Here is a 55911-nt window from a genome sequence, read left to right as displayed (position 1 = left end):
GCCATTCCACGAAGCTGTTGGGCAGCCAATGCGGGCCGATATCCGACGTCCAGGCCAGCGTGCGGCCCTGGCCATGGCGGCCGGTGACCAGCAGCGGATGACCGCCGTGATCCTGCGGCAACCGTGCGAGGATTTCGACGTCATCGCGATCGCGAGCGACGACCTCGTTGGCGCCGAGCAGCAGCGGCCATTCGCCTTCGATGCCGGCAAAGATCGGGTGATCCTTGGGACCGGTGATTTCAGGCCGGAACCCTTCGGGAATCTCGAGCCGGTCGTCATAGGGGAGGCAGGTTACCGGCAGCGCCTCCTCGACGGCCGTGCGGTGCCAGCGCGCCTTGCCGTCGATGCCCTGGAAAGAGAAATAGCCGCCGATCATGACCATGCCACCACCGGCCTGCGTCCAGTCGCGCAGAAGCTTGAGCCGGTTGGGCACTGTCTTGCCGTGCAGCCAGACATCGGGGTGAAGCAGCAGCGAGTTCGCGCCGATGTCGGAGAGGATGATGGCCTTGTATTGCGACAGGCCCTCCGTGGTGAAAGGCAGCTTTTCGACGGCTTCATGGGCCGGCATGTAGTCGAGGTCGAATTCGCTGCTCTTCAAGGCATCGACCAGCGGCGTCGCGCCCAGGTGAAAGGTGACGCTGCCGAACTGATCGAACCCCTTGTAGTGGGTCGCCGAACTCATCCAGCTCTCGCCGACCAGAAGCACTCTTGTTTTCGCCATGACCAATACTCTCCTGGGTTCCCGTAAGTTGTTGGTTCAGCTTGCCAACATGGCGTTGTTCGCCAAAGCGGCAGCCTTCAAAGTCGCGAAATCCGCGATGTAGCCCTGTGCGCCTTCGACCGTGGTCGTCAGGCTCGCGCCGATCGCCGCATGGCGGGCGGCGTCGTCCAGCGACGCACCATGCAGCCAGAGGCTTAGGAATATGCCGGCGAAGCTGTCGCCGGCGCCCGTCGCATCGACGCGGTCGACAGGCAGTGCCGGCACCTCGATCTGCGGTCCGCCATTCGCCGGAAAGACGACCGCGCCAAACTCGCCGAGAGTGAGCACGACCGTTCCGCGCGGCTTGATGCGCGCCAGCATCAGCCGCACCTCTTCGATCATCGTCGCCATCCTGGAGCGAAAGTCGAAAATCTCCCGCATCATCACATCGTTGATGAAGGTCAGGTCGATGTGCCGGACCATCTGCGTGAAGGTTTCAGGCGTGCGTGCGCTCTTGGGCAGGCCGGCCGAATGCAGGCTCACCCTCCAGCCGGCCTGATGAAAGCGCGCGATGGAAGCGGTCATCGTTTCGTAGTGGAAGCCTTCGATGTGAAGACAGGCCGGGCGCGGTTCGGGCTGGATGTCCAGATTGGCGGTCAGATCGATCTCGCCGAGTTCGAACGGTTCACTGATGATCGTGCGGCTGCCATTGCGCTCGATGATCACGATGGCCTGCGAAAGGCGGTTGTTGGGCGTGTTGCGGATCGGCAATGCGTGGACGCCCAGTTTGGAAAGCGCGCCGAGCGCCCAGTCACTCTCCGGGTCTTCGCCGACCGCCGTCGCCAGTTCCACGTCGAGAGCGTAGGGCGCCCCAACACCGGCGGCGGCAACCGCGAGATTGGCCGCGGGCCCGCCCAGCGCCTTCTCGATATGGCTGGCTGTGATGCGGTCGTCGCGATGCGGCAGGACGTCGACGCGGCAGAGAAAGTCGACACTGACCCGGCCCGCGACCAGGAGCCTCGGCAGATGATCGAGATTCTTCGGCCTGTGGGGCGCGCGGCCCGGCAGCGAGCGCGCAAACGAACTCGGCCGGTACATCAGCGTGGCGATCGCCTTTTCGATGCGTTCGCGCGTGGCCTCCTTCAGGCCGGCGGTCCCATTGATGAAGTTCGACACCGTTCCGATGGAGACACCGGCGGCGCGTGCGACATCCGCTATGGTCGGGCGCTTGCGTTGCAATGGCAGGTTCCAATTGAAGCGTTTCAAACGGTATCAACGGAAAAGCCGCCCCTCAACGGAATTATGTTCTAAAAGGTCTGGAATCTGCGAGTGAATTTGGAAAACTATGGCGATATGGCCTCAATTTCGGGCCATTCGTTCCAGAATTGAACGATTTTCAAATTCTTGAGCCGAAAGACCGGGCCGGCGAATTGCCTGCTTTCATTCGGATAGCTTCGCCGAGCCGATGATCTAGATCAGCAGCAAGCCCTTCATGCTGGAATAGCCCTTGCGACCGATGATGATGTGGTCATGCACGGAAATGCCCAGCCGCTTGGCCGCGTCGATGATCTCCTTGGTCATCTCGATATCGGCACGCGATGGCGTCGGATCGCCCGACGGGTGGTTGTGCACCAGGATGATTGCCGTCGCCGACAGTTCGAGAGCGCGCTTGACCACCTCACGCGGATAGACGGGCGTATGGTCAACAGTGCCGGTCTGCTGCACCTCGTCGGCAATCAGCGTGTTCTTCTTGTCAAGGAACAGGATGCGGAACTGCTCGCGCGCCTCGAAGGCCATGGCTGACCGGCAATAGTCGAGAAGCTGCTGCCAAGAGGAGAGGATTTCGCGGCCATGGACCTCGCTGCGCGCCATGCGCTGGGCCGTCGCCGCAATGACCTTCAGGTCGAGCGCTACCACCGGGCCCACGCCCTTGACCTCCTGGAGGAGGCCGACGGGCGCGCCAAGCACCTCGGCCAGGGTACCGAAGCGGGAGAGCAGCGCCTTGGCGACCGGCTTGGTGTCGGCGCGCGGGATCAGGCGGAAGAGCAGGAGTTCCAGAAGCTCATAGTCGGGCAGGGCGTCCGAACCTGCCGAGGCGAAGCGTTCGCGCAAACGGTCGCGGTGGCCGAGATAATGCGGCTTCTCCTCGATCCTGCCGGCCTTCGCAGGAGGCCGGGCTGTCCCAGGAGAGTGCATGGTCGCGGAAAGCTGCGCAGGCTTTTCTGCAAAGAAACTGCGCTCGTCGTCGTCACCTGACATCTCGTCTGCCCCCCAGCTCCCCGACCGCGAGCGCCGGGAGAACGAAACATTAGGCTGGCAGGCCGGGGCGGTCGAGCTTTTTGGGGGAGAGCGTGAAGATCTCGCAGCCGGTGTCAGTCACGCCGATCGTGTGTTCGTATTGCGCCGACAGCGAGCGGTCGCGTGTCACCGCGGTCCAGCCGTCCGACAGGACTTTCACATGCGGCCGGCCGAGGTTGATCATCGGCTCGACGGTGAAGATCATGCCGGGCCGCATCTCGACGCCCTCATTGGCGCTGCCATAATGCAGGATATTGGGCGCGTCGTGGAACAACTGGCCGACGCCGTGGCCGCAGAAGTCGCGCACCACCGAGCAGCGCTCGCCCTCGGCATAGCTCTGGATGGCCGCGCCAATGGCGCCGGTGCGGGCGCCAGGCCTGATCGCGGCAATGCCGCGCATCAGGCATTCGTGGGTGACTTCGAGCAGGCGTTCCGCCGCGCGTTTTATGGTGCCGACGGGGTACATGCGCGAGGAATCGCCGTGCCAGCCGTCGAGGATGTAGGTGACGTCGATGTTGACGATGTCGCCATCCTTCAGCGGCTTGTTGTCGGGGATGCCATGGCAGACGACATGATTGATTGAGGTGCAGGAAGACTTGGTGTAGCCGCGGTAGTTGAGCGTCGCCGGCAGCGCGCCATGATCCATGCCGAACTCGAAAACGAAACGATCTATGGTGTCGGTGGTGACGCCGGGCGCAACCATCGGCACCAGTTCGTCGAGGCAGCGCGCCGTGAGGTCGCATGCCTTGCGCATGCCGGCAAAACCTTCCTCGCCATAGAGGCGGATCTGGCCGGTGTTTCTGAGCGGTGCCGTGGCGGCGTCGAGATAAGTGACCATTGGTGTCCGTCTTGCCGGTGTGGCTCTGCAAGGGAGCCGGCGTGAAAATCTCCCCAGATTTGGCACTTGAGGGCAAAAGGTTCAAGGAAGAACTGCCCGGACACCACCAAGCGGCAGGGATATTCGGCGCGCCCCGATGTCCTTGACGCCCTTGTTCCTTCCCTTTCAGTCGACCGTGCGGTAGGGCGAGGGAGGTTTTTGGAGATTTCATGAGCGTCGAGCACGCCAGATTGCCTGAAGCGCCGTTGAAGGCGGCCTGCTCATTGCTGATGAGCCTTGTGCTGCTGGCGATGCTGTCGCTTGGCCGGGCGGAGGTGCCCGTCTTTGCCGGAGCAGCCTCCGGTGTCGCCAGCGCCGGCGTGGAGCGGTCCGGCGAAGCGGCGGCGCTGCTGCGCATCACCGGCAAGGGGCAGGCGCTGGAAGTTCGTTCCGGCCGGCCGGCCCTGGTTAAGTTCGCCGGCGGCCATCCGGCCCTGCCGGCTCGGGACACCGTCTTTTCCTGGTTTGTTTCGGTTCCGCCGGCAGAGGTCGTCGCCGCCGACAGGGACGCCCGCACACCGTGGGCGACTGCCAATCAGCCGCGCGCGCCGCCATCGGTTCCGGCCTGAGCGGTTTCAACCGCTCCTTCACTCAAACCACTTCCTGTTCGCGCCTCGATCCGCGCGGCGGCTTCGGTCGCGCAGCGGTGCGTAGCGCGTCATTTCCGGATTGTTTCCATGCAACGTATCAAGACACTCAAGAGCCTTTCGCGCGCGGCCTGCGCCGCCATTTTCCTTTCCGTCCAGGCGCTCATCTGTATCGGAACCGTCTACTGGGCGCTGACGGAGACGCTCGGCCTTTCGGCGACAGGGGCACTTGTCCTTGGCGGGATTTTCGCTGTGCCGTCTGCTCTCGTGCTGCTTACGGCGGTGCGCATGGCCTTCGATGCGGAGACCGATCCCGCCAACCAGTAGCCGGACCGCCAAGGCGCCCGCGCTCGACAAGGCCGGGCGCCTTGGCGCTTGCTTGCGGCGGCTGCGGCAAAACGTCCATGACCGCGGAGACGCCACATTCCTGCGGTAGCGACCGGCCAGAGCAACTTTTTACGACGGATGGCGTTGCCGCTGGTGACGACAGTTCGGGAGATGGCGGATGGACAGACTGCAATTCGAGGTGCCGGTGCGTATCGCGCCCGGACCCGGCCTGCCTGTCGAGGAGATCTATAGCGTCGAACAGGCCCTTGATTTTCTCCAGGCCTGGCCGCTGCGCCGGCAAGGCCCGATTTACCAGAAGGCCTTCAACGCCTGCTTCGGCGCCACCGTGGACGTGGTCAAGACCGAGGATGCCTGCCGGGCGTTCATGGCGTTCTGCCGGGTGACCGGGCTGATGGCCCGGGACATGATGGCGCCGCGCAAGCGCGGTGGCCAGGCGAGAGGGCTGCAAGCCTGAGGTACGCTGCGCTCTTCGTTCTCCTGGCCGAACGAAGCATCGATGCCGATGCCATTAAGCTTCCGTTTCTACTTTCGCGGCTACGCCATGCTTGTTCGGCAATGGTTGATTCGTTGCGTCAGTCTCGTGGTTCGGAAGATGTCCCCAGAAAAAATCCGTGCATTCCCGATCGACCGTCAGGCATTCCTGGTTCGGGAGGTGGCTGCCAGGCTCGACAGTTTGCATGGCGACAGCGCCACCTCGTTCTGGAGGGCCAAGGCGACGGAGTTGTTCGATCTCGTCGTCAGGTCAGGCAGGGACAGGGCGGCGGCCAGCGACGAGGTGCGCAGGTTCTTCTTCGCCGTGCAAAAAGAGATATCGGCCGGCGCGGCCACTGAGCCGATGCCAATTCTTTCCGCCTGAAGTACTCCGCAAGGCGTCCCACAGCCGGTCCATGCCACCGCTAGCGGAACAGATATTTTGAAACTTCGGGGTTGCCGCGTCGCCACATGACGTTGTCAAGGAAGTAGTGGTGCACGTTGATGAAGATCAGCACTATGAAGAAGAACAGCGACGAACCCAGGACTTCCTTGTCGTAAGGGATCAAGGCAGTCAGTGCCGCCGGGATCAGCCAGAAACCGAGACCGCCGAGGACCCCGCCGGCGACGACGAACCCCAGGACTCGCGTCCTGTAGATCGGACCAAGAACGGACAGGATTCTGGAGTCCGGAACCTTTTGTGCATCGGGACCGTCCCGCTCGACATTGCTTTGATAGCGCCAGACCACGGCCAGGTACTGCAGCGAATGGAGAGCCGGCACCACGAGCAGCCAGAGCGGGTTTATTCTCACGACCAGGATCCAAAGATATAGGGATGCGATATAAGCGACGACGCCGTTATACGGCAGGCTGCCGCCATTTTTACTCCAGCGATTGATCAGCATCACGACGGTGGCGGCCGTGGAAGCGGCCGCGGCCGACAGCGCAATCGTGTTGAGCCACGCAGGCGTGGCAAACGTATAGTATTCCAAGCCGTAATATTTTGCTTGGCTGACCGCCGTGTTCGTCTGAAGCCATGCGAACAGCCATACGGCATAGCTGTTGACCAGCAAGATTTTCTTGTCCGGATTGGTGAAGAACCTGCGCTTCAACACGGCGTCCACCATCAACATGCCGTAGCCTTGCTTGACGTAGTGCCAGCCCACGAAAAAGAACATCGCGTTGGCTGCGTTTCCGAGCAGCCGGGCGTTCGCCGTTATCGAGCCGTAAGCAAAAAACCCGACCATGAGCAGGGGAACGACAATGCCGGCGAAAATGTAGCGGATCTGGAGGCCCCTGTCGTATCCCTCGCCGCGCACCTTGCTTCCAAAATTGCGATAGAAGAGTTGGTAAGAGTGGGCGAAATGCGGATAGTTTATCAAGTAGGCCAGGAAAAACATCGCCGCCGCAACAAGGCTGTCGTATTTGGTAGGCACGAAGTACAGGGCCGGCAAAATCAGGAATGCGCTGCCGCCAAGCATGAGGAAGTCGGCCAGCGGGCCAAAGAGATATCTTTGTGGCGGCGTCGCCGCAGGAGCTCGAGCATCCGCCGAAAGGTGAACTGCCATATTAGCATCCCCCTGGGAAAGCCGATTTAACCATCGAGCCTTGCCCTCGACAAGGTCGAGGCGGCGGAATGGTCAACACGTAAAATGACGTTCCGGAAGGGGGTGTTACCCTGTCCGGCGCAATAGCTCTTGACGCCGAAAGGAGCGGAGGGGACATCGAGTGAAGCTGGTACGCCCAAGGGGAATCGAACCCCTGTTACCGCCGTGAAAGGGCGGTGTCCTGACCGCTAGACGATGGGCGCGCTCAGATGAAAGCGGCTTATACTGGCGTTGTGCGCAACCGGCAACCCGTCAGGTGCCGGCTTGGACAACTTTTTTCCTGCCTGCCGAAGCGAGTGATTCACGCAGCGCCAGCGGCAATTTTTCTGGCGGCCGTCACCAGCCGCTGCGTGGATTTCCGGGCACTTTTCAGACGATTGCGGAAGCGGCCCGATGCAAATGCATGTCGCTCAAAAGTGAGCTCCGTTTCAGCGCGACGCGCTTTGGCGCGTCCAGCCGAACCGGCCCTGGTCAGCCTTCGCCACCGCTGCGCCGGCGGCAGCGCCAGTTCCAGTCGCGCTCGGGGCCGACGTCGACATGGACCGATTCGGTGTGGCAGTAGGTGCCGACGCCGCCGCGGCCGGGCATCGTCCTGACGTAGCTCGCCAGCTCCCATTTCGAGACGCCCGGCACCTGGATGTCGGCGGCGGCGCAATACATGTGCAGCGAATTCTTGGCGCCGTTGGCACGGCGGTTGCGGGCGGGGTCGCGATAGCCGGAGGTGACGACCATCTTGCGGCCGTAGTGGCCTTCGATCGTTTTGAGCACGCGCACCAGCGAGGGCTTGAGGCACGCCACGTCGACACTCTCGTTCTGCTTCAAGAGCCCGTTGGGCGCCAGGCGCGCCATGCCGGCGGCGGAAGCTACCTGGTAGAGGCCGCCCGAACCTTCATCCTCGTTGAGGTCGACGTCGCTTTCGTCGTCGAGGCCGGATTTGCGCTTGATCTCGAACAGCGCCGTCTGGCGGACGCCCGGCAGGGCATCGCTGCCGGTGATGTGACCTGAGTCGTCGCCGAGCGAAGCCAGCTGCACCGGTTTCGCCGTGGAATCGGCCGAGGCCAGTGTAATGATCGGCTTTGCCGCCGCCGGGGCGGGCTTGGCCTGCACAGCCGGCTGTTCGCCTGCGCGCGTGTTGACCAGTGGAGCGGGCTTCGCCGAAGCCGGCGTGGCGCCAAACATCGAGGCCAGGAAACCCCTTTTCTTCGGCGCCTCCGCTTGCTGCGCCTCGCCAGCGGTCACATAGACCGGATTGTTCATCGCCGGTGTGGCGGCCTGCTTCGGCGCCGTCACGGCCGCGTCGGCGGCGGCGATCTTCTGCGCCGCCGCATCGGTCTGCTGCGCCGTCTGCGGCTGCTGCTCCAGCGATTGCGGCGTGTTTCCGGCAATCGTTTCAGCTTCAGCCGGCGCGGTGAGCGGGAAGGCCGCCTGCGGCTTGGTAATCGGCACGTAGGCGACCGTCTCGGGCAGCGCTGTGTCGCCTTCCGCCATCACGGTGGTCTGCGTGGTCGCCGTCTGCGACGACGAATCGCCGGCCACGATCGGCTTGTTTGTCGAGGCTGCATTGATGTCCGACGCGGAGGCATTGTAGCCGGGCATGCCAACCGACATTGTGGGGTCGCCGGCCGAGGTGCAGGAGGCCAGGAGCACGGAGCAGAGCGCCGCCGCAATGGTGCGGCGTTCTCCCTTCGCGAGGCTCCACCCTGCTGATTTCAAAGTCAAATTCCCCCTCGATATCCGATCGGTATATCCTTGGCGCGGCGTCCGAACGGCTGCGTCGAGGTGCCCCTTGTCTCCGATCCGGAAACGAGACCTGTGTCAAATCAGCAAGCCTGGAAGTATTTTTGCGGCAATTGCCGAATTTAGGCGGCAAGATGGTTGACGACACCATTTCGCCCGCTTTTACGGGTCCGTCAACTCACCAGACATTACAGTCGGTTACACACGCACCTTGACATAGGTGCCGGGGGCATCACCAAAAGTTTTCATATGCTTGCCTGCTTTGCGGGCGGGCACGCGATTGTTGTCCTTGGCCTCTATCCAGCTCTGCCAGTGCGGCCACCAGGAGCCAGGATGGTCGGTGGCCCTTGCGATCCACTCGCCGAAGTCGCCCTCCGGCTTGCCGCCGGTCCAGTACTGGTACTTGCCCGATGCGGGCGGGTTGACGACGCCGGCGATATGACCGGAGCCCGCCATCACGTATTCGACCTCGCCACCGAAATATTTCGAGCCGAGGAAGACGGACAGCGCGGGAGCGATGTGGTCTTCCCTGGAGGCGAGGTTGTAGATGGGGATCTTGATATCGGCGAGCGAAACGGTGCGTCCGGCAAGTTCCATCCTGCCGCGCGAGAGGTTGTTCTCGAGATAGCAGTTGCGCAAATAGAAGGAGTGGTTGGCCGCCGCCATGCGTGTCGAATCGGCATTCCAGTAAAGCAGGTCGAAGGGCAGGGGATCCTTGCCGCGCATGTAGTTGTTGACGACATAAGGCCAGATCAGGTCGCCCGAGCGCAGCATGTTGAAGGCGGTCGCCATCTTGGTGCCGTCGAGATAGCCCTTTTCGTTCATCGCCTTTTCCACCGCCGCGACCTGTTCCTCGTCGACGAACACCTTGAGGTCGCCGGCATAGGTGAAATCGACCTGGGTGGTGAAGAAGGTCGCCGATTTGATGCGATCGTCACCCTCCTGCGCCAGCAGGGCAAGTGCCGCCGCCAGCAACGTGCCGCCGACGCAGTAGCCGATAGCGTTGACCTCTTTCTCGCCTGTGGCCTTCTCGATAGTGTCGAGGCCGTATTGCAGCCCCTCTCTTGTATAAGCCTCCCAGTTCTTCATGCCGTGGCGTTCATCAGGGTTGATCCAGGAGATGACGAACACGGTGTGGCCCTGTTCGATCGCCCAGCGGATGAAGGATTTCTGCGGGTTGAGGTCGAGTATGTAGAACTTGTTGATCCAGGGCGGGCAGATCAGCAGCGGCCGTTTCAGCACCGTCTCGGTGGCGGGATCGTATTGAATGATCTCGGCGACGTCGCTGCGGCCGACCACCTTGCCGGGGGTGGTGGCGATGTTGCGGCCGATCTCGAAGGGCGAGTAGTCGGCCTGACGCAGCTTCAGGTCGCCTTTGCCGGCGGCGATGTCCTCGGCCAGCATCTTCATGCCTCGCACAAGGTTCTCACCGTTCGAGGCGATGGTTTCGCGAAACAGTTCCGGATTGGTCAGGATGAAATTCGACGGCGAGATGGCGTTGGACACCTGCTTGACGTAGAAGCTCGCCTTGTGGCGGGTGTGGTCATCCAGGCCTTCGGCGTGCTCGACAAGATCAGCCGCCCAGCGCGAGGTGACGAGATAGGCCTGTTTCAAGAAATCGAAGAAGGCGTTGCGGCCCCATTCCGGATCCTGGAAACGCTTGTCGCCGCGCTCCGGCTTGACCGCGTCCTCGGTTCGCTCGGCATCGGCGCTGACGCGCTGGATGGCGTTCGCCCAAACCGTCATATAGCCGGCGAACAGCCGCGTCTGCGCTTCGAGCGCGCGTTGTGGGTCGGCAAGCCAGTATTCGCTGAGCTTGGAGAAGGTCTTCACCATGTCGACGACCGGTTCGGCGACATGGTCGCGCACTTCGCCCTTCTCGCGCGGCTCGGCCCAGGCGGAAGCCGCCTTGCCGGCCTGCTCGATCATGCGCGCCATGTTCAGGGCGAAGCGTTCCGGGTCCTTCACCAGATATTGCTCGACCGTCGAAGGTCCGCCATCTTCCGCTTTGCCCGAATCGGGTGTTTTGGACATGGTGCGCGGGGTTCCTCCCGAAGCGTTTTCTTGACATATTACCATGGGACATCCGACTGGGTCCAACCTCGCTCTACCCCGGCTGCCAAGGAAACAATATGACGATTAACATTGGCGAGACTGTTTTTTTCGGCGCCGGTCGTTTTTGCCGCATCGGTGCGGCAATTGCCCTGCTGTGCCTTGGGGCCTGCTCGAGCACCAATACCAGCGGCCCGGTGCCCATCGCCACATCAGCGGGACCGAAGGATACCGGCACCTTTCCGAACCTGAACATCCCGCCGAAAGTAGCGGCCAAACAGTTCACCGATGCCGAGAGGAATGCCAGGCTCGCGGAATTGAAGGGGGACGAAAGCGCGCAGGCAGCCAATGGCGGCGCCCCCAACGTCACCAATCAGGCGGCGCTGACGGACCTGGCCAGCAAGCATGGCGCGCAGACGCTGAAGCAGATCGAAGGCAAATGCGACCCCACCCTCGACCCTACCTGCAAATAAGTATATAGCGCGCGCCCAAGGCACTTGCCGACACGGTGCGCCTTGCCAAACGCCAAGTGATGTCTGGAACTGCCATGGAAGAGTTTCACAAGGTCCGCCGGCTTCCGCCCTATGTCTTCGAGCAGGTCAACCGGCTCAAGGCCAGCGCCCGCTCGCGCGGCGCCGACATCATCGACCTCGGCATGGGCAATCCGGACCTGCCGACGCCCAAGGCAATCGTCGACAAGTTGTGCGAAGTGGTGCGCGATCCGCGCACCCATCGCTATTCCTCCTCGCGCGGCATTCCGGGCCTGCGCCGCGCCCAGGCCGCTTACTATCAGCGCCGCTTCGGCGTGAAGCTTGATCCCGATACGCAAGTGGTGGCAACGCTGGGTTCGAAAGAGGGCTTCGCCAACATGGCGCAGGCGATCACCGCCCCTGGCGACGTGATCCTGTGCCCGAATCCAACCTACCCGATCCATGCTTTCGGGTTCATCATGTCGGGCGGCGTCATCCGGTCGCTGCAGGTGGAACCCGATGACGGTTTCATCCCGGCGGTCGAGCGCGGCATCCGGCATTCGATTCCGAAGCCGCTGGCGCTGATCCTCAACTACCCGTCGAACCCGACGGCGCTGGTCGCCTCGCTCGATTTTTACAAGGACGTGGTGGCGTTCGCGAAGAAGAACGACATCATCATCCTGTCGGACCTTGCCTATTCGGAGATCTATTTCGACGGCAATCCGCCGCCTTCGGTGCTGCAGGTGCCGGGCGCGATCGACGTTTGCGTCGAGTTCACCTCCATGTCGAAGACCTTCTCCATGCCCGGCTGGCGCATGGGCTTTGCGGTCGGCAACGAGCGGCTTATCTCGGCGCTGACCCGGGTGAAATCCTATCTCGATTACGGTGCGTTCACCCCGATCCAGGTGGCGGCCGCACACGCCCTCAACGGCGATGGCGCCGACATCGCCGAAGTGCGCGACATCTACCACAAGCGGCGCGACGTGATGGTGGATGCCTTCGGCCGCGCGGGCTGGACCATTCCGGCTCCGGCTGCGTCCATGTTCGCCTGGGCGCCGATTCCCGAGCCGTTCCGCCATCTCGGCTCGCTCGAATTCTCCAAGCTGCTCATCGAACATGCCGACGTTGCGGTGGCGCCAGGCGTCGGCTTCGGCGAACACGGCGATGATTTCGTGCGTGTCGCGCTGGTCGAGAACGAGCACCGGATCCGGCAGGCGGCGCGCAACATCAAGCGCTTCCTGGCGACCAGTGCCAAGCAACCCAACAATGTCGTGCCGCTTTCCGCCCATCGGTAAGCTTTCCGCACACAATTTCGTTTGATCTTTCGGGGGACATCGCCGGCCATGGCTGAAGCTCTGCGTGTTGGAATTGCCGGCCTCGGCACGGTCGGCGCCTCGGTGGCGCGCGTGCTGCGCGACAAGGCGGCGGAGCTGACACGGCAGTGTGGGCGCGACATCGTCGTGTCGGCGGTTTCGGCGCGTGATCCCAAGCGCGACCGCGGCGTCGATCTCAATGCCGCGAAATGGTTCGACGATCCGGTCAAGATGGCGCAGGCCGCCGAGATCGACGTTTTCGTCGAGCTGATCGGCGGCGACGAGGGGCCGGCGTTCGCGGCGGTCAGGGCGGCGCTCGAAGCCGGCCGCCATGTCGTTACCGCGAACAAGGCGCTGCTGGCCAAACATGGCGTCGCGCTCGCCGAGATCGCCGAGAAGAAGGGCGTGCTGCTCAACTACGAGGCCGCGGTGGCGGGCGGCATTCCCGTTATCAAGACGATGCGCGAGGCGATGGCCGGCAACTCGGTCACCCGTGTCTTCGGTATTCTCAACGGTACCTGCAACTATATCCTGACCCGGATGGAGGCCGAAGGCATCTCGTTCGACGCCTGCCTCAAGGACGCGCAGCGGCTGGGCTATGCCGAGGCCGACCCGACCTTCGACATCGAAGGCCATGACACCGCGCACAAGCTGTCGATCCTGACCAGCCTGGCCTTCGGCACCAAGATCGCCGCCAACGACATCTACATGGAAGGCATCTCGAACATCACCCAGGCCGATATCCGTGCGGCCGGCGATCTCGGCTACCGGATCAAGCTGCTTGGCGTTGCCCAGCGCACCGAGAGCGGCATCGAGCAGCGCGTGCATCCGACCATGGTGCCGACGGCCTCGGTGATCGCGCAGGTCCACGGCGTCATCAATGCGGTGGCGATCGAGACCGACATCCTCGGCGAACTGCTGCTCTCCGGCCCCGGCGCCGGCGGCAATGCCACCGCCTCGGCCGTCATCGGCGACATCGCCGATATCGCAAAGAGCCGTCCCGGCTTCCAGCACGGCCCGGTCTTCGGCAGGCCGGCGAGGGAATTGAAGCCTTACAAGAAGGCGCAGATGCGCAGCCATGCCGGCGGCTATTTCATCCGGCTGACCGTGCATGACCGCATTGGCGTGTTCGCGGCCATCGCCAAGCGCATGGCTGACAACGATATCTCGCTGGAATCGATCGTCCAGCACGCGATCAGCGGCGAAGCGGCGGCGCAAAAGACGGTGATCCTCGTCACCCACGAGACCACCGAAGCCGCGGTGCGCAAGGCCGTGGACGGTATCACCAAGGATGGCCACCTGACCGACAAGCCGCAGGTCATCCGGATCGAGCGGGCAGGATAGATATTTCCTTCCGTCGTGTACCACTGGATTGCTGCGACGATACTGTTGCGGCCGATGCCGCTGCCTGGCTCGCCGGAACCAATCCCGGCCAGCGCCGTTCTCCCGAGGTGCAAACCGAGGGAATGCCAATGGCCGAAACATCGAAATCCGACACCCCCCAGATCGACGACATCCAAAAGACGCTCGAAAAGCAGATCGCCGATCTGCGCAAGGAGATCACCAGGATCAACAAGAGCCTTTCGGAGCGAGGTGCGGAACTGGTTGACGAGGCCTCGGCTCAGGCATCCGATGTCTACGACAGCGCGGCGAGCCGTGCGTCGCGAACGGCTCAGCAGTTGCGCAGCCAGGCGCAGGCGGTCTCGGAGGTCGCGCGGGAAAATCCGGGCACGACGACGGCTGTGGTCGGCGTCATCGGGCTGCTGGGTTTTCTGGCCGGCCTCGCCGTTGGCCAATCGATGAATGACACCCAGCGCCGCTGGTATTGATCCGGTAACGACCGAACCGGGTTTGCCGGCTTACCTGTCCATCGAGCAATTTCCAGGGGAGCACCATGGCTTCTTCCGTCCTGATCGGTATTCTGATCACGTTCCTCGTGATCATTTTGGTGCTTTATCTCATTCAGCGATTGCCGCTGGATGCCAGGATGCGGCAGATCGCGCAGATCATAGTCATCATCATCGGCATCGTTTCGCTATTGAAATATCTGGCCGTGTTTTAGATCCCGATCCTTGCAGCGGAAGCGGCCCAGTTCCGCTGGAAATATGCTATCCAAAGTTTAATCGATTGATATTGCAGGCTTTTCGAGAAAACCTTCGAGAGGTCTTGCCGTTGTCATGCTCGTTTGACACAAGAGGCGCGCCTCCGGCGGGAGGTGGCATGCGAACGAGGATCGACCTGATGAACGTGGCCCACAACATTATCGCCGGACTTGACCGGATACTCACCATGGAACTGGTGCGCGTCACCGAACGCGCCGCCGTCGCGGCCGCCAGGCTGCGCGGACGCGGTGACGAAAAGGCCGCCGACCAGGTCGCGGTGGACGCCATGCGCCAGGAGCTCAATCGCCTCGCCATCAAGGGCACGGTGGTGATCGGCGAAGGCGAGCGGGACGAGGCGCCGATGCTCTATATCGGAGAGGAGGTCGGCACCGGCAAAGGCCCGGCGGTCGACATTGCGCTCGACCCGCTGGAAGGCACCACGATCTGCGCGAAGAACCTGCCCAACGCGCTGGCCGTGATCGCCATCGCCGAGAAGGGCAGCCTGCTGTTCGCGCCCGACGTCTACATGGACAAGATCGCCATCGGCCCGGGCTATGCCGAGGGCGTCATCGACATCGATGCCTCGCCGGCCGAAAACATAGCCAGCCTGGCAAAGGCCAAGGGCGTCGCGGTGTCCGACGTTACCGCTTGCATCCTCGACCGTCCGCGCCATGGCAAGCTGATCGACGCCGTGCGCGCCACCGGGGCGGCAATCCGGCTGATCGGCGATGGCGACGTCGCCGGTGTCATCCACACCACCGATCCCGAGGAAACCGGCATCGACATCTATCTCGGCATTGGCGGCGCGCCGGAGGGCGTGCTGGCCGCGGCGGCGCTGCGCTGCATGGGTGGCCAGATGCAGGGCCGCTTGATCCTCGATACGCCCGAAAAGGTCGCCCGCGCCGGCAAGATGGGTATTGCCGACCCGAAGCGGGTCTACCGGGCCGAGGACATGGCGCGCGGCGATGTGTTGTTCGCGGCCACCGGCGTCACCGACGGCAACATGCTGGCAGGGGTCAAGTTCGGCCGCAACTACATCACAACGCACACGATCGTGCTGCGCTCGTCGTCGCGCACCGTGCGCGAGATCAAGGCCCGGCATCAGGACCTGGAAAAGTTTTGATGCATTCCTGACTGGCCGTCGCATATTGTGGGCAATGATCATCCGCAAACGTCGCCTCGCATGACGGGCGAGAGACGCCTTTTTCTCGATGTCCGACAGTCGGCCACCGGTGTTTCCTGGGAACATCGGCTGACCGAGCGGCAGGACATGGTCGCGCTTGCCATCGCACAGGGGCACGGCGTGCCCGATATCGTCGCGCGCGTGCTTGCCGGACGTGGCGTGACGGCGGAACAGGCGGAGCGCTTTCTCGACCCGACGATCCGCGACCTGCTGCCGGACCCGGCTTCGCTGACCGACATGGACAAGGCGGCCATTCGAATAGCCGCCGCGGTGATGGCCCGGGAGAAGGTGGCGATCTTCGGCGACTACGATGTCGATGGCGCCGCCTCGTCGGCCTTGCTCAAACGCTTCCTCGCGCATTTCTCGATATCGTCGGAAATCTACATTCCCGATCGTATCTTCGAGGGTTACGGTCCCAATCCCGAAGCCATGCGCGAGCTCATCTCGCGCGGCGCGACGCTGATCGTCACCGTCGATTGCGGCACCAACAGCGCGGCTTCCATCGACGCGGCCAATGCCGCCGGTGCCGATGTCGTGGTGCTCGACCATCATCAGGTCGGCGGCGCCTTGCCGGCGGCACACGCGGTGGTCAACCCCAACCGCGACGACGACCTTTCCGGGCAGGGCCATCTCTGCGCCGCCGGAGTGGTTTTTCTCGCGCTGGTGCAGACGGCCAAGGTCCTGCGCGGCCGGCTGGCCGACGCCACGCCGCCGGACCTGCTCTCGCTGCTCGATCTCGTGGCGCTGGCCACGGTCTGCGATGTGGTGCCGCTCACCGGCGTCAACCGTGCCTTCGTCGTCAAGGGCTTGCAAGTGGCGCGCCAGCAGAAGAACGAGGGAATGTCTGCGCTGGCGCGGGTCTCGCGCGTCGGCGAGCCGCTCAGCACCTTCCATCTGGCCTACCTGATCGGACCGCGCATAAACGCCGGCGGGCGCATCGGCGACGCCGCCCTCGGCAGCCGGCTGCTTGCGACCGACGATCCGGTCGAGGCCCGCACCATCGCCGAGACGCTCGATCGGCTCAACCAGGAGCGGCAGCTGATGGAACACGAGATGCTGGCCGCGGCGCGTGCCGAGGCCGATGCCGAGCTTGCCGGCGGCAGCGGGCCGGCCATCGTCGTTACCGCTAGCACCAACTGGCATCCCGGCATCGTCGGCCTGCTTGCCTCCAGGCTCAAGGACCATGCCCGACGGCCGGCCTTCGCCATCGCCTTCAACGCCACCGGCACCGGCACCGGTTCAGGTCGCTCGGTGTCGGGCTTCGATCTCGGCCGGCTGGTGCGCGAAGCCGCAGATGCCGGGCTGATCGTCAAGGGCGGCGGCCATGGCATGGCAGCCGGCATTACCGTCGAGCGCACGCGGCTCGGCGAGCTCAGGGCATTTTTCGAGGAGCGCGCAGCAGCCGACGTGTTCCGATTGCAAGACGAGGAAAGCCTGGCGATCGACGGCGCGCTTGCCGCCGAGGGTGCGACGCTGGCCTTGCTGGATGCGCTGGAAAAGGCCGGCCCGTTCGGTGCAGGGCATGTCGCGCCTGTTTTCGCGCTGCCTCGCCATCGGCTGGCCGACGCCCGGCTGGTCGGCACCAACCACATCCGCGCCGACCTCCAGTCGGGCAGTGGCGGTCGCATCCAGGCGATCGCCTTTCGTGCCGTCGACACCGTGCTCGGCGACTTCCTGTTCAAGAACCGCGGTAAGACGATCCACGTCGCCGGCTCATTGTCGGGCAATTACTGGAACGGCAATCGCAGCGTGCAGTTCCGCATCGTCGACGCGGCACGCGCCTGATGCGTCTTTGATCAGGCGAGAACCGTCTGAAGCCGGGTCAGTTCGCCGATCTGTGCCATCGTTGCCCTATAGCCGATCTGGATCGCCTCATCGGCGCGGTGGAATTCGGTCAGACCGATGTGGCTGAGCTTGGGCTGCAGCGACATGTCCGGCGGATCGCCGGCAAGCCTGGCGCGCGAGATTCGGTCTTGGATGATGTTGAAGGCCTCGACCATGACGCCGGTGATGCCAAGCCGCGTCTGATGCGCCCGGTGCTCCGGGTCGAATTGGCCACTGCGCGGTGCATCGTTCTCGACGACCAGTTCGCCGGCGCTATGCTTGATGACGGCGGCACGGCCGAACAGGTCGTAATGAAGGTTGACCGCGACAACCAGCGGCTGCTCATAGGCACGGCAGACCGACACCGGCACCGGATTGACCAAAGCTCCGTCGACCAGCACGCGACCATTGCAAGTCACCGGCTCGAACACGCCGGGCAAGGCATAGGAAGCGCGCATGGCTGTTATCAGCGAACCGTTCGACAGCCAAATCTCATGGCCGGTGCGGATTTCGGAAGCGACCGCGACGAACGGCTTGGACAAATCCTCAAAGCGAATGCCGGCCACATGCTCACGCAGGCGAGCATCCAGCTTCATGCCGCCGAACAGACCGCTGCCGCGCAGGTTTAGATCGAGCAGGCCGAAGATGCGCCGCCTGGTTAGGCTGCGGGCGAACTCTTCCAACTCGTCCAGTTTTCCGGCGAGGTAACAGCCGCCGACCAGCGCGCCGATCGAGGTGCCGGCAATCATCGAAACCTCGATGCCGGCTTCATCGAGCGCGCGCAGCACGCCGATATGCGCCCAGCCTCTTGCGCAACCGCCGCCCAGTGCAAGCGAGATGCCAGTTTTCTTTGGTGATGTTGTTTCGGACGCGCCGCCGGACGAAGCGGGACCATTCGCCTCTCGTACGTCCGCTCTGTTACGCAATGACGCCCACTCGAGCATCATGATCTCCCTTGTCCCACAGCTAATATATAGGCGGGCCGTATCGAAATGGTGAATCTATGTGGTTGGCTGCGGGCAAAAGGTTCAAGCTGGTCATTCACGGGAGCTTCCGATACGTTTTTTCCGCATCGAACAAGGGCTCGCTGCCATCGTCGGCAAGCATCGCCTTGCCGTCGATCAGCCCCACCGTCCGATAGAAGCAGGAACGCCGGCCTGTGTGACAAGTTGCGTCGTGGCCTAGCACTTTGACGCGCAACCATATGGCGTCCTGGTCACAATCCGTGAGCACCTCGATGACATGCTGGAGATTGCCTGACGTTTCGCCCTTCTTCCACAGCGCATTGCGCGAACGCGACCAGTAGTGGGCGATACCTGTTTCAAGCGTCAACGCCAGAGCCTGCGCATTCATGTGCGCGACCATCAAAAGCACGCCGTCTGCCGCATCGGTGACGACGACGGTGACCAGGCCGGCGGCATCGAAGCGCGGTGAAAACACCGCGCCTTCTTCCAGCGCTTTCTTGTCTGAGGGAGCCTTCGGAAATTCCAGTGCCGACATCGCCGGGCTATCTTCCTGTTTGACCATAATTATCCGAAAACCGGTAGCCACTTTCGGAATCATGGTTCGGCGATGCCGGGCGAGGCGGCTTACACCCCACCGCCACGCACCATGGTGACGAAACGAACCTGTTCTTCGGGAGTATCCTTGAACACGCCGGTGAAGGTCGAGGTCAGCGTGGTGGAGCCCTGCTTGCGGATGCCGCGCATGGCCATGCACATGTGCTCGGCCTCGATCATCACGGCAACGCCGCGCGGATTGAGCACATCCTGAATGACGCCGGCGATCTGCGCGGTCATGGCTTCCTGGGTCTGCAGGCGATGGGCGAAGATATCGACCACGCGCGCGATCTTGGACAGGCCGACGACCTTGCCGTCCGGCAGATAGCCGACATGGGCTTTGCCGATGATCGGCACCATGTGATGTTCGCAATGCGAATGGAACTGGATGTCCTTGACGATGACAAGGTCGTCGTAACCAGCCACTTCCTCGAAGGTGCGGCCAAGCTCTTCGGCCGGGCACATGTCATAGCCGCCGAACATTTCCCGATAGGCCTTGGCCACCCGCTTGGGCGTGTCGACCAGCCCTTCGCGATCGGGGTTGTCGCCGGTCCAGCGCAAAAGCGTGCGTACCGCAGCCTCGACCTCGGCCTCGCTCGGCCGGTCGGTGACGGGCTTTTCCATGTAGGCCGACTGGGGCATGAACTTCTTGATAACGGCATCCATAAAGGCGTCTCCCGTAGTCCCTCTCTCAGGAGGAACGAGTTGAACGGACCACGACCTTTCGGCGTCGGAAACTCGCCCGGTTTCCAGCCCCGTAAGCGGCGTGAGCAAACTGCGGCAAAGACGTGGGCTTTTCGTCGCCTTGTCGATACCGGACTGCCACCATTATATATGGTCATGACGAGCGAAAGAAAGACGCGTCAGCGGCAAACGCTGTTCGCTTGGCGGCGACGGACTGGAAAATAATGATCAACGACGTCTACAATGCGAAAATTCTCGGTTTTGCCGGAAATATCACACGGATTGGCCGGCTCGATCATCCCGATGCCAGCGCGAGGGCACATTCCAAATTGTGCGGCTCTACCGTTACCGTCGATCTCAACATGGCGGACGGCGTGGTTACCGATTTCGCACATGACGTGAAGGCCTGCGCGCTCGGCCAGGCCTCGTCCTCCATCATGGCGCAGCATGTGGTTGGCGCTACGGCCGACGAATTGCGCGCGGTGCGCGAGACCATGCTGAAAATGCTGAAAGAGAACGGAGCGCCGCCGGAAGGCCGCTTCGCCGATCTCAAATATCTGGAACCGGTGCGCGACTACAAGGCGCGCCATGCCTCGACCATGTTGACCTTCGACGCGGTGGTCGACGCGATCGGTCAGATCGAGAAGAAGCGCGCCGAAGAAGCCGCCTGATAGCCCATTTGGCGGCCTATTGGAGCCGTCTGCTTTCGGCGAATTCGCTTCTCACCCAGTCGGCGAACGCGGCGGCTGGCTCGGGGAGATCGCGCAGGCTTCTGGCCACCAGCCAATAGGCGCCGGACGCGACGTCGATGTCGAATGGCTTGACCAGCGTGCCGGAGGCGAGCTCTTCACCGATCTGCAGAAGATCGCCCAGCGCCACCCCGTGTCCGAGCAGAGCGGCCTGCTTCGAAAGCGACGCATCCGCCAGCATAGGACCGCGCGCGAGCACCGCGTCGGCAGGCACACCGGCCGCCTCGAACCAGCGCGCCCAACCCTGTCGGTTTTCCTCATGCAACAGCGTATAGCGGCCAAGGTCGGCCGGCTTGTCGAGGGGAGGCCCCGCGGCAAGCAGCGCCGGCGACAGAACCGGTGAATCGACCGTCGAGGCAAGCTGCTCGGCCTCGCTGCGCGGCCACGAGGCAGCATGCGCACTGAAGCGTAACGCAAGTTCAGGCTGGTCGCCGCGAAACTCAATCAGCCTTGGATCGACTTCGAGCGCAACGTCGATGTCGGGCCGCAATTGGCGAAAACGGTTGAGCCGCGGCACCAGCCATACCGATGCCAGAGACGGCTCGACGCTGACGCGAACCACTGTCTGCGCGGGAGCCGCCACCAACTCGGAAAGCAGGGCGTCGATGGCGTCGAAACTCCTGACCAGCTGACTGAGCAGCCGGCGGCCCGCATCGGTCAGTTCGACGCGGCGATGGTGACGTTCGAACAGGGGCCGGCGCAGAAAGATCTCGAGCTCGCGGATCTGCCGGCTGATCGCTGCCTGCGAGACGAAAAGCTCCTCGGCCGCCCTGCTGAAACTCAGGTGCCGCCCGGCTGCTTCAAAGCTCCTCAAGGCCGTCAGCGGCAGTCGCCCACGCTTCATTCGCATAACCCAGGATTATCCGAAGTGGAAATTATACTCGTTTGAAGGCGAAGGCCAGCGGCGGTCTACTCGTCGTCAAGGAGATACGGCCATGGTCCAGTTGCTAGAGATTTTTGGCGATGTGATGCGGATTGCAACCTATCAGTGGCGTGACGAAAGGACCCGTCGGAAGCACCACGAAGAGCAGTCTAGCCCCCGCCGATGGGCACTGCCGGCTGATCGGCAGCCACTTCGCCGCTTCCGCCCGTGAAAGCTCAGCAAGCAGGGGCGGGATTGCGTTCTCCCGATGAAGCCCACATCTATCGTGTGGAAAGACGGAGATCGCAGTGGGCGACCAGCATGGGCATACACATACAGCCGGGCCGCCGCGGCAAGGCCGCAACTGGTCCGGCCCGTGGCGCAAGACCCCCGGCCGGGTGTTGGGCACGTCGCTGGTGCGCCTCTATCAACTGACGCTGTCCAGCTTCATCGGCAATTCCTGCCGTCACCTGCCGACCTGCTCGGAATACGCGCATGAGGCGATCGCCCGCCATGGCCTTTGGGCCGGCGGCTGGATGGGATTTTTCAGGGTTCTGCGCTGCGGACCATTCGGCACCCATGGCGTCGACCTTGTTCCGGAGGTTCTGGCGGATCGGTATGTCTGGTTTACGCCGTGGCGATATTGGCGGATCGGCGGCAACCACGACGAGGCGCGAAGCTGACTGCCGGTCAGTTCTTCAAGGCAACCGTTTACGATCTGGTAGGGTTAACGGCAGCCTGCACAATAACTGCGAATTTGAGACAAAATCGAGACAAGAGACCTCGCTAAGCCGCTCGCCGAACCCCCCTCTGGAGCGAGCATCCAATGCGCAATGTCGACCGTCTTCCCTTCATCCTTGCCGGAGTCCTGTTCCTGCTTGCCTGGCTTCTGGGATTTCCGATGCGCGCGCAGTCGGCGCCGCTCGGGGATGTGCAATGCACGCTGATCGCCGATGCGCAGAGCGGCAAGACGCTTTACCAAAACGGCGTCTGCGATCAGCGGTTCAGCCCGGCCTCGACGTTCAAGGTGCCGCTGTCGCTGATCGGTTACGATGCCGGCATACTAAGCGACGAGCACACGCCGAGCTGGGACTACAAACCTGAATTCAAGGCGGTCAAGCGGGACCACAAGACCGTCGATCCGATGATCTGGGAGCGGGACTCGGTGCTGTGGTATTCACGCGAGATCACCCGCCGGCTTGGACCGGAGAGCTTTGCCGGCTACGTCTCGAAGTTCGGCTATGGCAATGCGGACGTTTCCGGCGATCCCGGCAAGAATGACGGCCTGACTCATTCCTGGGTGAACTCCTCGCTCAAGATCACGCCGGTCGAGCAGGTCGATTTCCTGCGTAAGCTCCTCGCCGGCAAGATACCGGTCTCGGCCAAGGCTCACGACATGACGAAAGCCATCCTACCCAGCTTCAAGGCCGGCGACTGGACCGTCCAGGGCAAGACGGGCAGCACCAGGGGAGGCGAGGGCGGCAAGGACAGGCGTTCACTCGGCTGGTTCGTCGGCTGGGCGCAGAAAAACGGCCGCCAGATCGTGTTTGCCCGGCTCGTCGTCGATACGAAGCGGAGCGATATGCCGAAGGGGCTCGCGACGCGCGCGGCCTTCCTGAAGGACCTGCCGCTGCTGATTAAATAGCCGAGGCTTTACGGCGGCGGCATCTGCCCATAAAAGACTGCCGCCGCCGGACGCCTCCGGCTATCTGGCAGGCCGCAGCCTCGAACGGCTGACGACCTGCATTTCACCACCCGCGCTCGTTTGCGGGACTGGATAGGAGAATACCTGATGCTGAATGCCGTTTCCCTGACATTTCCCGATGGCTCCGTGCGCGACTACGATGCGGCGATGACCGGTGCAGGCCTTGCCGAATCGATCTCCAAGTCGCTGGCCAAGAAGGCCGTGGCCTATGCCATCGACGGTACCGTGCGCGATCTCTCCGATCCGCTCGGCAAGTCCGGCAAGATCGAGATCATCACCCGCGACGATCCGCGCGCGCTGGAACTCATCCGCCATGACGCGGCACATGTGCTGGCGGAGGCCGTGCAGGAGATATGGCCGGGAACGCAGGTGACCATCGGGCCGGTGATCGAGAACGGATTCTACTACGACTTCGCCCGCAACGAGCCGTTCACTCCGGACGACTTCCCGGTGATCGAGAAGAAGATGCGCGAGATCATTGCGCGCAACAAGCCGTTCACGAAGGAAGTCTGGTCGCGCGACAAGGCCAAAAAGGTCTTTGCCGACAAGGGCGAGCGCTACAAGCTGGAACTGATCGACGCCATTCCTGACGATCAGGATCTCAAGATCTACGCGCAAGGCAACTGGTTCGACCTTTGCCGCGGTCCGCATATGGCCTCGACCGGGCAGATCGGCAATGCCTTCAAGCTGATGAAGGTGGCGGGCGCCTATTGGCGCGGAGATTCGAACAACCCGATGCTGACGCGCATCTACGGCACGGCGTGGGCTGATCAGGCGCAGCTCGACGCCTACCAGACAATGCTGGAGGAAGCCGAAAAGCGCGACCACAGGAAGCTCGGCCGCGAGATGGATTTGTTCCATTTCCAGGAAGAGGGGCCCGGTGTCGTCTTCTGGCATGCCAAGGGCTGGAAGATGTTCCAGAACCTGGTCAACTACATGCGCCGCCGCCTCGACGAGCAGGGCTACCAGGAGGTCAACGCACCGCAGGTGCTCGACAAGAGCCTGTGGGAGACATCGGGCCATTGGGGCTGGTACCGCGACGCCATGTTCAAGGTCACGGTTGCCGGCGACGACACCGATGACGACCGCGTGTTCGCGCTGAAGCCGATGAACTGTCCTGGCCATGTGCAGATATTCAAGCACGGGTTGAAATCCTATCGCGACCTGCCGGTAAAGCTTGCGGAATTCGGCAATGTGCATCGCTATGAGCCGTCGGGCGCGCTACACGGGCTGATGCGCGTGCGCGGTTTCACGCAGGATGACGCGCATATTTTCTGCACCGAGGAGCAACTGGCGTCGGAGTGCCTGCGTATCAACGATCTGATTCTGTCGACCTATGCCGATTTCGGCTTCGACGAAATCAGCGTGAAGCTGTCGACCCGGCCGGACAAGCGCGTCGGCACCGACGAAGCCTGGGATCACGCCGAAGCGATCATGAGCGGCGTGCTGGAGACGATCAGGACGCGATCGGGCAACCGCATCAAGACCTCGATCAATCCTGGCGAGGGCGCCTTCTACGGGCCGAAGTTCGAATATGTGCTGAAGGATGCCATCGGCCGCGAATGGCAATGCGGCACCACGCAGGTCGACTTCAACCTGCCGGAGCGTTTCGGTGCCTTCTACATCGGCTCGGATTCCGAGAAGAAACAGCCTGTCATGGTGCACCGTGCCATCTGCGGCTCGATGGAGCGCTTCCTCGGCATCCTGATCGAGAACTATTCCGGCCATTTCCCGCTGTGGTTCGCGCCGCTGCAGGTGGTGGTGGCGACGATCACTTCGGACGCCGACGGCTATGCGAACGAAGTGGTGGCGAAGCTGAAAGCCGCGGGCTTGTCCGCCGAGGCGGATCTGCGCAACGAGAAGATCAACTATAAGGTCCGTGAGCACAGCCTAGCCAAGGTTCCGGTCATCCTCGTCTGCGGCAAGCGCGAGGCGGAAGAGCAGACGGTCAACATGCGCCGCCTCGGATCGCGCGATCAGGAGTCGCTGGGTCTCGCCCAAGCGGTCGCGCAGCTGACCGAAGAAGCGATCACGCCCGATCGCCGACGCAAACCTGCGGCCTGATCCGGTAGTATTTCAAGCGGAATGGCGGTGGAGCAGTCCACCGCCATTTCCATATCGCACCGTCTTCACATCCCTCCGTTTTCACATCCCTGTCACGGCAGTCTTGTAACAAGCCCTCATGCTCAAGCTGAAATTGCGTGAAAAACCGTTTCCCGAGCTTTCCTATGCTAATCCCCGACAGCCAGCGCTGACGCGGTGGGTCATCCATTCCATCGAAGGCCTGTCCGGACGCGACCGTTTTGCAGCGCTTTATGATTTTTGGCGCCGCCAGGTGGTCCCGTCCGGCGAGCGCGTGTTCAGCCGCATGCTCGAATTGATCGATGTGCGGGTGCGAACCCCCGACCAATGGCCCCCGCAGACCCTGCCTGACACGCCGCTGGTGATCGTCGCCAATCATCCCTTTGGCATCGGCGACGGGATTGCCGTGCTGTCGCTGGCCGAGCAGCTCGGGCGGCCGTTCCGGGTCATGATCCACAAGGATCTGCTCAAGATCAGCGAGATGGAGCCCTATTCGCTGCCGATCGACTTTTCCGAAACCAAGGACGCGTTGAAGAACAACATGGCGGTGCGTCACGAGGCGGTGCGGCTCTTGAAGGAAGGCGTCACCATCGTGGTGTTTCCGGCCGGCGGTGTCGCCACCGCGCCGAAAGGTTTTGGCCGGGCACGCGACCTGCCATGGAAGATGTTTCCGGCGCGTCTCGTGCAGGATGCCAAGGCTTCCGTAGTGCCGATGCATTTCTCCGGCCAGAACGGCAGGCTGTTCCATCTGGTCAGCGGTCCCATGAACATGGCCGAGCGCGACGGACGCGTGGCGAAGTTCGTCGGCAAGGCATCGCTGGCGCTGCGCATTTCGCTGCTTATCCGCGAATTCGCCCGGCTTTCCGGCAAGTCGATCGACGTGCGTGTCGGCGATGTGCTGAACTGGAATGAACTGGAGCCCGTGCGCGACCGCAAGGCGCTGCTCGAGCGCCTCTATAGAGGCGTCTTCGATCTGGCGCCGCCGGTTCCTCGCCGCCGGATTCCATTCCTGCCGGCACGAGCCAAGCTGGCGGCGTAGGTCCATTTCGTGGAGATCCGAAGGGAAAGCGGCTCGAGGCTTTCCGGAATTGACTAATCCGCGCCTTCTTCCGGATCCATCGCGGCGGCTTCCGTCGCGAGAACCTCGATTTCCTGGTTCTGTCCGGCCACGACAGTGAAATCCTTCTGGTAGATGCGGTCGCGGTTCTTGGCGATGATGGTGTAGTCGCCTTCGGCCAGCACCATCGAGGCGAAGGCGCCGACGGTTTCCTTGATCGGATCGCCGGATTCGTTGAGCAGCGACCACGACGTGTCGGCGATCGCTTCGCCGCCCGCTTCACGCACCAGCTTCAAGGTAATCTCGGCGGCGTGATGCTCGACGGTGGCTTCGGTCAGCTTGCCGGCCTCGACGCGGATGTCGGAGCGGATGACGGCATTGACCGCGCCATAGGTCGAGACCACGTGGTAGATGCCGGCATTGAGACGCACGACGCTGTTGGGCTCGACGTCGGGAATAATCAGCGCGCGATCGCCATTGGGTTCGGCATTGCCCTCATAGATCGAGAAGCGCAGCTTCTTTGGCGGGATGCGCGCCCCTCCCGAAAGGACGGCATCGAGCTTCAGGCCGCCGGCATCGAGCACGAGGCTCTCGCGCTTGGCGTCCTTGCCGACGGTGATGCGCTTGGTGGCACCGGCCCGGCCGTAGGAAGCGTGAACCAGATAGCTGCCGGGTTCGAGCTGGAAGACCGCCGTGCCGCCATGGGCGGAAGCCACCATCGGCAATTTGCCGTTGACGGCCTCCGGCTTGAAGACGCGCCAGACGATACCGCGAGTGATATCGCCTCCCTTGTCGGTCAATTGCGCGGACAAGGTGATGGCGCCGCCGCCACCAAGCGCCAGCGATGTCTCGCCTTTCGGCGTCGCGTAGCTCGAAATTCCGGGAAGCTTCAGGTCGCTGACGCCATCCACATTCTGCGCCACGGCAAAGGAAACCGGCGCCATGAGCAGCAGGGTGCAGACCCAGATCAGGAAAAGACGCAAAGTCCCCTCAAACATGCCTTGCGTTGAAGCCCATGGCGGTGGCAATTTCAAGGCTTAAGAGTCCGACCGATACGACTCTCCAGCCTGGCGCGCCCGCGTCGATGCCCGAGCCGCCCCGCATTCCCATGGCGCGCTTCAGCTCAAAATCGAACTTAGGAGACTTGCGCCCATGGCGTCCCCGATCATCGACTTCCTGCTGACCCGCAATTCAGCGCCGATACCGGAGTTGAAGGAGCCCGCGCCCGGCGACGCCGAGATCGCCACGATGATCGCCGCCGCCACGCGCGTGCCCGATCATGGCCGGCTCGAGCCCTGGCGCTTCATTCTTTATCGCGGCGATGCCCGCATCGAGATCGGCAGGAAGCTGGCGGCCCTTGCCGAACAGCGGGAGGGACCTTTACCGGATGGCCGCCGCAACCAAGAGCTGGCGCGCTTCTCGCGCGCGCCGCTGGTGATCGGCGTCGTGTCGGTGCCGAAGGAAAATCCAAAAATCCCGCAATGGGAGATGTTCCTGTCCGGCGGCATGGCGGCGATGAACCTGATGATTGCCGCCAACGCACTGGGCTATGGCACCAACATGATCAGCAACTGGTATTCGGACGTGCCGGAGGGCAGGGCGATCTTGGGGCTGGCGCCGCAAGAGCGCGTAATCGGCTTCGTCCATATCGGCTCCTATGGCGGCCCGGCGCCGGAGCGGCCGCGCCCCGATCCGGCAAAGCTTTATGCGGACTATGCCGGGCCCTGGGCGGGCTAAGTGTTCTACGAGCCGTCAAAGGGGCACGGACTGCCGCACGATCCGTCGAAGGCGATCGTGGCGCCGCGCCCGATCGGCTGGATCTCGACCCTGAACGGGGCCGGCGAGATCAACCTCGCGCCCTATTCCTTCTTCAATGCCGTTTCGACAAGGCCCTTCATCGTCTGGTTTTCCTCCGAGGGCGAGAAGGACAGCGCCTCCTTCGCCCAGGAGACCAGCGAGTTCGTCGCCAATCTGGTCGGCCGCGATCTCGCCGAGAAGATGAACCGGACGTCGGTCGACGCGCCGCGCGGCGTCAACGAGTTCGTTTATGCCGATCTCGCCATGGCGCCGTCGCGTCTTGTCGCGCCGCCGCGCGTGGCGGCCGCACCCGCCGCACTCGAATGCAAGGTGACCGAAGTGTTCCGGCCAAAGGCCCTGGACGGAACGCCGACCAGCGCCGTCGTCGTGGCCGGCGAAGTGATCGGCGTGCATATTGACGATGCCTACCTGAAAGACGGCCTGTTCGATATCAGCAAGGCCGGCAATGTCGCTCGCCTCGGCTACATGGATTATGCCAGCGTCAACGAAGTGTTTTCGATGCGCCGGCCGCGTTGGGGCAAGGATTAGCCCGCAAGGGGGCCCAGTCACTGTGCTTTCCTGACGGCGAGCCGTCATCACGACGCGCCCTGAGCTTGGTGACGCGGCATGACGAAACCTTCTGCACACCAGGACCGTTTCGTCCAGGCGCGGGATGGGCGATAGTCTGCTGAGGGTCGGCGGTAGTCTGTTGCTGGTAAATGCCGACGGCAAATATCATGGAAGGTTGATCATGGTCTCGAGATTGATCCTCCAGACGTTCGTGTGGTTCGGCGCAATGGGCGCGCTGCTTTTCCTGACAGCGGGTACGCTGACCTGGCCGGGAGCCTGGGTATATCTGGCGGTGATGACCGGGCTGAGCCTGACCCTTGGCGTGACGCTGGCCCGGCGCGATCCCGGGCTGATGAACGAACGGCTGAGCTCTCCCATCCAGAAGGACCAGACCGCGGCCGACAAGGTTCTGTTGAGCATACTCCTGCTCGGCATATTTGCCTGGCTGGCCTTCATGGGTTTCGACTACCGCTTCGGCTGGTCCGTCGTTCCGGTCTGGGTACAGGCGATCGGTGCGCTGGTTCTGCTGGTCGGACTATGGATCAGCTATCTGACGATGCTGGAGAATAGCTTCGCGGCGCCCGTCGTGAAGATCCAGGCGGAGCGCGGACAGCAAGTGATCACAACGGGTCCCTATAGCTATGTGCGCCATCCCATGTATGCCGGCGCCATCCTCTTCTTTGCCGGCACGGCTCTCCTGCTCGGCTCCTGGTGGGGGCTGGCACTGGTCGTCGTGTTCATCGTTCTCTTGGCCATCCGCACATTCATCGAGGAAAAAACGCTTCGCACCGGCCTGCGCGGCTATGACGACTATGCGGCCCATGTCCGCTACCGCCTGATCCCGTTGGTCTGGTAGCGGTCAGGCGGAGATTCCGGCTGCCTGGGCGCGTGCCAGAAGCCGCTCGGCCAGCCGCAGATGCGGCCGGTCATACATCTTGCCGTCGATGCCGACGACGCCGGGATTTCCCGCCGCCTGGAATGCCGCGACAATTGCCGCCGACTGTTGCACCGCTTCCACCGAGGGCGTGAAGGCGGCGTTTATGACCGGCACCTGATCAGGGTGGATCGCCATCTTGCCGGTGAAGCCGTCACGTTCGGCCTCCCTGCATTCGGCCTCGAAGGCCGCCATATCGCGGAAATTCGGGAAGACGGTGTCGATCGCCGCGACTTCCGCCGCGCCGGCGGCGAGAATGGTCATGGCGCGAGCGAAGCGGAATATTTCGGTGTAACGGCCATGTTGGTCGCGGGTGGTGCGCGCGCCGATCGCCGCCGACAGGTCTTCCGCGCCCCAGGTCAGCCCGGCAAGTCGCGCGCTTGCCCCGGCGTAGCTCGCCGCCGCCAGCACGGCCGCCGGTGTTTCGGTAATGATCGGCAGGATTTTTGTCGCGCCGTCGGCCAGGCCGTTCTCCGCTTCGCGCAGCCTGAGCTTTGCCGAGAGGTGCTGGACATCCTGGCCGCCAGCCGATTTGGGCAGCATGACGCCGTCGGGTTTTGCCGGGATAAGCGCCGCAAGATCGTCGTCCGTCAATCCCGTCGAAAGGTCGTTGACCCTGACGTAGATTGCCGACCTTGTTTTCGCCCTGTGGCTGGCGATGAAGCGCGCCGCGGTCATTCGCGCCGATGCCTTGTTTTGGGGCGCCACCGAATCCTCGAGGTCGACAATGACCACGTCTGCGCCGGCGCCAAAGCCCTTCTCCAGCTTCCTCTCGGAATCGCCGGGAACGAACAGCAGCGAACGCATCAGGCTACCTTCTTCAGCATCATGGCCTGTCTCGTGCATTTGGCGACGAGGTCGCCGTTCTGGTTATAGGCCCGATGTTCGAACTCGACGATGCCGCGATCGGGCTTCGACCTGGATTCGCGCACCGAGACGACAGTGGTCTCGACGCGGATGGTGTCGCCATGGAAGACCGGATGCGGAAACACCGTTTCCTTCATGCCGAGATTGGCGACCGTCGTACCGACGGTGATGTCGTTAACCGAAATGCCGATCATCAGGCCGAGCGTGAACAGCGAGTTGACCAGCGGCTTGCCCCATTCGCTCCTGGCGGCGAAATCGAAGTCGATATGCAGCGGCTGCGGGTTCAGCGTCATCACCGAGAACATCATGTTGTCGCTCTCGGTGACGGTCTTGCGCAGCGTGTGCTGGAAGACATGGCCGACGACGAACTCCTCGAGATAAAGCCCAGCCATTTCATTCTCCTCCGCTGCTGGACGGTTGATAGGCGCTGCATCCAGCGCTCGCAAGCCAGTTAACGAACATGGTGAACGCTTCATAAACCAATTCGGCCTAACGTCCGGCACGGGGTCGGAAACCTTCCGGCAAGGGGCGTAAGCAGGCGGTATGGTTGTTGTCTCGCATTTCCTGAAATGGATCTACACGGCCAGGGTATCGGAGCGCGCCGCGGCGGCAAGCGCGCTCGCCCGCGCCTATGTCGACGCGGAATTGCCGTTCGAGGATCGCTGCGCCGCCGAGGCGGCGCTGACCTTGCTGCTCGACGACGCATCGTCGAAGGTACGGCTGGCGATGGCCGAGGCGCTGTCCATGAGCCATCACGCACCGCCCCAGATCATCAGCGCGCTTGCTTCCGACCAGCCGGAAGTCGCCGGCGTCGTGCTGACGCGATCGCCACTGCTTACCGACGCAGACCTGATCGATCGCGTGGCTTCAGGTCCGAAGGCGACGCAAAAACTGATCGCCGATCGGCCATTGGTCTCGATGGCGCTGTCGGCGGCTATCGCAGAGATCGGCGAGGCGGAGGCCTGCGCCGTGCTTTTGGCCAACAGCGGGGCCGATGTCGCTTCGTTGAGTTTTCGCCGCATGGCCGAGCGCCACGGCCATCTGCCGCTGGTGCGCGAGGCGCTTATATCGGATTCACGCCTGCCCGCCGACTGCCGGCACATGCTGCTCGTCAAGCTCGGTGAGATGCTCAAGACCTCGCCGCTGGTCATGGCCTTGATGGGAGCCGCCCGGGCCGACCGCGTCATGCGCGACGCCTGCGTCAAGGCCTGCGTGACGCTGATCGAGAGCACGCGCCAGGAAGAGCATGCAGCACTGATCGAGCATCTCAGGCTGCGCGGCGATCTCACCGCGAGCTTCCTCATCCGCACCATCGCGCATGGCAAGGTCGACTTCTTCGGCTCGACGCTGGTCGCGCTCAGCCAGCAGTCCGCCCAAAGAGTGAGGGCGCTGCTGGCCGGCGGACACGACGTGGCCTTGCAGGCGCTGTTCCGCAGTGCCGGCCTGGCTGCCGCCACGCACGCGGTCATCTTGCGCGCGCTGAAAATCTGGCGAGAGGTCGCCAACGGCAAGCGCGTCGCCGGCGTGCAGGAAGTCAGCTGGCTGATGCTGAAGGAATTGGGCGGACAGTCCGCGGAAGGCGATCTCGCCGCGCTCATCAAGTCGATCCATCTCGCTGCGTTGCGTGAAAATGCGCGCGGCCATGCACTGGCGATCGCAGCCGCTTAGCCCCTTTGGGCGGGCTTGATGCCATTGCGTTGTCGGCGCAAAAGAATGGTATTATGTTTCGCGCATGAGCCACTCGTCCTCAAAGCATCTTCCGGTGCCGATCGAGATCAGGCCGCTGATCGATGAAATCAGGATCCGCATGAATCCCGATTCTATTTGGCTGTTTGGAAGCCGAGCACGCGGCGACAATCGACCTGACAGCGACTGGGATATCCTCGTGGCTTTGCCAGATGATGCCAGACCAGAACTTCTCGACCCACTCATTGGCTGGACCATTCAGCACGAAATCGGAATTCCGGCGACAATCCTTTCCACGACATCGGGCGCTTTGGCTGCAAGTTGGGATTCGCGAAATACGATCGCGTATGACATCGCTCGGGACGGACGTCGATTAGATGTCTGATCAGTGGACTATCGCCAGCGCGCTTCGGTTGGCGAACGGCTGTATGAGTGATGCGCGTATTCTGGTCGCAACAGGGTCTCGCAACGCCGCTTATCTCAGCCAACAGGCCGTTGAGCAGATCATCAGGGCGCTGGCGACGTCGGAGGCCATTCACATCGAACGTCATGATGCACACCAACTCGACAAGATTCTAAGACGCTTTCCGGACGACCACGCCGAGAAAACGGCGTTGGGATCACTCGTTTGGCTGGAGGCTTATGCCACCACTTTCAGATATACATTGCCTTCGGGCCAGATACCTCGTGCGCCTGACAGGGAAAAACTTCAGAAAGCCATCGACGATATCGCAGCCCTTATCTCGCGGGCCGCGGGGCACTTCAAAGTCGATCTTGCCGATGATGCAAAGCCCGCCCAAGCAGTGACGCCCATGCGCAGGTCCAAACCGCGTTGAGGTTCGCCTAAGCTCTGCCCCTGGAAAAAAAATCCGGAAAATCCTCCATCGCCGCCGCGACAATCCGTAGTGACGCCGCAATCTGGAGCATTTCACCAGTGGCGTTTCGCTGAGCGATGCCGGCGGCATACTGCCGGGCGACGGCAATGGTGGCTGTCTGCGGGTCGCCCGGGGCGCGGAAGAGCAGTTCGCGTGCCAGTCCACGCAGGAAGTTGGCGATCGAAAGCGTCGTCTCGGCCGGAACCGCGTGCGCCTGCTGCGCGGCACGCAGCCGCAGGATCTCCAGACCGACGGTGACGGCGGCGACACTGCCGCCCAGAACCGCTTCACCCTTCCTGCCGCTGGTCTGCACCAGCGGCATCAATTGGTTGATGCGGTCATAGGCGAGGCTCTCGAAGGCCGAACGCCTCGGCACGCGCTCGTGCAGGCAAAGCCGCGCCAGATCCTCGCGCATGGCCCGCACGATGCGGTGCGCCGCGAGCCATGGGTCGGCGGGCAGCACGATGATGAAGACGCCGATTGCCAAAAGGATGCCGACCAGGATCGAGGCCGAGCCGGCGAAGAACGGGCCCGGGTCGTAGGTCATCGCCTGGTGCGGGCTGAGGAAAGCAAGAAAATTGATGGCGAAGGCCGTCGCCACGCCGACATAGCGGGGATTGGCCATGGCGAGCGCCGCCGGCACCAGGATCGGTACGACGAACAGCATGAACCAGCCGAAACCAGGAAAAACGGGAAGCGCGATCTGGCCGACGAGAAAGGCAAAGGGCAGAGCCAACAGCGTTCCCTGGAAGAACCCCCAGGCTACCCGCACCGGATCGGGGCGGGCGGCAAACAAGCTCGACACGACGGCAACCAGAATGACCGTGCCGGCGGCTTCCGACCATCTCGTCGTCAGCCAGAAAGCGGCGACCAGCAGCGTTGCAAGTGCCGCGCGGACCGCGTTGCGGCTCGCCCCGTGATAGTCGCGATGTACAACCAGCGCCGGGGGGCTGCGTTCGCGTGAAGGCCGCGTGACGGGCGCACGCAAGGCATCGAGACCGCGCAGCGTCTGCTTCAGCGCTTCGGCGAAATCGGCGGCGATCGTGAGCCGGGTGACGGTGCCGACCCTGTCGCCGTCCTGGTCGGCCAAGGCGTCGGGCATTTGCTTCGCTTTGGCGCCGATCGCGTCGAGCCGTGCCAGCCAGGGCGCCGTATCGTCGAGCGCGCCCGGCGTCGCCGCCATTTCAGTGACGAGGGCTTGCAGCTCCGAGCGCACCGGAATGAGCGCCGCGTTCTTCGGTGCGGCGTGTGAATGCAGCGCGCGGGCCGCGGACAGGGCTGAAAGCAGTTGTCCAATGGTGCGCCGGACCGGATGGGCGCGCGGCGCGAAGCTCGGGGCCTCCAGCCTGGCATAGGCGCGCATCTCGGCGAGCGTCTGGGTGTCGGCGACCAGCTTCCGATGCAGGCCGGAAAGCATTGCCGTGTCGCCGCCGGAAAAGGCGCCGCCGGCATAGGTGGCAAGGTCGAGAATGCAGCGCTTCAGCCGCGAGATGATGGCCTCGCTGGCCAATTTGGGCAGGATCAGCCGACTGGTCAGGCCGGCGCAGACAATGCCGAGTACGATCTCGGCACAGCGCGCGACCGCGAGGTCGACGACGAGATGCGGCTGGCCAAACGCCGGCAAGCCGATGATCATGGCGGTGTAGCCGGCCAGCGCCGCCCCGTAGGCTTCCGGGTTACGCAGCAGCGACGAGACGAAGGTGCAGAGGCCGATCCATAGGGCAAGCACCGTCACCAGCACCCAGGGATTCGTGCCGAAGACAGTGGTGATGGCAATTGCGGCAACACCGCCCGCCAGCGTGCCGAGCAACCGATAAAAGCCTTTCGCCAACACCATGCCGGCGACCGGCTGGGCAACGATGAACACCGTCATCATCGCCCATTGCGGGTGATCGAGCTTGAGGGCGTAGGCGGCCATAAGCGCGATCAGGCCGGCCGAGACCGTGCGCAAGGCGAAGATCCAGTCCGACCGGGTCGGCTGTGTCAGCCCGGCAAGACCCGCTTCGAAATAGCCATTCAGCCGTTGCCAGCTCACACGCGCGTCTCCGCAAGCCTTGATCGACCGGCCTGCGCTCAGATATCCAGCACTTCCGTTTCCGCGAATTCGGCGCGTTCCTGGATGAACCGGAAACGAGCCTCCGGCTTGGTGCCCATCAGCGCATCGACCGCGTCCTTGGTGGCGGCCTCGGCATCGATCACATCGACGCGGAGCAGCGTACGCTTCCTCGGATCCATGGTTGTCTCCTTGAGCTGCGCGGCCATCATTTCGCCCAGGCCCTTGAAGCGACCGATCTCGACCTTGCCGCGCCCGGTGAACTCGGTGCGCAGCAATTCGTCCTTGTGCGCGTCGTCACGCGCATAGGCGACCTTGCCGCCCTGCCGGATCGAGTAGAGCGGCGGCACCGCCAGATAGAGATGTCCGCCGCGAACCAGGTTCGGCATCTCCTGGTAGAAGAAGGTGATCAGCAGCGAGGCGATGTGAGCGCCGTCGACGTCGGCGTCGGTCATGATGATGACGCGGTCGTAGCGAAGATCCTCGTCGCGGTATTTCGACCGCGTGCCGCAACCAAGCGCCTGGATCAGATCGGAAATCTGCTGGTTGGCGGCCAGCTTGTCGTTGCCGGCGCTGGCGACGTTGAGAATCTTGCCGCGCAGCGGCAGCACCGCCTGGCTGGCGCGGTCACGAGCCTGCTTGGCCGAGCCGCCGGCCGAATCGCCTTCGACGATGAAGAGTTCGGCGCCGGCGGCCGCATTCTGCGTGCAATCGGCAAGTTTGCCCGGCAGGCGCAGCTTGCGCACCGCGCTCTTGCGCGACACTTCCTTTTCCTGGCGGCGTCGTACCCGCTCGTCGGCGCGCGCGATCACCCAATCGAGCAGCTTCGATGCTTCCTGCGGATTGTCGGCCAGCCAATGGTCGAAAGGGTCGCGAATCGCCGTCTCGACTATGCGGATCGCCTCGATCGTCGCCAGCCTGTCCTTGGTCTGGCCGACGAATTCAGGCTCGCGGATGAACACCGACAGCATGCCCGCCGCCGAGATCATGACATCCTCCGACGTGACGATCGAGGCGCGCTTGTTGCCGACGAGGTCGGCATAGGCGCGCAGGCCGCGCGTCAAGACGTTGCGGAAGCCGGCCTCGTGGGTGCCACCTTCGCCGGTCGGGATGGTGTTGCAGTAGGAGTTGATGAAGCCGTCGCCGCCGAACCAGGTCACTGCCCATTCCAGCGAGCCATGGCCGCCTTGCCTGTCGCTCTTGCCGGCGAAGATTTCGCGCGTCACCTGGAATTCGTCGCCAAGCGACGCTTTCAGATAGTCCTTGAGGCCGCCGGGAAAATGGAATTCGGCCTTGGCCGGAGTGGTGTCCTTTTCCTTGATCAGGGAGGGATCGCAGGTCCAGCGGATTTCGACGCCGCCGAACAGATAGGCCTTCGAGCGCGTCATGCGGTAGAGCCGCGCCGGTTCGAACGCGGCGCCCTTGCCGAAGATCTGCTCGTCGGGGTGGAAACGGGTCCTGGTGCCGCGCCGGTTGTGAACTTCGCCAAGATGCTCGAGGCCGCTGACCGGAATGCCGCGCGAGAAGCACTGCCGGTAAAGTTGCCGTCCGCGCGCGACTTCGACTTCGAGATGATCCGACAGCGCATTGACCACGGAGACGCCGACGCCGTGCAGGCCGCCCGAGGTTTCATAGACCTTGCTATCGAACTTACCGCCCGAATGCAGCGTCGTCATGATCACTTCGAGCGCCGGCTTCTTGAACTTCGGATGCGGATCGACGGGAATGCCGCGGCCATTGTCGGTGACGGTGAGAAAGCCGTCAGCCGAAAGCTCGACATCGATGAATGTGGCATGGCCGGCAACCGCCTCGTCCATCGAGTTGTCGATGACCTCGGCGAACAGATGGTGCATGGCCTTGTCGTCGGTGCCGCCAATATACATGCCCGGACGGCGCCGCACCGGCTCCAGGCCTTCGAGTACCTCGATATCGGCGGCGCTGTAGCCCTCTGAGCCGTCACGAGACGCCGCCGCCGGACGCTTGGCTGCCGCCTGCACCAGCGGATCGGCCGGACGCGCCGGTGTGCGAACCGGTTGCGGCTGCTTCTCCAGATTGCCGAAAAGATCGTTGTTGTCGTCCATGCCTGCCATAGAGCCCAAGCTGCGAATCACCCGCCGATACTGCCACGCTTTTCAGCGCCAAGCGACGGAGGTTCCTGTTACGTTCGGGGATTAACCCCCTCTTATCCTAAAACCATTCGATAACCAAGCCGGCGGAAATCAGGCGGATAGCCGGCGAGAAGATTCCTGATTCTTTAACAATGCCGCCTAGCGTGAGCCAACATAACAAGAAACTACGGGCATCAGGGGTTTGGGCGTGAGGGGCAAGGCCATAACGATGATCGGCATCGCCGCCGTTTTCGGCGCGATCTCGATCTTTGCCGCGGATTTCTGGGTCAAGCGCCAGGCCAGGGCCGACGCCGAGGAGAAAACCGCGTCGATCGCGGCGCCCGCCGCGCCGACGGTCGAATTCAAGACCATCGTGGTGGCGAATGCACCGTTGCGGTACGGCATGGATCTCGACCGCGCGAAACTCAGCGAAATTCCGTGGCCGCAGGATTCGCTGCCGCAGGGCGCCTTCGCCACCATCGATGGACTGCTCGGGGACGGCAACCGCGTGGTGCTGTCGCCGATCGAGGTCAACGAACCGGTGCTGCTTACAAAGCTGTCCGGCCCGAATGGCCGCGCCACGCTCTCCAACATGCTGACACCCGGCATGCGGGCCGTCACCATCCGCACCGACGAGATCGCGGGCGTCGGCGGCTTCGTCACGCCGGGCGATCGGGTCGATGTCGTGCTGACGCGAGATGCCGGTGAAATCCAGGAAGTGGCCAAGAATGCGCAAGGCGCCGCCGGCTCGACCATCACCTCCGAGATCGTCGTTGCCGACGCGAAGGTGCTGAGCGTCGGGCAGGGCGCCGACGAGCGTCAAACAACCCCGCAGGTGGCCAATTCCATAACCATCGAGGTGACCACCGAAGGCGCGCAGAAAGTGGCGCTGGCCCGCACTGTCGGCACGCTGTCGCTGTCGCTTCGCTCCGCCAGCGAGGGCGGCGACGGCAAGGACGGTGTCACCACCATCTCCTCCTTTGGCGGATCGGTGGCGGGCAAGGCGCAGGCCGCAGCCGGCTCGCTGTTCGACGCCATGGCAAAGGAGCCTGAGAAGCCGAAATTCAAGACGGTCATCGTGACGCGTGGAACGACGGCCGAGGAATATCAGGTTCCTGCGCGGGACCAGAAATAGGAATATCAGGTTCCTGAGTGGGACCAGAGCAGGACCGGTGGGGACCGGACGGGACGGGAACAATGTTGAGGCAACTTCAATATCGAATGACAGGCCGGTTGCACGTCGCGCGGGCCGTGGCGATGGCGGTGACGATGGCGTCGGCCTGCATCTTCGCCGGCCCGGCCAGGGCGGATAACGACATCGTCTATGTCTCGGCGACCAAGAACGCCTCGATCAAGGTCGCCAAGGGCAAGCCAAAGACGATCATGACGAGCGCGGCTTTCTACCAGATCGTCATCGGCGATCCGGAGATCGCCAACGTCAACCCGCTGACCGACAGATCCTTCTATGTGCTGGGCAACAATCTCGGCACCACTGGCATTGCCCTGTTCGACGAGAACAAGCAGCTCGTCGGCACCGTCGACATCGAAGTGACGCTCGATACCGACCAGTTGGCCGACACGATCCGCGCCAGCGTGCCGGACGCCAAGATCAAGGTCGGCTCCGCCAATGGCCGCGTCGTGCTGTCGGGCGAGGCGGATGACGCGGTCGCCGCCGAAAAGGCAAACAAGATCGCTACCCGCTTCTCCGGCAATGAGGAGGTGATCAATTCGGTCAACATCTCGTCCTCACAGCAGGTCCAGCTCAATGTTCGCTTCGTCGAGATCAACCGCCAGGCGGGGCAGGATCTCGGCGCCAAATACAGTGCCAATTTCGCTTATGGCATGGGCGGACGCGACGTTACGATTGCTCCCGGCACCATTGAGCCGGCGGGGACCGGCGAGATCATCGGCAAGCTGCTGTCGAACGGCGTTTCCATCGACATCGCCATCAAGGCACTGGAAGAGCGCGGCCTGGCTCGTCGGCTGGCCGAGCCGAACCTGATCGCCCGGTCCGGCGAGACGGCGAGCTTCCTGGCCGGCGGCGAGTTTCCGATCCCGGTTTCCGAAGACAACGGCAAGATTTCCGTCAGCTACAAGAAGTACGGCGTCAGCCTGGATTTCACGCCCACCGTTCTGAAGGACGGGCTGGTCAGCCTCGATATCGCGCCGGAAGTCTCCTCGATCGACGCGTCGGCTTCCTACAATATCGGCAGCATCTCGGTGCCCGGCTTCATCGTGCGCCGCGCCAGGACGTCGGTCGACCTGAAGAACGGCCAGAGCTTCATGATCGCGGGGCTGCTGCAGTCGCAGAACGACATCACCACCTCGCGCATACCGGGCCTCGGCAAGATGCCTGTGCTCGGGGCCCTGTTCTCGTCGAAATCCTACCAGCGGCGCGAGACGGACCTGGTGATCATCGTCACGCCTTACCTGGTCAAGCCGGTGGATCCATCGAAGAAAATGGCCGAGCCGACCGATGGCACGCAGCCTGCCAGCAATGTCGACTATTTTCTCAACAACACCGAGGAGGTGAGGGCGTCGGATACCAATCGCGCGCTGGCGCTGGCTGACGGCAGCGCCGCGCGTGCCGCTCCCGCCACCAAAGTCGGGCATTTCCTCGACCTGCCGAAGGACTGAAGCCATGCGTCTGGCCTTGAGCTCGAGCGTCGCCTTGCTGCTTGCCGGCTTCACCGCCGGATGCACGAGTGACGACTATGTGCGCAGCGAAGGCGTGACCAGCGGCGCCGGGGAGGCCCAGGCCGCCAACACCGTCATGCAGATGGTCGATCCCTGGAAATACGGCGTCCAGAACACCAGGCTTCTCGTGCCTGCCCAGCGCGGCAGCACGGAACCCGCCACCGCCGAGCAGGCGGCCAGCGCCAAGGCATCGCAAGCCAGCGCCGACAATTGATCCGAGATCACAGGCTGACAAGTAATGGCAAACGGCATCAAGACCAGGAAAATCCTGCTCATATCGACGGACAGAACCTTCGCGCAGGACACGCGGACGGCGTTTGCCGCCTCGGAGATCATCCAGCTCTCGACGGTGGAAAAGAACATCACCGAACTTCGCGGCGAGGTCCAGGAGGCCGATCTCGGCGCGATCATCGTCGATATGGACGCAGCGAAGCTTGAGGAGATCGATGCGCTGCAACGCGTCATGCGTCGGCTGGAAGGCAAGGCGCCGGTCGTGGTCGTCACCCAGGAATTCAACGCCGCCGCCGCGCGCATCCTCGTGCAGCTCAAGGTCGCGGATTTCCTGGTCAAGCCGATCACCACGGCCGATCTCGTACGTTCGGTGGTGCGTGCGCTGCAAGGGCCGGGGCGTGAGGAAAACACCGAGTCGCAGATCTATACCTTCATGCCCGCGGCAGGCGGCGTCGGCACCACGACGCTGGCTTTGCAGACCGCGTTCCAGCTGCATCATTCAGTGACGCGCGGCGCCTCGACCTGCGTGGTGGACCTCAATTTCCAGCAGGGCGCCTGCGCCGAATATCTCGACCTGGAGCCGCGTTTCGACATCACCGAAATCGAGAACCAGCCGGAGCGTCTCGACAGGCAATTGCTCGACGTGATGCTGTCCAAGCATGCCAGCGGGCTTTGTGTTCTGGCCGCACCGACGCAGCCGGCGGAGATGCGCTCGTTCAAGACCGACGTCGTGGTGCGGATGCTGGACCTCGTCTCGGCCTATTTCGACAATGTCGTCATCGACATGCCGCGCACCTGGTTTCCGTGGACGGAGACGGTGCTGCTCGGCTCCAACAAGCTCTACATCGTCGCCGAAATGACGGTACCGTGCCTGCGCCACACGCAACGCCTGATCCAGGCGGTCTACGAGACCGCCGGCAAGGAAGTGAAGCCGAACGTCATCGTCAACCGTTTCGAGCAGAAGATGTTTGACAGCGGCATCAAGCAGGCGGACGTCCAGGAAATCCTCGGCGAGCATTTCGTCGGCGGCATCGCCAACAATTACCGGCTGGTGCGCGAGGCCGTCGATCGCGGCGTGCCGCTGCACGAGATCGATGCCAATGCCAACGTCGTCAACGACCTGAAGAGGATCATCCTTCCGGAGGAAGTGGCGGCGGCGCCGGGCAAATCGAAATCGCTGTTCGGCTTCGGCAAGAGCCTTTTGAAGAGGAAGGCCGGATGAGCAGCCGCTTTTCCACCTTGCAGAACCGCGATGCGCGTCCGCAGCGCTCCGCCGAGCCGACGGCGGTTGCGCACCACGCGGTCGTCATCCCGACGAGCCGGAAGGTCTTGCCGGCGAAAATCGAAGCCGTGCCGGGCAAGAGCGCCAACAAGGTGCTCGATGCGCGCGTGCGTATCCACCGGTTGCTGCTCGAGGAGATCAATCTTGTCGCGCTGGAGCGGCTGCCCAGGGACGAGATGCGCCGGCAGGTGCATGATTTCGTGTCGGAAAAGACGCGCGAAGAGCGGATGGCGATCAACACCGTCGAACTCGATGCCCTGGTCGACGACATCGTCGACGAGATGGTCGGGCTCGGCCCGCTCGAGCCGCTGCTCAAGGACCCCGACATCAATGATATCCTGATCAACGGCCATCAGAACTGCTTCGTCGAAAAAAAGGGCAAGCTGCAGCAGGTCCACATTCCGTTCAAGGATGAGGCGCATCTGCTTAGAATCATAAACAAAATCGTTGCCGCGGTCGGCCGCCGCGTCGACGAATCGCAGCCGATGGTCGACGCCCGCATGCTGGACGGCTCGCGTTTCAACGCCGCCATCCGTCCGGTGGCGGTCGACGGGCCGCTGGTGTCGATCCGCAAATTTTCCAAGAACAAGCTCGGCCTGCACCGGCTGGTCGAATTCGGCGCCATCACCCAGAACATGGCCGAAGTGCTTGCTGCGGCAGTACATGCCCGCAAGACAACGATCATTTCTGGCGGCACCGGCACCGGCAAGACGACCATGCTCAACGCGCTGTCGGCCTTCATTCCCGAGGACGAGCGGCTGATCACCATTGAGGACGCGGCGGAGCTTCAGTTGCAGCAGCCGCATGTCGCGCGCATGGAAACCCGGCCGGCCAACATCGAAGGCCATGGCGAGCTCAAGCAGCGCGATCTCGTCAAGAACGCGCTGCGCATGCGGCCCGATCGCGTCATCCTCGGCGAATGCCGCGGCGAGGAGGCCTTCGATATGCTTCAGGCCATGAACACCGGCCACGAAGGATCGATGGCCACCATTCACGCCAACACGCCGCGCGATGCCATTTCGCGGCTCGAGCAGATGCTGGGCATGACCGGCATGCCGATGACGGTGCAATCGATCCGCAGCCAGATCGCCAGCGCCATCGACATCATCGTCCAGTTGACCCGGCTCTCCGACGGCAAGCGCAAGGTGACGAGCGTCGCCGAGGTGACGGGCATGGAAGGCGACGTCATCCAGATGCAGGAGATCTTCCGCTTCGTGCGCACCGGCATGGACGCCGACGGCACGATCCTCGGCCATTTCGAAGCGACCGGGATCCGGCCGCGCTTCCTGGAGGACCTGCGCGCCATGGGCATCGAGTTTCCCGGGCGCTATTTCGAACCCGGCCGGCCGCAGGAGTAACCAGGTGTTGGATGGGTTCAGCGCGATCTATGTCGTCTATGCCGGGGCTGCATTGACCGGCATCATGATCGCCGAGGCCGTTTACCTGCTCTATGCCGGCCGCAGCGACAGGCGCACCGCCATCAACCGGCGCATGAAGCTGCAGGAAAACAGGATCAGCCAGGAACAGGTGCTGATCCAATTGCGCAAGGAGCGCGGTCTCGATGCGGGCACGTCGCTGTTCTCGCCTGACCGTTTTCGCGCCCTGCGCGCCCAGTCGGGCATGATCATGCCGCTGTCGAAGTTCCTGATGATCACTTCGGGGATGGCGCTGGCTGCGGCCCTTGCCGCCATCTGGTATGGCTTGCCGCTGCTGATGGGCGCCATTCTGTTTGTCGTGGTGGTGCCGGTGCTGCCGGTGATGGCGATGCGCTCCATGCGCAAGCGCAGGCTGAAGCGGTTCGGCATGCAGTTGCCGGAAGCGCTGGAACTGATTACGCGCGGCCTCAAGGCCGGCCATCCGGTACCGGTGGCCATCGCCATGGTGTCGCGCGAAATGCCCGACCCGATCGGCACCGAGTTCGGCGTGATTGCCGATGAGGTGACCTTTGGTTCGGATCTGGTTTCGGCGCTGAATTCGCTGTTCGACAGGGTCGGCCATGAGGATCTGCCGCTGTTCGTCACCGCCGTGTCGATCCAGACGAGTTCTGGCGGCAATCTGCGCGAAATCCTCGACGGACTGTCGACGACGATCCGCGAACGCGGCAAGCTGCGCCGCAAGGTGCGCGCCATTTCAACCGAAGGCCGTCTGTCGGCCTATATCCTGACGGCCGTGCCGGCGCTGCTGTTCACGACCATCATGGCATTCATGCCTGGATATTACAGCGACGTCTGGGGCGTGCCGAAGACATGGTACATGGTTGGTGGCTCGGTCACCTGGCTGATGCTGGGCAATCTGATCATGTTCAAAATGTCGAACTTCAAATTCTGACATGCAGAAGGTCGTTGAATTCCTCGCCTCGCTCGCGCCGACCTCGCTGATGCCGGTGGCTGTCCTGCTGCTGGCCGTGGGCGCTGCCGCTTTTGCCTGGCCGATGGTGGTGGCAAAGGGCGATCGCAACGAAGTCAGGCGGAGGCTCAAGGTCGACGACGGTCCGGTGGCCGCCAGGCCGGAACCGGTCCAGAAGAAGAATACCGGCGTCGTTCGCGAGAAGGCGGTGAAGAAGGCGCAGGAATTCTACGCCAAGAGCGATCCTGAAAATGTCGCCCGCCTGCGTTTGAAACTCATCCAGGCGGGCTACATGGAGGCGCGCGCCGTCGGCATGTTCTTCCTCATCCGTTTCACGGCGATGGTGGGCATCGCGCTCGCCGTCTTCGTGCTCAACCGCTGGATGGCCAGCCCCGACGCCACGATGACCAGCCGCTGGGCCTTCGTCGTGCTGTCGGGCGTGGCCGGCTATTTCCTGCCAGGGCTGGTGCTGACCCAGAAGATACGGGAAAAGATGCGCGAATACCGCAACGGCTTCCCCGATTTCATGGACCTGATGATCGTCTGTTCGGATGCCGGCATGAGCATGGAAGCGGGCGTCGAGCGCGTCTCGAAGGAACTCGCAAAGACCTACCCGTCGCTCAGCCAGAACCTGCAGCTCGTGTCGCTGGAGCTGCGGGCCGGGCGCAGCCTCGACGATGCACTGAAGGCGCTCGCCGATCGCCTGAGCCTGGACGAGGTGCGCTCCTTCGCCACGCTGCTGCAACAGTCCAAGGAGCTTGGCACCAGCCTGTCGGGGGCGCTGCGCGTCTTTTCCGACGAGATGCGCCACAAGCGCATGTCGCTGGCCGAGGAAAAGGCGCATGCCTTGCCGGCCAAGATGTCGGTGCCGGTCGTGGTTTGCATCCTGCCGGTGGTGCTGATGATCGCGGTCATTCCGATCATCGTCAAAATGACCGGCCACTAGGATTTGCTGATATTCAGTGAAGCCGGCGATCTGCAAAGTCCGCAAATGAATGAGAAGTCCATGCGAATGCTGTTGCGCGCTTTTGTCCTCGGCCTTGCCGCGGCCAGTCTGTCGCCCGTCTGGGCTGCAGCCGATTGCGGCGATGCCGCTGCCCTGGTGCAGCAGGCTTATCCCAAGGCCCGCAAGAGCGCTGACGGTGCCTCGTTCACGCTCGAACCCCACACCAGCATCGCCCTGACGTCCGCATTTGGCGACCCGCCGGGGCTGGTCTGCAAGATCTGGCCCGCCCATGAGGCCCTGCTGTTGGTCGCGGTGCCGCTGATGGACAGTTCGCAACCCAGCGACTACGCGCATGCCGGCGATATCGAGCTTCTGGTCATCGACAGGAAAAGCCGGCAGGTGCGCCAGCGTCTGCTGCAGCCCGGGCTGATGAATGATGATGCCATCGCCATCCGCAAGTTCGAACTCGATACCGGCCGGTATGCGCTGGCGCCCGATGTCTCCGCCTTCGGCCTGCGCATCGAAATGGCGAACAATTCGCTGCCTAACCCTTTCAGTGAAACCGACCTGCGGCTCTATGCCGAGGACGGCGATGCCCTGCGGATGGTGCTCGATGGCCTGGTCGTGGCCGGCAATGGCGGCGAGGGCGATACCAATTGCGCCGGATCCTTCCATATCAGTCAGGTGAGCCTGGCGATGAGCCCGGCCAAACATCATGGCTACCACGACATCGCGGTGGTCGAACGGATGGATACCGACAATCCGTTGCCCGACAGCAATGGCGAGTGCCAGTCCCACCCCGGCAAGTCCGTGAGCCAAACCTACCGGCTGCGCTATGACGGCAGCCGGTATACGGTTCCGGCGGGACTCAAGGCCCTGGAACCGTGAGAACGCCGCTGGCCGTGATCGAGGCGTTGCGGCCTGGTGGTTAATAGCTGGTGTACCCAGGGCCTAATTTTGGCGGCGTTTCGGCACCTAAGTTTAATTGCTCTGGAATAGTGTGTTTCCTGAAGAACGACCCGGCAAAAAACCGGGCGATGGGGCAGGGGCATGCGTCACAGCAATTTAACGGCAATGGCCGCGATGGCGGCCGTCTTGATGATGTCTGGTTGTACGACGAGTGGCGTCGACACCACCAAAACCACCGCCATTCAACCGGCCGCGAAGGACGTCGGCACATCCGATCTGGCGGAAGGCAAGGCGCAGTTTCGCGACGCGAATTACGGCCTTGCCGAACAGCGTTTCCGCAAGGCCGTCGAGTTGAAGGCCGACAATGCGGAAGCCTGGATGGGGCTCGCCGCTTCCTATGACGAACTCGGCCGTTTCGACTTCGCCGATCGTGCCTACGACCAGTTGCTCAAGATCGCCGGGCGCAAGCCGCAGATCGTCAACAATATGGGCTATTCGCAATTGCTGCGCGGCAACAGGAAAAAGGCAAGGGCGCTGCTGCTCGAAGCCAAGGCCGGCATGGCCGACCCCACGGTCGTCGATGCCAATCTTGCCCTCCTGAACAAGGGCTGACGGCTGTCTGGTGGCCATGATGTCGCGAGGACGATTTTGGGACACTCGGCGTCGACGCTTTGTAAACCCTATCCGAAGGTCTCAGCCGAAAGATCAGTTGAAAATCATGTCTGATGGCTGTCGCTGACCTAGAATGCAGCGGTAAGGCCGACGCTCAGGGAACCCCCGCCCAATATGCTGGATTTCAGTTCGCTCCTGCTCGCAGCCGCGCTGTCGGGCATCTGCCTCAGCATCACCATGTTCGCGATCTGGTTCGCCGCGCCCCGGGCCAGCTTCGTGCTGACGGTGGGGTGCGGCATTCTCGTGCTCGTTGTGCATGTCATCCTGTTCTGGCGATACACGAAGGAGCCTGATCCGCTGCTTTGCCAGGTCGCGCTTGCATTGCTCAGCCTCGGTTTCCTGGTCATCTGCCTCTCGGCCATGCAGTATCTCGGCGTGCCGGATTACCGGCGTGCCATTTTGCCGACATTGGCCGCCATGACGATCTGCGCGGCGGTGACTTCCCTCGGTCTCGACGGGGTAGGCTTCATCGTTACCTATGTAACGGTGACAGTGCTGCTCTCGGCGATCGGAACCATGTTCTGGCTCAACGGCAGTCATGATCGCAAAATCCTGCTGGTGGTTTCGTTCCTAGGCGGCACCTGTGCGGTGTCGTTTGCACTTTGCGCGGTCGTCCTGGTGGCCAAGGGGCAATGGACGCTCGGGGCAGCCCCCGATAACTGGGCCGAACGCCTGAATTCGGTCGTGGCCGTGGCCTGCATGACCGGTCTCGGCGCATTGACGCTTTCCCTGCATCACCTGCAGGCGCAGATCGAGCTGAAGGCCGAGACGATGACCGATCCGTTGACCGGGCTGATGAACCGCCGGGGATTGATGTCGCTCCATGGCGAACGGGCCTTCGGTCCGTTCATGGCTGTCGTCATGTTCGACCTCGATCATTTCAAGAAGACGAACGACATCTATGGTCACCCGGTGGGGGATCAGGTTCTGTGCCGCTTCGCCGCAGTCATCAGAAAATATGCCAGAACGGGCGTCGACGCCTTTCGTCTCGGCGGCGAGGAATTCGCGATCGTCATGTCCCGGGTGACCGAAGAGAGGGCTTACGAGCTCGCAAGCAAGATCGGCGTCGCCTTCGGCACCGAGATCGTTGCGACCTCCCACGGTCCCTTGCGCAGCACTGTCAGCGGAGGCATCGGCTTTGGCGGCGCCAACGGCAACAGCCTCGGCGAGGTGCTGGCCGAGGCGGACGCAGCGCTCTATGCCGCCAAGCGCGCGGGCCGCAATTGCGTCGTCAGCCACAAAAGGATGGGCAAGGCCGAGCCGATCAAGCCGGCCTTGCGCTCAGCATAGTTTGCGAGACTATTCGGCCGCGCCCAAATAGTCCGACAGCGGCGGGCATGAACAGACCAGGTTGCGGTCGCCGGCGACATTGTCGATGCGCGATACCGGCGGCCAGTATTTCGCCGCCATGTCGGCGTCTCCGGCGGGGTAGGCCGCTTCCAGGCGCGAATAGGGATGGCTCCACTGGCCGGCCAGCGCCTCCGCGGCGGTGTGCGGCGCATTGACCAGCGGATTGTCGGCCAGGGGCCACTCGCCCCTCGCAACCTTGGCCGCTTCGCCCGCGATGGCGATCATCGCCTCGCAGAAGCGGTCGAGCTCGCGCTTGGGCTCGGATTCGGTCGGTTCCACCATCAGCGTGCCGGCGACCGGGAACGACATGGTCGGCGCATGGAAACCGTAGTCGATCAACCGTTTGGCGATGTCCTCGACACTGATGCCGGCGCTCTCCTTGAGCACGCGGGTGTCGAGGATGCACTCATGGGCAACGCGGTCGCTCCTGCCCTTGTAAAGGAGCGGGAAGTGTGGGGCGAGCCGCGTCGCGACGTAGTTGGCCGAAACGATCGCCGTCTCGGTCGCCTGCTTCAGGCCGGAAGCGCCCATCATGCGGATGTACATCCAGGTGATGGGCAGGATGGAGGCACTCCCGAAAGGTGCGGCGGCCACGGCATGCGCGGAGCCTTCGGTAACATGGCCCGGCAGATAGGGCTTCAGATGCGCCCTGACGCCGATCGGGCCGACACCCGGGCCGCCGCCGCCATGGGGGATGCAGAAGGTCTTGTGCAGGTTCATGTGGCAGACGTCGGCGCCGATGTCGCCCGGGCGGGCGAGGCCGACCAGGGCGTTGAGGTTGGCGCCGTCGAAATAGACCTGGCCGCCATGCTCATGGATGAGGGCGCAGAGATGTCGCGCGCCCTCTTCATAGACGCCATGCGTCGAGGGATAGGTGAACATCAGCGCCGCGAGATTCCTGGAATGCTCGTTGGCCTTGGCCCTCATGTCGTCCATGTCGATATTGCCGTCCTCCAGGCAGCGAACGACGACCACGCTCATGCCGGCCATCGCCGCGCTCGCCGGATTGGTGCCGTGCGCGGAGGACGGGATCAGGCAGACCGTGCGATGGCCCTCGCCGCGCGAGCGGTGATAGGCGCGGATGGCCAGCAATCCGGCATATTCGCCCTGGCTGCCAGCGTTGGGCTGCAGGCTTACCGCATCGAAGCCGGTAAACTCCGAAAGCCAGCCTTCCAGATCGTCGATCATGGCGCGGTAGCCTGCCGAGTGCGCGGCCGGCGCGAAGGGATGCATGTTGGCGATTTCAGGCCAACTCACAGGCATCATCTCGGCCGCGGCATTGAGCTTCATGGTGCAGGACCCCAGCGGGATCATCGCGCGGTCGAGGGCCAGGTCCTTGTCGGCCAGCCGGCGCAGGAAGCGCATCATCTCGGTTTCCGACTTGTTCTCGTGGAAGACGGGTTGGGTAAGAAACTCCTTGCCGCGTGGCTTGCCGGGCATGGCGGCGGCGGCCTCCGCGCTCGGCTTGGCCCCAAACAAGGCGGCAATGGCTTCCAGGTCGGCTTCGTCAGAGGTCTCGTCGAAGGCGATGCCGACACGGTCGGCGTCGACGACGCGCAGAAGCCGGCCGCCCTTTTCGGCGGCGGCGGCGATCTGCGCGGTCTTCCCCTTCGTCTCCACCGTCACCGTGTCGAAGCGGCTCGTGCCGATCACCGGCAAGCCTGCCGCCTTGAGCCCGGCTGCCAGGCGGCTGGCCAGCGCGTGGATGCGCCCGGCGATTGCCTGAAGGCCGGCGGGGCCGTGCCAGATGGCGTAGGCTGTCGCCATGTTGGCAAGCAGCGCCTGGGCGGTGCAGATGTTGGACGTTGCCTTGTCGCGGCGGATGTGCTGCTCGCGCGTCTGTAGGGCAAGCCTGTAGCCTGGACGGCCCTTACTGTCGGTCGACTGGCCGACCAGGCGGCCGGGCATCAATCGGGTCAATTTGTCGGCAACCGCGCAGTAGGCGGCGTGCGGGCCTCCAAAGCCCATCGGCACGCCAAAGCGCTGCATTGGACCGACGGCAATGTCGGCGCCAAGCCTTGCCGGCGTGTCGGTCAGTGTCAGGCCGAGCGGGTCGGCGATGAAGACGACCAGAGCGCCGGCCGCGCGCGCCTTGTCGATGGCCGCCTTGTGATCACCATAGACGCCGAAAGTGTCCGGCCAGGAGACGAGCAGGGCGGCTGTGTTGTCGTCGATCGTCTCGCCGTCGATCTCGATGCCGAGCGGCTCGGCGCGGGTGCGCGCCACATCCAGCGTCTGCGGGTGCGGCGTGCCGGCGAGAGCCACCTTGGTGCGCTTGTCGCGGTGATGGCGCAATGCGATGCCGATCGCTTCGGCGACCGCTGTCGCTTCGTCGAGCAACGAAGCCGATGCCACAGGCAGGCCGGTCAGTTCCGCAACCAAAGTCTGGAAATTGAACAGCATTTCCAGGCGGCCCTGGCTGATCTCCGCCTGGTAGGGCGTATAGGCCGTGTACCAGGCCGGGTTCTCGAACAGGTTGCGCTGGATGACCGGCGGCACGTGCACGCCGTGATATCCGGCGCCGATGAAGCTCTTCAGAACCGTATTCCGGGCCATGGTCGCCGACAATTCGGCCAGCGCTTCGGCTTCGCTGGCCGGCGCGGGCAGGGACAGCGGCTGGTCGAGGCGGATCGATCTCGGCACGGCCTGGCTGATTAACGTCTCCACTGAGGGCACGCCGATGACGGCCAGCATGGCTCTCACATCGGCAATGCCGGGTCCGATATGGCGGGCCGAGAAGGGGTAGGGTGCTGCGGTCATGTCAATGCGTCCTGATTTCAGCCGATATGGGCTTTGTAGGCGGCCTCATCCATGAGGCTGGCGAGCTGGCTTTCGTCGGCAAGCTTCATTTTCCACAGCCATCCGGCGCCGGTCGCCGCCGAATTGACCAGCGACGGGTCGGACGACAGCGTCGCGTTGGCCTCGGTGATCTCGCCGTCGACCGGCGCGTACACGTCGGAGGCCGCCTTGACGGATTCGACCACGACGGCGGTGTCGCCCTTGGCGAGCTTCTTGCCTGTTTCCGGCAGTTCGACGAAGACGAGGTCGCCCAGCTGCTCCTGCGCGTAGTCGGTGATGCCGACGGTGGCGATGCCGCCCTCGACGCTGAGCCACTCGTGATCGGCGGTGAAATAGGTCTTTGCCATCTGAAAATTATCCTTTGCGGTAGCGATGCGGGAGGAAGGGCAGGGAAGAAACGTCGACAGGTATCTTCGTTCCGCGCACGTCGGCGAAAACCCGAGTTCCGGGTTTTGCCAGCGGTGTCGGGACATAACCCATGGCGACGGGATGGCCGGCAGACGGACCGAAGCCGCCCGAGGTGACGTGGCCGGCGGGATTGCCGTCGGCATCGAAGAGCGTGGCGCCGGCGCGCACCGGCTGGCGGGAATCCGGCCTCAGGCCGACGCGCTTCTGGGCAGAGCCGCGCTCGACGGCGGCGCGCAGCGTGTCGGCACCGATGAAAGTGCCGTTGGCGCGGATGTCCTTCGGGATGGCCCACATCAGCGCCGCGCTTGCGGGATCGGTTTGCGTGGTGATGTCCTGGCCGTGTAGGCACAGGCCGGCTTCCAGCCGCAGACTGTCACGGGCGGCAAGGCCGATCCATAGCACGCGCTCGTCTTCGAGCAGTTTCGCGACGAGACCGCGCGCGTCTGCCTCCGGCAGGCCGATCTCGAAGCCGTCCTCGCCGGTATAGCCGGACCGGCTCATGAACCAGTTCTCTCGCGGTTCAATGCCATGCATGAACAGCAGCGACCCGGTCTCGATACCGGCGCGGGAAAGCGCCGCCCAGGCCTCGGGACCCTGGATGGCGAGGAAGACCCGATCGAGCGGTTCGACCTTGACGTCGAAGTCGGTCGCAAGCTCGCGCAAATGCTTCTCGTCGGCGATCGCGTTGCCGGCATTGGCGACGACCATGAAGTTGGTATCGCCCAGCCGGGTGACGATCAGATCGTCCAGGATGCCCGCGGCCTCGTTCAGGAAAAACGTCAGCTTCGACTGTGAAATTTCGAGCGCGCCCGCATCGAGCGGACAGGCACGGTTGAGCAGGGGAATCGCGCCCGGCCCGCTGACCCTGAACAGTTTCATGTGGGAGATGTCGAACAGGCCCGCATGTTCGCGGGTGTGAAGATGCTCCTTCATGACGCCGGCCGGGTAGGTCAGCGGCATCGACCAGCCGGCAAAGGCGCCAAAGCGCGCACCGGCAGCTGCGTGGACGTCTTCGAGAGGAAGGTGTTTGGTGTCGCCCGTCATGTGTTCTCCAGAGTCGCACGCAATCGGTCGCGAATGGCGACCAGTCCGTGCCCCTCTGTCTGAAGCCTGAGAGACTCGCGCCCCGTAACTCTGTCGGCAGCGCTTACACCTTCGGCGCGGGGGCAGGCCCCGACTTTCCAGAGTGTCTTTCCCGTCTACGGTTCTTTTGCCTGAGAGATTTCGGGCGATTTCCCCTTCGGCGGCAGCTCTCGCTGCTCTCTCCCGCAAACAGGTAGGGCTCGCAAAAGCCCTCGACTCGTCATCCATAGCCCGTCAACGACGGATTGTCACCTGCATGCGACGTGCAAAATAAAATGGCGGCATCGTGCCGATTGCGATCAGATCCCGCCATACCAGTCGTAGCCATTGTCTTCCCAATAACCGCCCCGTCCGCCTCCTAAGGCGGCGAAGCCGTCGACCAGCTCGATCTTGTAGAGATATTTCGGCATCTTGTAGCCGAGCTGGCGCTCGACCCGGACACGCAGCGGCGCGCCGTTCTCGACCGGCAGCGGCTTGCCGTTGACGCCGTAGGCCAGGATCGTCTGCGGGTGGCGGGCGTCGATGAGGTCGATGCTGCCGTAATATTTGATGTCGCCCGACAGGCTGCGGTCGATCGTGTCCAGGCAATGGAACATGACGTAGCGCGCCTCGGGTTTGACCACCGCCTGGTCGAGGACCAGCGACAGCGGCGTGCCGGTCCATTTGGCGATGCAGCTCCAGCCTTCGACACAATCATGGCGGGTGATCTGCGTTCGGCTCGGCATGTTCATGAGCTGCTCGCGGGTCAGCGACAGCGGCTTTTCGACCAGGCCCGAGACCTCCAGCCGCCAGTCGGCGAAGTTGTTGGCGAGCAGGGTCTTGTAGGTATCGTCGTCGGGTGACGTCACCCCGTTGGGGCGCATCGGCTGACGGATATCGGCTTCAGTAAATTCCGGCGCCAGCGAATCACGGCCCGCGAGCAGACGTTGCGCGCGGTGTGTGAGATCGTTGGCATTTTCGAGGAAGCTGCGCAGCCCGCCGCCCACGCCGAGCTGGCTGTCGAAGGCATCGCAGCCTGAAAGCGTGATACCGGAAAGGCCAAGGCTGGCCGCGGTCAGGAATTTCCTGCGGTTGATCTCGAATTTTGCCATGTCAGGCGCTCCTTTCGGAGGATTTTGCGTCATGATGCGCCGGCGGGTCGGTCCGATACCATCCGGTGACGATCGAGCGCAGTTCGTTGAGCGGGCCGGCGGCGACGATCATCAGAATATGGATGATGAAGAAGCCCACGAGCAGCACCATGACGGTGAAATGGATGGTGCGCGCCGTCTGCCGGCCGCCGAGCAGGTCGTTGAGGAACGGCAGCACCGAATTCATGCTTGGCGACATTGCGAGCCCGGTGAGGATCATCAGCGGCAACAGCACGAACAGCACGCCGCCATAGGCCATTTTCTGCAGCGTGTTGTATTCGCGCGTGTGGTGGAACTTCAGCCTGGCGTGATTGACGATATCTTGCGGCAGGCGCCTGAGATCGTCCAGGCGAGGGGCGAGGTCACGTCTGATGTGGCCGTTGACCAGGCTGGCGACCAGCCACGCAAGCAGCGTCGTCGTCAGCACCCAGGCGAAGAAGAAATGCACGACGCGTGCCGTGCCGAGGTCGTAGTATGATGGGATCGTCGCCCAGGACGGGAAGGCGCGGGGCGTCTCTTGTCCTGCCGGCCCAGACCAGCCGAGCACGCCGGTGGTGTCGAAGCGGTATCCGAGGATTTCGGTATAGCCGCGCGGCCCGGCATTCGTGTTCTCGGCGCCGATAGCGAAGACGGTGTTGTTGTAGTCGAAGCCGGACTGCTTGCCGAGATAGAGCTGCGGACGGGCGTTGAAGATCTGGAGGCCGGAAAGCAGCATGAAGAACAGCGAGATGGCCCACAGCCAGTGCGTCAGCCGCGTCCAGGCCGATTGCCGGTAGATCAATGTCGTGGCCTTCGTAGCGTCACTGTCCGCGCTGGCGGCGGGTTGGTTCATGGCAACCGATTCCATCTGGTCTCGCTTCCTGGCCGTTCCATCCGGCGCGGCCGCTGTCTGCATCATTCTCCTCCTGATACGTCGCCAGCCAAGCCGATGTTTCATCGATCACGAAAATATCAGATCGAAGCTCAAGGGCCGCCCAGGCTGACGGCGAGATTGACGGCGGCGGCGACGATGACCGTGTTGAAGAAGAACGACAGGATCGAATGAACAAGCACGACGCGGCGCATGTGGGTTGTCGAGATGTTGGTGTCGGCGGTCTGCGCCGTCATGCCGATGACCGTCGAGAAGTACAGAAAATCCCAGCCTTCCGGCCGTTTGTCGCCGGGGAACAGCAAGCCGCCGACCGGGATTTTCTTCTTGGTTCCGGCATCGACCAGGTCGCCGTCCATCCAGTACACATGCGCATAGTGCAATGCCGCCATGGCGTGGATGGTGAACCAGCCGAGGGGTATCGATAGCAGCGCGAAGCCGAGCTCCATCGCGTTCGAACTGCCTTTCTGGTTGATCAACTGGAACAGTGCTGTGATGGCAACGCCAACGACGACCAGCGTTACGGCGAAGATGACCAGCACGGGCTGATCGGCGGCCCGCGCATTCTTGCTGAGATAGATGCCGGTGAATTTGGGCATCTGGGCGACCACCAGCGTGACATAGGCGGCAAAAAAGGCGTTGGCGCCGATCGAATAGGCGAGCGGCGCATGAAGCAGCAGCGCCATCAGAAGCGCAAAGACGCCGACACAAGCCGACACCGCGAACAGCATGTGCCGGTGCATGGGCGTGCTGGAGGGGATTTCGGCGGCCATGATGGTTCCGAATGGCGCTGGGCTTCTATTGCGGTGTGGCGGATTTTAGAGCGCGCCGCAAGATGCGGTCGAGTTCGCCGAGAAACCGTGAGCGGTCTTGCGGTGCGAAGCTGGCATTGTAGCCCTTGCTTTCGCCGGTCTCGCGCAGATGCTGCTTCAAGTCGCGCATCGCCACCGCCATGCCGATCGTTTCCGGCGTGAAGGGACGTCCGGTCGGCCCCAATACATGGGCCCCGAGCGCCACCGTGCGTGCGGCCAGTGGAATGTCTGCGGTCACCACGATGTCGTTGGGTTTTGCGTTTTCGACGATCCAGTCGTCGGCGGCGTCGGCACCCTTGGACACGACGACATTGCGGATCATGGGGTCGCGGGAGGGGCGCAGGCCGCCATTGGAAACATAGGTGACGACGACGCCGTGGCGCTCGGCAACTTTTTCGACTTCGGCTTTGACCGGGCAAGCGTCTGCGTCGACGAGGATGGCGGGTGCGGGCATTGTCTCTCCAAATGAGCATGGGGCCGGCAACCCGTCCGGCCCCATGCCTCAAATCTCATGGTCGTCAGGCCGGAAGCGCTCCCGACCTCTTGGCGGTCCAGGTGGCGATATAGTCCATCAGGCCGGGGTTGAGGCAGTCATAAGGTTCGAGGCCGATCGATTTCAGTTGGCCGCGAATGCTGTCCATGCGGCTCGGGTCGACACCGGATTCGATGATCGAGGAGACAAAGGCGGTAAAGCCCGGCGGCGACCAGCCATCCTCCTCGAAGCGCTCGGGATGGATGAAGGACAGGCCCTTGAACGGATGGTCGCGCTCGACGGGTCCATGCATGTGGACGCCGCAGCCGGTGCAGGCATGGCGCTGGATCAACGCGCTCGGGTCCACCACCTTCAGCTTGTCGCCGTTCTCGGTGACGGTGACGTCGCCGGTGCCGGCTACGGCCACCACCGAGAACACCGCCCCTTCGGGCTTCCAGCATTTGGTGCAGCCGCAGGCGTGGTTGTGGGCGATCTGGCCCTTGACCTTCACCTTGACCGGATTGCTGGTACAGGCGCAGACCAGCGTGCCGCCGATAAAGCTCGCACTCTCCCTGGGCAGACCATTGTCGATTTTCGGATGCAGTTTTTCCGCCATGCTTTTCTCCTCCCATTTTTGACCACAGAGGTCGCGGGCCCGTTGCCCGCGGCGTGGGGCCGCCCTCAGTAAACCACGACACTCCTGATCGACTTGCCCTCATGCATGAGGTCGAAACCCTTGTTGATGTCCT

Annotated in this window: 56 protein-coding genes, 1 tRNA gene and 1 riboswitch (1 of these 58 only partly in view); of the genes, 32 read left to right on the top strand and 25 right to left on the bottom strand. The window is 63.1% G+C overall.

Going from position 1 to position 55911, the window contains the following annotated elements:
- From FJ426_RS15295 to map, 4 genes are all read right to left on the bottom strand, one after another.
- A protein-coding gene (locus FJ426_RS15295) for a glutamine amidotransferase (RefSeq protein ID WP_140495807.1) crosses the window boundary here: on the bottom strand, positions 1–721 show its 5' portion. Its footprint begins 56 nt before the window's first position; 721 of the gene's 777 nt are visible here — the first part of the coding sequence; its start codon is at positions 719–721; its stop codon lies off the left edge, out of view.
- Between the two features lie 36 nt (positions 722–757).
- Entirely contained in the window at positions 758–1939 is a 1182-nt protein-coding gene (locus FJ426_RS15290) for a PfkB family carbohydrate kinase (protein WP_140521013.1), read from the bottom strand.
- 231 nt (positions 1940–2170) lie between these two features.
- Complete coding sequence (radC, locus tag FJ426_RS15285; RefSeq protein WP_246675555.1) at positions 2171–2896, bottom strand: DNA repair protein RadC; 726 nt, start codon at positions 2894–2896, stop codon at positions 2171–2173.
- 112 nt (positions 2897–3008) lie between these two features.
- Complete coding sequence (map, locus tag FJ426_RS15280) at positions 3009–3836, bottom strand: type I methionyl aminopeptidase (RefSeq protein WP_140517079.1); 828 nt, start codon at positions 3834–3836, stop codon at positions 3009–3011.
- 209 nt (positions 3837–4045) lie between these two features.
- Here map and FJ426_RS15275 point away from each other — a divergent pair, with 209 nt between their 5' ends.
- The 4 genes from FJ426_RS15275 to FJ426_RS15260 all read left to right on the top strand — a co-directional run bounded on the left by FJ426_RS15275 (position 4046) and on the right by FJ426_RS15260 (position 5666).
- Complete coding sequence (locus FJ426_RS15275) at positions 4046–4444, top strand: hypothetical protein (RefSeq protein WP_140521011.1); 399 nt, start codon at positions 4046–4048, stop codon at positions 4442–4444.
- 108 nt (positions 4445–4552) lie between these two features.
- A complete protein-coding gene (locus FJ426_RS15270) occupies positions 4553–4789 on the top strand; it encodes a hypothetical protein (protein WP_140547213.1) in 237 nt (78 codons plus the stop codon).
- A gap of 178 nt (positions 4790–4967) precedes the next feature.
- Positions 4968–5264: a DUF982 domain-containing protein gene (locus FJ426_RS15265; protein WP_140517077.1), complete on the top strand. Its 297-nt coding sequence runs from the start codon at positions 4968–4970 to the stop codon at positions 5262–5264.
- Positions 5265–5402: 138 nt separating this feature from the next.
- On the top strand, positions 5403–5666 hold the full coding sequence (locus FJ426_RS15260) for a DUF6074 family protein (RefSeq protein ID WP_140495883.1): 264 nt from the start codon (positions 5403–5405) through the stop codon (positions 5664–5666).
- Positions 5667–5706: 40 nt separating this feature from the next.
- On the opposite strand, the gene FJ426_RS15255 is transcribed toward FJ426_RS15260, so the two are convergent.
- The 4 genes from FJ426_RS15255 to phaC all read right to left on the bottom strand — a co-directional run bounded on the left by FJ426_RS15255 (position 5707) and on the right by phaC (position 10659).
- Entirely contained in the window at positions 5707–6849 is a 1143-nt protein-coding gene (locus tag FJ426_RS15255; RefSeq protein WP_140555339.1) for a hypothetical protein, read from the bottom strand.
- A 167-nt stretch (positions 6850–7016) separates the two neighbouring features.
- Positions 7017–7091: transfer RNA gene (locus FJ426_RS15250), tRNA-Glu, on the bottom strand.
- Between the two features lie 268 nt (positions 7092–7359).
- Positions 7360–8607, bottom strand: a complete 1248-nt coding sequence (locus FJ426_RS15245; RefSeq protein ID WP_140495817.1) for a YcbK family protein — start codon at positions 8605–8607, stop codon at positions 7360–7362.
- Between the two features lie 216 nt (positions 8608–8823).
- On the bottom strand, positions 8824–10659 hold the full coding sequence (gene phaC / locus FJ426_RS15240; protein ID WP_140495818.1) for a class I poly(R)-hydroxyalkanoic acid synthase: 1836 nt from the start codon (positions 10657–10659) through the stop codon (positions 8824–8826).
- A gap of 98 nt (positions 10660–10757) precedes the next feature.
- On the opposite strand from phaC, the gene FJ426_RS15235 reads away from it, so the two are divergent.
- The 7 genes from FJ426_RS15235 to recJ all read left to right on the top strand — a co-directional run bounded on the left by FJ426_RS15235 (position 10758) and on the right by recJ (position 17530).
- Positions 10758–11150 (top strand): hypothetical protein, encoded by a 393-nt coding sequence (locus FJ426_RS15235; RefSeq protein WP_140495819.1) that lies wholly within the window; start codon positions 10758–10760, stop codon positions 11148–11150.
- A 74-nt stretch (positions 11151–11224) separates the two neighbouring features.
- Entirely contained in the window at positions 11225–12442 is a 1218-nt protein-coding gene (locus tag FJ426_RS15230; protein WP_140495820.1) for an LL-diaminopimelate aminotransferase, read from the top strand.
- A gap of 48 nt (positions 12443–12490) precedes the next feature.
- Positions 12491–13804 (top strand): homoserine dehydrogenase, encoded by a 1314-nt coding sequence (locus tag FJ426_RS15225; RefSeq protein ID WP_140561487.1) that lies wholly within the window; start codon positions 12491–12493, stop codon positions 13802–13804.
- Positions 13805–13932: 128 nt separating this feature from the next.
- Positions 13933–14289, top strand: coding sequence for a hypothetical protein (locus FJ426_RS15220; RefSeq protein WP_140517065.1), 357 nt, complete (start codon positions 13933–13935; stop codon positions 14287–14289).
- Positions 14290–14354: 65 nt separating this feature from the next.
- Positions 14355–14522, top strand: a complete 168-nt coding sequence (locus FJ426_RS15215) for a Thivi_2564 family membrane protein (protein ID WP_140495823.1) — start codon at positions 14355–14357, stop codon at positions 14520–14522.
- Between the two features lie 179 nt (positions 14523–14701).
- The gene (gene glpX / locus FJ426_RS15210) at positions 14702–15685 is read left to right on the top strand and encodes a class II fructose-bisphosphatase (RefSeq protein ID WP_140561534.1); all 984 of its coding nucleotides are present in this window, start codon (positions 14702–14704) and stop codon (positions 15683–15685) included.
- Positions 15686–15745: 60 nt separating this feature from the next.
- Positions 15746–17530 carry a single-stranded-DNA-specific exonuclease RecJ gene (gene recJ / locus FJ426_RS15205; protein WP_140495824.1) on the top strand — a complete coding sequence of 595 codons (1785 nt, stop codon included), beginning with the start codon at positions 15746–15748 and terminating at the stop codon, positions 17528–17530.
- 11 nt (positions 17531–17541) lie between these two features.
- Here the strand turns inward: recJ and FJ426_RS15200 are convergent, their stop codons facing one another.
- The 3 genes from FJ426_RS15200 to folE all read right to left on the bottom strand — a co-directional run bounded on the left by FJ426_RS15200 (position 17542) and on the right by folE (position 19794).
- Positions 17542–18513 carry a patatin family protein gene (locus tag FJ426_RS15200; protein ID WP_140517059.1) on the bottom strand — a complete coding sequence of 324 codons (972 nt, stop codon included), beginning with the start codon at positions 18511–18513 and terminating at the stop codon, positions 17542–17544.
- A gap of 97 nt (positions 18514–18610) precedes the next feature.
- Complete coding sequence (gene hisI / locus FJ426_RS15195) at positions 18611–19069, bottom strand: phosphoribosyl-AMP cyclohydrolase (RefSeq protein ID WP_140517282.1); 459 nt, start codon at positions 19067–19069, stop codon at positions 18611–18613.
- 89 nt (positions 19070–19158) lie between these two features.
- A complete protein-coding gene (gene folE / locus FJ426_RS15190; protein ID WP_140517057.1) occupies positions 19159–19794 on the bottom strand; it encodes a GTP cyclohydrolase I FolE in 636 nt (211 codons plus the stop codon).
- 242 nt (positions 19795–20036) lie between these two features.
- Here folE and FJ426_RS15185 point away from each other — a divergent pair, with 242 nt between their 5' ends.
- A complete protein-coding gene (locus FJ426_RS15185; protein ID WP_140495827.1) occupies positions 20037–20483 on the top strand; it encodes an iron-sulfur cluster assembly scaffold protein in 447 nt (148 codons plus the stop codon).
- 16 nt (positions 20484–20499) lie between these two features.
- Here FJ426_RS15185 and FJ426_RS15180 read toward each other — a convergent pair whose 3' ends face one another.
- Entirely contained in the window at positions 20500–21405 is a 906-nt protein-coding gene (locus tag FJ426_RS15180; RefSeq protein ID WP_140517055.1) for a LysR substrate-binding domain-containing protein, read from the bottom strand.
- A gap of 326 nt (positions 21406–21731) precedes the next feature.
- On the opposite strand from FJ426_RS15180, the gene yidD reads away from it, so the two are divergent.
- The 4 genes from yidD (at position 21732) to FJ426_RS15160 (ending at position 26249) form a co-directional block, all read left to right on the top strand.
- Positions 21732–22106: a membrane protein insertion efficiency factor YidD gene (yidD, locus tag FJ426_RS15175; protein ID WP_140495829.1), complete on the top strand. Its 375-nt coding sequence runs from the start codon at positions 21732–21734 to the stop codon at positions 22104–22106.
- A gap of 143 nt (positions 22107–22249) precedes the next feature.
- A complete protein-coding gene (blaOXA, locus tag FJ426_RS15170; protein ID WP_140517053.1) occupies positions 22250–23068 on the top strand; it encodes a class D beta-lactamase in 819 nt (272 codons plus the stop codon).
- A 147-nt stretch (positions 23069–23215) separates the two neighbouring features.
- The gene (gene thrS, locus FJ426_RS15165) at positions 23216–25192 is read left to right on the top strand and encodes a threonine--tRNA ligase (protein WP_140825241.1); all 1977 of its coding nucleotides are present in this window, start codon (positions 23216–23218) and stop codon (positions 25190–25192) included.
- Positions 25193–25310: 118 nt separating this feature from the next.
- Positions 25311–26249 carry a GNAT family N-acetyltransferase gene (locus tag FJ426_RS15160; protein ID WP_140817550.1) on the top strand — a complete coding sequence of 313 codons (939 nt, stop codon included), beginning with the start codon at positions 25311–25313 and terminating at the stop codon, positions 26247–26249.
- Between the two features lie 53 nt (positions 26250–26302).
- On the opposite strand, the gene FJ426_RS15155 is transcribed toward FJ426_RS15160, so the two are convergent.
- Positions 26303–27265, bottom strand: coding sequence for a hypothetical protein (locus FJ426_RS15155; RefSeq protein ID WP_140495833.1), 963 nt, complete (start codon positions 27263–27265; stop codon positions 26303–26305).
- 154 nt (positions 27266–27419) lie between these two features.
- Here FJ426_RS15155 and FJ426_RS15150 point away from each other — a divergent pair, with 154 nt between their 5' ends.
- From FJ426_RS15150 to FJ426_RS15140, 3 genes are all read left to right on the top strand, one after another.
- Positions 27420–28004, top strand: coding sequence for a nitroreductase (locus FJ426_RS15150; protein ID WP_140520997.1), 585 nt, complete (start codon positions 27420–27422; stop codon positions 28002–28004).
- Positions 28005–28613 (top strand): flavin reductase family protein, encoded by a 609-nt coding sequence (locus FJ426_RS15145; protein WP_140520996.1) that lies wholly within the window; start codon positions 28005–28007, stop codon positions 28611–28613.
- 202 nt (positions 28614–28815) lie between these two features.
- Positions 28816–29490: an isoprenylcysteine carboxylmethyltransferase family protein gene (locus FJ426_RS15140; RefSeq protein WP_140495836.1), complete on the top strand. Its 675-nt coding sequence runs from the start codon at positions 28816–28818 to the stop codon at positions 29488–29490.
- Positions 29491–29493: 3 nt separating this feature from the next.
- Here FJ426_RS15140 and FJ426_RS15135 read toward each other — a convergent pair whose 3' ends face one another.
- Positions 29494–30375 carry a CoA ester lyase gene (locus FJ426_RS15135; RefSeq protein WP_140685936.1) on the bottom strand — a complete coding sequence of 294 codons (882 nt, stop codon included), beginning with the start codon at positions 30373–30375 and terminating at the stop codon, positions 29494–29496.
- On the bottom strand, positions 30375–30827 hold the full coding sequence (locus FJ426_RS15130) for a MaoC family dehydratase (protein ID WP_140685937.1): 453 nt from the start codon (positions 30825–30827) through the stop codon (positions 30375–30377). The genes FJ426_RS15135 and FJ426_RS15130 overlap by 1 nt, the downstream gene beginning before the upstream one ends.
- A 151-nt stretch (positions 30828–30978) precedes the next feature.
- Here FJ426_RS15130 and FJ426_RS15125 point away from each other — a divergent pair, with 151 nt between their 5' ends.
- From FJ426_RS15125 to FJ426_RS15115, 3 genes are all read left to right on the top strand, one after another.
- Entirely contained in the window at positions 30979–32103 is a 1125-nt protein-coding gene (locus FJ426_RS15125) for a DUF2336 domain-containing protein (protein WP_140685938.1), read from the top strand.
- Positions 32104–32197: 94 nt separating this feature from the next.
- Positions 32198–32506 carry a nucleotidyltransferase domain-containing protein gene (locus FJ426_RS15120; RefSeq protein WP_224646996.1) on the top strand — a complete coding sequence of 103 codons (309 nt, stop codon included), beginning with the start codon at positions 32198–32200 and terminating at the stop codon, positions 32504–32506.
- Positions 32499–32957 carry a HEPN domain-containing protein gene (locus tag FJ426_RS15115; protein WP_140495841.1) on the top strand — a complete coding sequence of 153 codons (459 nt, stop codon included), beginning with the start codon at positions 32499–32501 and terminating at the stop codon, positions 32955–32957. The genes FJ426_RS15120 and FJ426_RS15115 overlap by 8 nt, the downstream gene beginning before the upstream one ends.
- 7 nt (positions 32958–32964) lie before the next feature.
- Here FJ426_RS15115 and FJ426_RS15110 read toward each other — a convergent pair whose 3' ends face one another.
- Together FJ426_RS15110 and parE are read right to left on the bottom strand one after the other, a co-directional pair.
- On the bottom strand, positions 32965–35031 hold the full coding sequence (locus FJ426_RS15110; protein ID WP_140685940.1) for an FUSC family protein: 2067 nt from the start codon (positions 35029–35031) through the stop codon (positions 32965–32967).
- 38 nt (positions 35032–35069) lie between these two features.
- Positions 35070–37130, bottom strand: coding sequence for a DNA topoisomerase IV subunit B (gene parE / locus FJ426_RS15105; RefSeq protein WP_140648970.1), 2061 nt, complete (start codon positions 37128–37130; stop codon positions 35070–35072).
- 235 nt (positions 37131–37365) lie between these two features.
- Between parE and cpaB the strand changes: the two genes are divergently transcribed.
- The 10 genes from cpaB (at position 37366) to FJ426_RS15055 (ending at position 47530) form a co-directional block, all read left to right on the top strand.
- On the top strand, positions 37366–38292 hold the full coding sequence (gene cpaB / locus FJ426_RS15100) for a Flp pilus assembly protein CpaB (protein ID WP_246675040.1): 927 nt from the start codon (positions 37366–37368) through the stop codon (positions 38290–38292).
- A 122-nt stretch (positions 38293–38414) separates the two neighbouring features.
- A complete protein-coding gene (locus FJ426_RS15095) occupies positions 38415–39794 on the top strand; it encodes a type II and III secretion system protein family protein (RefSeq protein WP_224680410.1) in 1380 nt (459 codons plus the stop codon).
- 4 nt (positions 39795–39798) lie between these two features.
- A complete protein-coding gene (locus FJ426_RS15090; RefSeq protein ID WP_140520992.1) occupies positions 39799–40068 on the top strand; it encodes a hypothetical protein in 270 nt (89 codons plus the stop codon).
- A gap of 24 nt (positions 40069–40092) precedes the next feature.
- Positions 40093–41307 carry a response regulator gene (locus FJ426_RS15085; protein ID WP_140561477.1) on the top strand — a complete coding sequence of 405 codons (1215 nt, stop codon included), beginning with the start codon at positions 40093–40095 and terminating at the stop codon, positions 41305–41307.
- Positions 41304–42725 carry a CpaF family protein gene (locus tag FJ426_RS15080; protein ID WP_140495847.1) on the top strand — a complete coding sequence of 474 codons (1422 nt, stop codon included), beginning with the start codon at positions 41304–41306 and terminating at the stop codon, positions 42723–42725. Before FJ426_RS15085 ends, FJ426_RS15080 begins: the two co-directional genes overlap by 4 nt.
- 4 nt (positions 42726–42729) lie before the next feature.
- Positions 42730–43695, top strand: coding sequence for a type II secretion system F family protein (locus tag FJ426_RS15075; protein WP_140495848.1), 966 nt, complete (start codon positions 42730–42732; stop codon positions 43693–43695).
- Between the two features lies 1 nt (position 43696).
- Positions 43697–44659: a type II secretion system F family protein gene (locus FJ426_RS15070; protein WP_140561476.1), complete on the top strand. Its 963-nt coding sequence runs from the start codon at positions 43697–43699 to the stop codon at positions 44657–44659.
- A gap of 60 nt (positions 44660–44719) precedes the next feature.
- On the top strand, positions 44720–45547 hold the full coding sequence (locus FJ426_RS15065; protein WP_181167409.1) for a hypothetical protein: 828 nt from the start codon (positions 44720–44722) through the stop codon (positions 45545–45547).
- Positions 45548–45709: 162 nt separating this feature from the next.
- Entirely contained in the window at positions 45710–46180 is a 471-nt protein-coding gene (locus FJ426_RS15060; protein ID WP_140495850.1) for a hypothetical protein, read from the top strand.
- A 174-nt stretch (positions 46181–46354) separates the two neighbouring features.
- Positions 46355–47530 (top strand): diguanylate cyclase, encoded by a 1176-nt coding sequence (locus FJ426_RS15055; RefSeq protein ID WP_140495851.1) that lies wholly within the window; start codon positions 46355–46357, stop codon positions 47528–47530.
- A gap of 9 nt (positions 47531–47539) precedes the next feature.
- Here the strand turns inward: FJ426_RS15055 and gcvP are convergent, their stop codons facing one another.
- The 8 genes from gcvP to gfa all read right to left on the bottom strand — a co-directional run bounded on the left by gcvP (position 47540) and on the right by gfa (position 55778).
- Complete coding sequence (gene gcvP / locus FJ426_RS15050) at positions 47540–50350, bottom strand: aminomethyl-transferring glycine dehydrogenase (RefSeq protein WP_140561474.1); 2811 nt, start codon at positions 50348–50350, stop codon at positions 47540–47542.
- A gap of 17 nt (positions 50351–50367) precedes the next feature.
- Entirely contained in the window at positions 50368–50736 is a 369-nt protein-coding gene (gcvH, locus tag FJ426_RS15045; RefSeq protein WP_140495853.1) for a glycine cleavage system protein GcvH, read from the bottom strand.
- Positions 50737–50743: 7 nt separating this feature from the next.
- On the bottom strand, positions 50744–51841 hold the full coding sequence (gene gcvT, locus FJ426_RS15040; RefSeq protein WP_140633499.1) for a glycine cleavage system aminomethyltransferase GcvT: 1098 nt from the start codon (positions 51839–51841) through the stop codon (positions 50744–50746).
- A gap of 148 nt (positions 51842–51989) precedes the next feature.
- A riboswitch (glycine riboswitch) is annotated at positions 51990–52076 on the bottom strand.
- A 103-nt stretch (positions 52077–52179) separates the two neighbouring features.
- Positions 52180–52971 (bottom strand): molybdopterin-binding protein, encoded by a 792-nt coding sequence (locus FJ426_RS15035; RefSeq protein ID WP_140561471.1) that lies wholly within the window; start codon positions 52969–52971, stop codon positions 52180–52182.
- Between the two features lies 1 nt (position 52972).
- Positions 52973–53857: a cytochrome b/b6 domain-containing protein gene (locus FJ426_RS15030; protein ID WP_140561532.1), complete on the bottom strand. Its 885-nt coding sequence runs from the start codon at positions 53855–53857 to the stop codon at positions 52973–52975.
- A 116-nt stretch (positions 53858–53973) separates the two neighbouring features.
- Positions 53974–54651 carry a DUF1345 domain-containing protein gene (locus tag FJ426_RS15025; RefSeq protein ID WP_140517015.1) on the bottom strand — a complete coding sequence of 226 codons (678 nt, stop codon included), beginning with the start codon at positions 54649–54651 and terminating at the stop codon, positions 53974–53976.
- A 25-nt stretch (positions 54652–54676) separates the two neighbouring features.
- On the bottom strand, positions 54677–55144 hold the full coding sequence (locus FJ426_RS15020) for a YaiI/YqxD family protein (RefSeq protein ID WP_140495857.1): 468 nt from the start codon (positions 55142–55144) through the stop codon (positions 54677–54679).
- 64 nt (positions 55145–55208) lie between these two features.
- Positions 55209–55778 carry an S-(hydroxymethyl)glutathione synthase gene (gfa, locus tag FJ426_RS15015; protein WP_140495858.1) on the bottom strand — a complete coding sequence of 190 codons (570 nt, stop codon included), beginning with the start codon at positions 55776–55778 and terminating at the stop codon, positions 55209–55211.
- Positions 55779–55911: the final 133 nt, after the last annotated feature.

Source organism: Mesorhizobium sp. B2-6-4 (assembly GCF_006441495.1).
GTDB lineage: Bacteria > Pseudomonadota > Alphaproteobacteria > Rhizobiales > Rhizobiaceae > Mesorhizobium.
Note: the sequence above shows the minus strand (reverse complement) of the source record. Positions and strands in the feature narration are given on the sequence as shown.

Coding starts and splice junctions, on each gene's coding strand:
- radC (WP_246675555.1), bottom strand. CDS start 2,896: ATGCACTCTCCTGGGACAGCCCGGCCTCCTGCGAAGGCCGGCAGGATC.
- map (WP_140517079.1), bottom strand. CDS start 3,836: ATGGTCACTTATCTCGACGCCGCCACGGCACCGCTCAGAAACACCGGC.
- FJ426_RS15275 (WP_140521011.1), top strand. CDS start 4,046: ATGAGCGTCGAGCACGCCAGATTGCCTGAAGCGCCGTTGAAGGCGGCC.
- FJ426_RS15270 (WP_140547213.1), top strand. CDS start 4,553: ATGCAACGTATCAAGACACTCAAGAGCCTTTCGCGCGCGGCCTGCGCC.
- FJ426_RS15265 (WP_140517077.1), top strand. CDS start 4,968: ATGGACAGACTGCAATTCGAGGTGCCGGTGCGTATCGCGCCCGGACCC.
- FJ426_RS15260 (WP_140495883.1), top strand. CDS start 5,403: ATGTCCCCAGAAAAAATCCGTGCATTCCCGATCGACCGTCAGGCATTC.
- FJ426_RS15255 (WP_140555339.1), bottom strand. CDS start 6,849: ATGGCAGTTCACCTTTCGGCGGATGCTCGAGCTCCTGCGGCGACGCCG.
- phaC (WP_140495818.1), bottom strand. CDS start 10,659: ATGTCCAAAACACCCGATTCGGGCAAAGCGGAAGATGGCGGACCTTCG.
- FJ426_RS15235 (WP_140495819.1), top strand. CDS start 10,758: ATGACGATTAACATTGGCGAGACTGTTTTTTTCGGCGCCGGTCGTTTT.
- FJ426_RS15230 (WP_140495820.1), top strand. CDS start 11,225: ATGGAAGAGTTTCACAAGGTCCGCCGGCTTCCGCCCTATGTCTTCGAG.
- FJ426_RS15225 (WP_140561487.1), top strand. CDS start 12,491: ATGGCTGAAGCTCTGCGTGTTGGAATTGCCGGCCTCGGCACGGTCGGC.
- FJ426_RS15220 (WP_140517065.1), top strand. CDS start 13,933: ATGGCCGAAACATCGAAATCCGACACCCCCCAGATCGACGACATCCAA.
- FJ426_RS15215 (WP_140495823.1), top strand. CDS start 14,355: ATGGCTTCTTCCGTCCTGATCGGTATTCTGATCACGTTCCTCGTGATC.
- glpX (WP_140561534.1), top strand. CDS start 14,702: ATGAACGTGGCCCACAACATTATCGCCGGACTTGACCGGATACTCACC.
- recJ (WP_140495824.1), top strand. CDS start 15,746: ATGACGGGCGAGAGACGCCTTTTTCTCGATGTCCGACAGTCGGCCACC.
- FJ426_RS15200 (WP_140517059.1), bottom strand. CDS start 18,513: ATGCTCGAGTGGGCGTCATTGCGTAACAGAGCGGACGTACGAGAGGCG.
- hisI (WP_140517282.1), bottom strand. CDS start 19,069: ATGTCGGCACTGGAATTTCCGAAGGCTCCCTCAGACAAGAAAGCGCTG.
- folE (WP_140517057.1), bottom strand. CDS start 19,794: ATGGATGCCGTTATCAAGAAGTTCATGCCCCAGTCGGCCTACATGGAA.
- FJ426_RS15185 (WP_140495827.1), top strand. CDS start 20,037: ATGATCAACGACGTCTACAATGCGAAAATTCTCGGTTTTGCCGGAAAT.
- FJ426_RS15180 (WP_140517055.1), bottom strand. CDS start 21,405: ATGAAGCGTGGGCGACTGCCGCTGACGGCCTTGAGGAGCTTTGAAGCA.
- blaOXA (WP_140517053.1), top strand. CDS start 22,250: ATGCGCAATGTCGACCGTCTTCCCTTCATCCTTGCCGGAGTCCTGTTC.
- thrS (WP_140825241.1), top strand. CDS start 23,216: ATGCTGAATGCCGTTTCCCTGACATTTCCCGATGGCTCCGTGCGCGAC.
- FJ426_RS15160 (WP_140817550.1), top strand. CDS start 25,311: ATGCTCAAGCTGAAATTGCGTGAAAAACCGTTTCCCGAGCTTTCCTAT.
- FJ426_RS15155 (WP_140495833.1), bottom strand. CDS start 27,265: ATGTTTGAGGGGACTTTGCGTCTTTTCCTGATCTGGGTCTGCACCCTG.
- FJ426_RS15150 (WP_140520997.1), top strand. CDS start 27,420: ATGGCGTCCCCGATCATCGACTTCCTGCTGACCCGCAATTCAGCGCCG.
- FJ426_RS15140 (WP_140495836.1), top strand. CDS start 28,816: ATGGTCTCGAGATTGATCCTCCAGACGTTCGTGTGGTTCGGCGCAATG.
- FJ426_RS15135 (WP_140685936.1), bottom strand. CDS start 30,375: ATGCGTTCGCTGCTGTTCGTTCCCGGCGATTCCGAGAGGAAGCTGGAG.
- FJ426_RS15130 (WP_140685937.1), bottom strand. CDS start 30,827: ATGGCTGGGCTTTATCTCGAGGAGTTCGTCGTCGGCCATGTCTTCCAG.
- FJ426_RS15125 (WP_140685938.1), top strand. CDS start 30,979: ATGGTTGTTGTCTCGCATTTCCTGAAATGGATCTACACGGCCAGGGTA.
- FJ426_RS15115 (WP_140495841.1), top strand. CDS start 32,499: ATGTCTGATCAGTGGACTATCGCCAGCGCGCTTCGGTTGGCGAACGGC.
- parE (WP_140648970.1), bottom strand. CDS start 37,130: ATGGACGACAACAACGATCTTTTCGGCAATCTGGAGAAGCAGCCGCAA.
- FJ426_RS15095 (WP_224680410.1), top strand. CDS start 38,415: ATGGCGGTGACGATGGCGTCGGCCTGCATCTTCGCCGGCCCGGCCAGG.
- FJ426_RS15090 (WP_140520992.1), top strand. CDS start 39,799: ATGCGTCTGGCCTTGAGCTCGAGCGTCGCCTTGCTGCTTGCCGGCTTC.
- FJ426_RS15085 (WP_140561477.1), top strand. CDS start 40,093: ATGGCAAACGGCATCAAGACCAGGAAAATCCTGCTCATATCGACGGAC.
- FJ426_RS15080 (WP_140495847.1), top strand. CDS start 41,304: ATGAGCAGCCGCTTTTCCACCTTGCAGAACCGCGATGCGCGTCCGCAG.
- FJ426_RS15070 (WP_140561476.1), top strand. CDS start 43,697: ATGCAGAAGGTCGTTGAATTCCTCGCCTCGCTCGCGCCGACCTCGCTG.
- FJ426_RS15065 (WP_181167409.1), top strand. CDS start 44,720: ATGCGAATGCTGTTGCGCGCTTTTGTCCTCGGCCTTGCCGCGGCCAGT.
- FJ426_RS15060 (WP_140495850.1), top strand. CDS start 45,710: ATGCGTCACAGCAATTTAACGGCAATGGCCGCGATGGCGGCCGTCTTG.
- FJ426_RS15055 (WP_140495851.1), top strand. CDS start 46,355: ATGCTGGATTTCAGTTCGCTCCTGCTCGCAGCCGCGCTGTCGGGCATC.
- gcvP (WP_140561474.1), bottom strand. CDS start 50,350: ATGACCGCAGCACCCTACCCCTTCTCGGCCCGCCATATCGGACCCGGC.
- gcvH (WP_140495853.1), bottom strand. CDS start 50,736: ATGGCAAAGACCTATTTCACCGCCGATCACGAGTGGCTCAGCGTCGAG.
- gcvT (WP_140633499.1), bottom strand. CDS start 51,841: ATGACGGGCGACACCAAACACCTTCCTCTCGAAGACGTCCACGCAGCT.
- FJ426_RS15035 (WP_140561471.1), bottom strand. CDS start 52,971: ATGGCAAAATTCGAGATCAACCGCAGGAAATTCCTGACCGCGGCCAGC.
- FJ426_RS15030 (WP_140561532.1), bottom strand. CDS start 53,857: ATGGAATCGGTTGCCATGAACCAACCCGCCGCCAGCGCGGACAGTGAC.
- FJ426_RS15025 (WP_140517015.1), bottom strand. CDS start 54,651: ATGGCCGCCGAAATCCCCTCCAGCACGCCCATGCACCGGCACATGCTG.
- FJ426_RS15020 (WP_140495857.1), bottom strand. CDS start 55,144: ATGCCCGCACCCGCCATCCTCGTCGACGCAGACGCTTGCCCGGTCAAA.
- gfa (WP_140495858.1), bottom strand. CDS start 55,778: ATGGCGGAAAAACTGCATCCGAAAATCGACAATGGTCTGCCCAGGGAG.